The 55,094-nt window shown below is 65.7% G+C and carries 57 protein-coding genes (2 of these 57 running past the window's edge); 29 read left to right on the top strand and 28 right to left on the bottom strand.

What is annotated here, in order from left to right:
- A protein-coding gene (locus V6B15_RS03305) for an SDR family NAD(P)-dependent oxidoreductase (RefSeq protein ID WP_334200015.1) crosses the window boundary here: on the bottom strand, positions 1–619 show its 5' portion. Its footprint begins 311 nt before the window's first position; only the first 619 of its 930 coding nucleotides appear in the window; the start codon lies at positions 617–619; its stop codon lies off the left edge, out of view.
- A 116-nt stretch (positions 620–735) separates the two neighbouring features.
- Positions 736–1,407 (bottom strand): HAD-IA family hydrolase, encoded by a 672-nt coding sequence (locus V6B15_RS03310; RefSeq protein ID WP_334200016.1) that lies wholly within the window; start codon positions 1,405–1,407, stop codon positions 736–738.
- A gap of 61 nt (positions 1,408–1,468) precedes the next feature.
- On the opposite strand from V6B15_RS03310, the gene glmU reads away from it, so the two are divergent.
- From glmU to V6B15_RS03325, 3 genes are read left to right on the top strand one after another with little or no spacing between them, the layout of a single operon-like run.
- Entirely contained in the window at positions 1,469–2,827 is a 1,359-nt protein-coding gene (gene glmU / locus V6B15_RS03315) for a bifunctional UDP-N-acetylglucosamine diphosphorylase/glucosamine-1-phosphate N-acetyltransferase GlmU (RefSeq protein WP_334200017.1), read from the top strand.
- The gene (locus V6B15_RS03320) at positions 2,824–3,429 is read left to right on the top strand and encodes a hypothetical protein (RefSeq protein WP_334200018.1); all 606 of its coding nucleotides are present in this window, start codon (positions 2,824–2,826) and stop codon (positions 3,427–3,429) included. The genes glmU and V6B15_RS03320 overlap by 4 nt, the downstream gene beginning before the upstream one ends.
- A gap of 7 nt (positions 3,430–3,436) precedes the next feature.
- Positions 3,437–3,688: an HNH endonuclease gene (locus tag V6B15_RS03325; RefSeq protein WP_334201319.1), complete on the top strand. Its 252-nt coding sequence runs from the start codon at positions 3,437–3,439 to the stop codon at positions 3,686–3,688.
- Here V6B15_RS03325 and V6B15_RS03330 read toward each other — a convergent pair whose 3' ends face one another.
- The 8 genes from V6B15_RS03330 to V6B15_RS03365 form a co-directional block, all read right to left on the bottom strand.
- The gene (locus V6B15_RS03330; protein WP_334200019.1) at positions 3,689–5,806 is read right to left on the bottom strand and encodes a prolyl oligopeptidase family serine peptidase; all 2,118 of its coding nucleotides are present in this window, start codon (positions 5,804–5,806) and stop codon (positions 3,689–3,691) included.
- Between the two features lie 97 nt (positions 5,807–5,903).
- Positions 5,904–7,388 carry an ArnT family glycosyltransferase gene (locus V6B15_RS03335; RefSeq protein WP_334200020.1) on the bottom strand — a complete coding sequence of 495 codons (1,485 nt, stop codon included), beginning with the start codon at positions 7,386–7,388 and terminating at the stop codon, positions 5,904–5,906.
- A 160-nt stretch (positions 7,389–7,548) separates the two neighbouring features.
- A complete protein-coding gene (locus tag V6B15_RS03340; protein ID WP_334200021.1) occupies positions 7,549–7,806 on the bottom strand; it encodes an ATP synthase F1 subunit epsilon in 258 nt (85 codons plus the stop codon).
- A 4-nt stretch (positions 7,807–7,810) separates the two neighbouring features.
- On the bottom strand, positions 7,811–9,268 hold the full coding sequence (gene atpD, locus V6B15_RS03345) for a F0F1 ATP synthase subunit beta (protein ID WP_334200022.1): 1,458 nt from the start codon (positions 9,266–9,268) through the stop codon (positions 7,811–7,813).
- Positions 9,269–9,300: 32 nt separating this feature from the next.
- Positions 9,301–9,636, bottom strand: a complete 336-nt coding sequence (locus V6B15_RS03350; protein WP_320181990.1) for a hypothetical protein — start codon at positions 9,634–9,636, stop codon at positions 9,301–9,303.
- A gap of 9 nt (positions 9,637–9,645) precedes the next feature.
- Positions 9,646–10,521, bottom strand: coding sequence for a F0F1 ATP synthase subunit gamma (locus tag V6B15_RS03355; RefSeq protein WP_334200023.1), 876 nt, complete (start codon positions 10,519–10,521; stop codon positions 9,646–9,648).
- Between the two features lie 29 nt (positions 10,522–10,550).
- Positions 10,551–12,080 (bottom strand): F0F1 ATP synthase subunit alpha, encoded by a 1,530-nt coding sequence (gene atpA, locus V6B15_RS03360; protein ID WP_334200024.1) that lies wholly within the window; start codon positions 12,078–12,080, stop codon positions 10,551–10,553.
- A gap of 12 nt (positions 12,081–12,092) precedes the next feature.
- Positions 12,093–12,647, bottom strand: a complete 555-nt coding sequence (locus tag V6B15_RS03365) for a F0F1 ATP synthase subunit delta (RefSeq protein WP_253523344.1) — start codon at positions 12,645–12,647, stop codon at positions 12,093–12,095.
- A gap of 206 nt (positions 12,648–12,853) precedes the next feature.
- Between V6B15_RS03365 and V6B15_RS03370 the strand changes: the two genes are divergently transcribed.
- Positions 12,854–13,684: a TauD/TfdA dioxygenase family protein gene (locus tag V6B15_RS03370; RefSeq protein WP_334200025.1), complete on the top strand. Its 831-nt coding sequence runs from the start codon at positions 12,854–12,856 to the stop codon at positions 13,682–13,684.
- Here the strand turns inward: V6B15_RS03370 and V6B15_RS03375 are convergent.
- A complete protein-coding gene (locus V6B15_RS03375; RefSeq protein WP_334200026.1) occupies positions 13,681–15,222 on the bottom strand; it encodes a S1 family peptidase in 1,542 nt (513 codons plus the stop codon). The genes V6B15_RS03370 and V6B15_RS03375 overlap by 4 nt on opposite strands.
- A 103-nt stretch (positions 15,223–15,325) precedes the next feature.
- Between V6B15_RS03375 and V6B15_RS03380 the strand changes: the two genes are divergently transcribed.
- The 4 genes from V6B15_RS03380 (at position 15,326) to V6B15_RS03395 (ending at position 18,411) form a co-directional block, all read left to right on the top strand.
- A complete protein-coding gene (locus V6B15_RS03380) occupies positions 15,326–15,811 on the top strand; it encodes a DUF1203 domain-containing protein (protein ID WP_334200027.1) in 486 nt (161 codons plus the stop codon).
- A complete protein-coding gene (locus V6B15_RS03385) occupies positions 15,804–16,832 on the top strand; it encodes a bifunctional transcriptional activator/DNA repair enzyme AdaA (RefSeq protein ID WP_334200028.1) in 1,029 nt (342 codons plus the stop codon). Before V6B15_RS03380 ends, V6B15_RS03385 begins: the two co-directional genes overlap by 8 nt.
- Positions 16,829–17,575, top strand: a complete 747-nt coding sequence (locus V6B15_RS03390) for an isocitrate lyase/PEP mutase family protein (RefSeq protein ID WP_334200029.1) — start codon at positions 16,829–16,831, stop codon at positions 17,573–17,575. Before V6B15_RS03385 ends, V6B15_RS03390 begins: the two co-directional genes overlap by 4 nt.
- Before the next feature lie 77 nt (positions 17,576–17,652).
- Positions 17,653–18,411 carry a siderophore-interacting protein gene (locus V6B15_RS03395; protein WP_334200030.1) on the top strand — a complete coding sequence of 253 codons (759 nt, stop codon included), beginning with the start codon at positions 17,653–17,655 and terminating at the stop codon, positions 18,409–18,411.
- Positions 18,412–18,466: 55 nt separating this feature from the next.
- Here V6B15_RS03395 and V6B15_RS03400 read toward each other — a convergent pair whose 3' ends face one another.
- The 3 genes from V6B15_RS03400 to V6B15_RS03410 form a co-directional block, all read right to left on the bottom strand.
- On the bottom strand, positions 18,467–19,375 hold the full coding sequence (locus V6B15_RS03400; protein WP_334200031.1) for an OmpA family protein: 909 nt from the start codon (positions 19,373–19,375) through the stop codon (positions 18,467–18,469).
- A gap of 238 nt (positions 19,376–19,613) precedes the next feature.
- Positions 19,614–21,176 (bottom strand): cryptochrome/photolyase family protein, encoded by a 1,563-nt coding sequence (locus V6B15_RS03405; protein WP_334200032.1) that lies wholly within the window; start codon positions 21,174–21,176, stop codon positions 19,614–19,616.
- A gap of 34 nt (positions 21,177–21,210) precedes the next feature.
- Positions 21,211–21,807, bottom strand: coding sequence for an FMN-dependent NADH-azoreductase (locus tag V6B15_RS03410; RefSeq protein ID WP_334200033.1), 597 nt, complete (start codon positions 21,805–21,807; stop codon positions 21,211–21,213).
- Between the two features lie 140 nt (positions 21,808–21,947).
- Here V6B15_RS03410 and V6B15_RS03415 point away from each other — a divergent pair, with 140 nt between their 5' ends.
- Positions 21,948–22,274, top strand: coding sequence for a winged helix-turn-helix transcriptional regulator (locus tag V6B15_RS03415; RefSeq protein WP_230833467.1), 327 nt, complete (start codon positions 21,948–21,950; stop codon positions 22,272–22,274).
- Here the strand turns inward: V6B15_RS03415 and V6B15_RS03420 are convergent.
- The 3 genes from V6B15_RS03420 to V6B15_RS03430 all read right to left on the bottom strand — a co-directional run bounded on the left by V6B15_RS03420 (position 22,271) and on the right by V6B15_RS03430 (position 26,725).
- A complete protein-coding gene (locus tag V6B15_RS03420; protein ID WP_334200034.1) occupies positions 22,271–22,786 on the bottom strand; it encodes a CinA family protein in 516 nt (171 codons plus the stop codon). The genes V6B15_RS03415 and V6B15_RS03420 overlap by 4 nt on opposite strands.
- Before the next feature lie 83 nt (positions 22,787–22,869).
- Complete coding sequence (locus V6B15_RS03425; protein WP_334200035.1) at positions 22,870–24,486, bottom strand: hypothetical protein; 1,617 nt, start codon at positions 24,484–24,486, stop codon at positions 22,870–22,872.
- 73 nt (positions 24,487–24,559) lie between these two features.
- The gene (locus tag V6B15_RS03430; RefSeq protein ID WP_334200036.1) at positions 24,560–26,725 is read right to left on the bottom strand and encodes a primosomal protein N'; all 2,166 of its coding nucleotides are present in this window, start codon (positions 26,723–26,725) and stop codon (positions 24,560–24,562) included.
- Positions 26,726–26,790: 65 nt separating this feature from the next.
- Here V6B15_RS03430 and V6B15_RS03435 point away from each other — a divergent pair, with 65 nt between their 5' ends.
- The 4 genes from V6B15_RS03435 to V6B15_RS03450 all read left to right on the top strand — a co-directional run bounded on the left by V6B15_RS03435 (position 26,791) and on the right by V6B15_RS03450 (position 30,887).
- Positions 26,791–27,486 carry a DUF4197 domain-containing protein gene (locus V6B15_RS03435; RefSeq protein WP_334200037.1) on the top strand — a complete coding sequence of 232 codons (696 nt, stop codon included), beginning with the start codon at positions 26,791–26,793 and terminating at the stop codon, positions 27,484–27,486.
- 61 nt (positions 27,487–27,547) lie between these two features.
- Positions 27,548–28,210: a fructose-6-phosphate aldolase gene (fsa, locus tag V6B15_RS03440; protein WP_334200038.1), complete on the top strand. Its 663-nt coding sequence runs from the start codon at positions 27,548–27,550 to the stop codon at positions 28,208–28,210.
- The gene (gene cobT / locus V6B15_RS03445) at positions 28,211–30,037 is read left to right on the top strand and encodes a cobaltochelatase subunit CobT (protein ID WP_334200039.1); all 1,827 of its coding nucleotides are present in this window, start codon (positions 28,211–28,213) and stop codon (positions 30,035–30,037) included.
- A gap of 175 nt (positions 30,038–30,212) precedes the next feature.
- Positions 30,213–30,887 carry a nitroreductase gene (locus V6B15_RS03450; protein WP_334200040.1) on the top strand — a complete coding sequence of 225 codons (675 nt, stop codon included), beginning with the start codon at positions 30,213–30,215 and terminating at the stop codon, positions 30,885–30,887.
- Here the strand turns inward: V6B15_RS03450 and V6B15_RS03455 are convergent.
- The gene (locus tag V6B15_RS03455) at positions 30,884–31,345 is read right to left on the bottom strand and encodes a hypothetical protein (RefSeq protein ID WP_334200041.1); all 462 of its coding nucleotides are present in this window, start codon (positions 31,343–31,345) and stop codon (positions 30,884–30,886) included. The two genes, V6B15_RS03450 and V6B15_RS03455, sit on opposite strands and share 4 nt — an antisense overlap.
- A 167-nt stretch (positions 31,346–31,512) precedes the next feature.
- Here V6B15_RS03455 and cysS point away from each other — a divergent pair, with 167 nt between their 5' ends.
- The 5 genes from cysS to V6B15_RS03480 all read left to right on the top strand — a co-directional run bounded on the left by cysS (position 31,513) and on the right by V6B15_RS03480 (position 37,519).
- The gene (gene cysS / locus V6B15_RS03460) at positions 31,513–33,012 is read left to right on the top strand and encodes a cysteine--tRNA ligase (RefSeq protein ID WP_334200042.1); all 1,500 of its coding nucleotides are present in this window, start codon (positions 31,513–31,515) and stop codon (positions 33,010–33,012) included.
- Between the two features lie 2 nt (positions 33,013–33,014).
- On the top strand, positions 33,015–33,326 hold the full coding sequence (locus V6B15_RS03465) for a DUF559 domain-containing protein (RefSeq protein ID WP_334200043.1): 312 nt from the start codon (positions 33,015–33,017) through the stop codon (positions 33,324–33,326).
- Between the two features lie 37 nt (positions 33,327–33,363).
- Positions 33,364–34,302, top strand: coding sequence for a D-2-hydroxyacid dehydrogenase (locus V6B15_RS03470; RefSeq protein WP_334200044.1), 939 nt, complete (start codon positions 33,364–33,366; stop codon positions 34,300–34,302).
- Positions 34,303–34,405: 103 nt separating this feature from the next.
- On the top strand, positions 34,406–36,061 hold the full coding sequence (locus V6B15_RS03475; RefSeq protein WP_334200045.1) for an acetolactate synthase large subunit: 1,656 nt from the start codon (positions 34,406–34,408) through the stop codon (positions 36,059–36,061).
- 24 nt (positions 36,062–36,085) lie between these two features.
- Entirely contained in the window at positions 36,086–37,519 is a 1,434-nt protein-coding gene (locus tag V6B15_RS03480; RefSeq protein ID WP_334200046.1) for an aldehyde dehydrogenase family protein, read from the top strand.
- Between the two features lie 592 nt (positions 37,520–38,111).
- Here the strand turns inward: V6B15_RS03480 and V6B15_RS03485 are convergent.
- On the bottom strand, positions 38,112–38,465 hold the full coding sequence (locus V6B15_RS03485) for a hypothetical protein (RefSeq protein ID WP_334200047.1): 354 nt from the start codon (positions 38,463–38,465) through the stop codon (positions 38,112–38,114).
- On the bottom strand, positions 38,455–38,670 hold the full coding sequence (locus V6B15_RS03490) for a hypothetical protein (RefSeq protein WP_334200048.1): 216 nt from the start codon (positions 38,668–38,670) through the stop codon (positions 38,455–38,457). The genes V6B15_RS03485 and V6B15_RS03490 overlap by 11 nt, the downstream gene beginning before the upstream one ends.
- Before the next feature lie 171 nt (positions 38,671–38,841).
- Between V6B15_RS03490 and V6B15_RS03495 the strand changes: the two genes are divergently transcribed.
- Complete coding sequence (locus V6B15_RS03495) at positions 38,842–39,483, top strand: S24 family peptidase (protein ID WP_334200049.1); 642 nt, start codon at positions 38,842–38,844, stop codon at positions 39,481–39,483.
- Positions 39,484–39,495: 12 nt separating this feature from the next.
- Here V6B15_RS03495 and V6B15_RS03500 read toward each other — a convergent pair whose 3' ends face one another.
- Positions 39,496–39,873: a hypothetical protein gene (locus tag V6B15_RS03500; protein ID WP_334200050.1), complete on the bottom strand. Its 378-nt coding sequence runs from the start codon at positions 39,871–39,873 to the stop codon at positions 39,496–39,498.
- 120 nt (positions 39,874–39,993) lie between these two features.
- On the opposite strand from V6B15_RS03500, the gene V6B15_RS03505 reads away from it, so the two are divergent.
- Complete coding sequence (locus tag V6B15_RS03505) at positions 39,994–40,635, top strand: MBL fold metallo-hydrolase (protein ID WP_253523437.1); 642 nt, start codon at positions 39,994–39,996, stop codon at positions 40,633–40,635.
- 85 nt (positions 40,636–40,720) lie between these two features.
- Here V6B15_RS03505 and V6B15_RS03510 read toward each other — a convergent pair whose 3' ends face one another.
- Positions 40,721–41,119, bottom strand: coding sequence for an MAPEG family protein (locus V6B15_RS03510; RefSeq protein WP_334200051.1), 399 nt, complete (start codon positions 41,117–41,119; stop codon positions 40,721–40,723).
- Positions 41,120–41,354: 235 nt separating this feature from the next.
- Between V6B15_RS03510 and rpmF the strand changes: the two genes are divergently transcribed.
- From rpmF to V6B15_RS03535, 5 genes are all read left to right on the top strand, one after another.
- Positions 41,355–41,534: a 50S ribosomal protein L32 gene (rpmF, locus tag V6B15_RS03515; RefSeq protein WP_253523415.1), complete on the top strand. Its 180-nt coding sequence runs from the start codon at positions 41,355–41,357 to the stop codon at positions 41,532–41,534.
- A gap of 27 nt (positions 41,535–41,561) precedes the next feature.
- On the top strand, positions 41,562–42,599 hold the full coding sequence (plsX, locus tag V6B15_RS03520; protein ID WP_253523418.1) for a phosphate acyltransferase PlsX: 1,038 nt from the start codon (positions 41,562–41,564) through the stop codon (positions 42,597–42,599).
- Entirely contained in the window at positions 42,596–43,561 is a 966-nt protein-coding gene (locus V6B15_RS03525; protein ID WP_334200052.1) for a beta-ketoacyl-ACP synthase III, read from the top strand. Before plsX ends, V6B15_RS03525 begins: the two co-directional genes overlap by 4 nt.
- A gap of 126 nt (positions 43,562–43,687) precedes the next feature.
- Entirely contained in the window at positions 43,688–43,987 is a 300-nt protein-coding gene (locus tag V6B15_RS03530; protein ID WP_197458094.1) for an integration host factor subunit alpha, read from the top strand.
- An 8-nt stretch (positions 43,988–43,995) separates the two neighbouring features.
- Positions 43,996–44,367: a MerR family transcriptional regulator gene (locus tag V6B15_RS03535; RefSeq protein ID WP_334200053.1), complete on the top strand. Its 372-nt coding sequence runs from the start codon at positions 43,996–43,998 to the stop codon at positions 44,365–44,367.
- A gap of 19 nt (positions 44,368–44,386) precedes the next feature.
- Here V6B15_RS03535 and V6B15_RS03540 read toward each other — a convergent pair whose 3' ends face one another.
- From V6B15_RS03540 to V6B15_RS03560, 5 genes are all read right to left on the bottom strand, one after another.
- Positions 44,387–45,613 (bottom strand): GGDEF domain-containing protein, encoded by a 1,227-nt coding sequence (locus V6B15_RS03540; RefSeq protein WP_334200054.1) that lies wholly within the window; start codon positions 45,611–45,613, stop codon positions 44,387–44,389.
- Between the two features lie 116 nt (positions 45,614–45,729).
- Positions 45,730–49,152, bottom strand: a complete 3,423-nt coding sequence (locus tag V6B15_RS03545) for a chromosome segregation SMC family protein (RefSeq protein ID WP_334200055.1) — start codon at positions 49,150–49,152, stop codon at positions 45,730–45,732.
- Positions 49,153–49,179: 27 nt separating this feature from the next.
- Entirely contained in the window at positions 49,180–49,920 is a 741-nt protein-coding gene (locus V6B15_RS03550; RefSeq protein ID WP_253514923.1) for a thioredoxin domain-containing protein, read from the bottom strand.
- 109 nt (positions 49,921–50,029) lie between these two features.
- Positions 50,030–50,737, bottom strand: a complete 708-nt coding sequence (locus V6B15_RS03555) for a thioredoxin domain-containing protein (protein WP_334200056.1) — start codon at positions 50,735–50,737, stop codon at positions 50,030–50,032.
- A complete protein-coding gene (locus V6B15_RS03560; RefSeq protein ID WP_442969002.1) occupies positions 50,734–51,306 on the bottom strand; it encodes a DUF721 domain-containing protein in 573 nt (190 codons plus the stop codon). Before V6B15_RS03560 ends, V6B15_RS03555 begins: the two co-directional genes overlap by 4 nt.
- 14 nt (positions 51,307–51,320) lie before the next feature.
- On the opposite strand from V6B15_RS03560, the gene V6B15_RS03565 reads away from it, so the two are divergent.
- Positions 51,321–52,355, top strand: a complete 1,035-nt coding sequence (locus V6B15_RS03565) for an A/G-specific adenine glycosylase (protein ID WP_334200057.1) — start codon at positions 51,321–51,323, stop codon at positions 52,353–52,355.
- On the opposite strand, the gene V6B15_RS03570 is transcribed toward V6B15_RS03565, so the two are convergent.
- Positions 52,352–52,573: a hypothetical protein gene (locus V6B15_RS03570; protein WP_334200058.1), complete on the bottom strand. Its 222-nt coding sequence runs from the start codon at positions 52,571–52,573 to the stop codon at positions 52,352–52,354. The genes V6B15_RS03565 and V6B15_RS03570 overlap by 4 nt on opposite strands.
- A gap of 111 nt (positions 52,574–52,684) precedes the next feature.
- On the opposite strand from V6B15_RS03570, the gene V6B15_RS03575 reads away from it, so the two are divergent.
- The 3 genes from V6B15_RS03575 to V6B15_RS03585 all read left to right on the top strand — a co-directional run.
- The gene (locus V6B15_RS03575; protein ID WP_334200059.1) at positions 52,685–53,995 is read left to right on the top strand and encodes a serine hydrolase domain-containing protein; all 1,311 of its coding nucleotides are present in this window, start codon (positions 52,685–52,687) and stop codon (positions 53,993–53,995) included.
- A 78-nt stretch (positions 53,996–54,073) separates the two neighbouring features.
- Complete coding sequence (gene nudC, locus V6B15_RS03580; protein WP_334201321.1) at positions 54,074–54,856, top strand: NAD(+) diphosphatase; 783 nt, start codon at positions 54,074–54,076, stop codon at positions 54,854–54,856.
- On the top strand, positions 54,853–55,094 hold the beginning of the coding sequence (locus V6B15_RS03585; protein ID WP_334200060.1) for a DsbA family oxidoreductase. Its footprint extends 442 nt past the window's final position; 242 of the gene's 684 nt are visible here — the first part of the coding sequence; the start codon lies at positions 54,853–54,855; the stop codon falls past the right edge of the window. The genes nudC and V6B15_RS03585 overlap by 4 nt, the downstream gene beginning before the upstream one ends.

The raw sequence follows: 55,094 nt of genomic DNA on the forward strand, positions 1-55,094 counted from the left end.
CGGGGAACAGGTCTTCGGTCATCCGCGTGCCCGCCACCGGGCTGATCGTGTTGACCTTGATGTTGTACTTCGCGCCTTCGAGCTGGAGCGTCTTGGTCAGGCCGGCAAGGCCGAGCTTGGCCGCGCCGTAATTGGCCTGGCCGAAATTGCCGAACAGGCCGGTCGAGCTGGCGGTCATCAGGATGCGGCCATAGGCCTGCTCGCGCATGGTTTCCCACACGGCCTTGCTGACGTTGGCCGAACCGTTGAGGTGGACGTCGACGACGAATTCGAAGTCGTCCATCGTCATCTTGGCGAAGGTCTTGTCGCGCAGCACGCCGGCATTGTTGATGACGACGTGGACGCCGCCCCACTTCTGCTTGGCGTCGGCGACCATCTTTTCCATCTGCTCGAATTCGGTGACCGAACCGCCGTTCGACACGGCTTCGCCGCCGGCCTTTTCGATTTCCTCGACCACCTGCAGCGCCATGTCCGAATGGCCGGTGCCGTCGCGCGATCCACCGAGATCGTTGACCACGACCTTGGCCCCGCGGCGGCCGAGTTCGAGCGCATATTCGCGGCCCAGACCGCCGCCTGCGCCGGTTACGATGGCTACCTTGTCCTTGAAATCGATGCTCATCGAGCTGCTCCTGCTTTGTCGTTTACGTAAAGGTTAATTGGGCGCGTGGGTGGCATGTTCGCTTCGCACTTGCAACACCGGGTATGGCGGGCCGCCGTTCCGTAGCGGCGGGATGCTCAACCCAGCCTGGCCAGCGCCGGAACCAGTTCCGCCAGCGACTCGATCTCCGCATCGGCGCCCAGCTCGCCGCGCGGTTTGTCGCAATACCCATAGCGCGCGCCGATCACGGGTACGCGGGCCGCGCGCGCTGCGGCGATGTCATACGAGCTATCGCCGACAAAGGCGAGGCTGCCGCCGCCGCCGCGCCGCTGCGCTTCGAAGATCGGGTCCGGCGCGGGCTTGGCCTTGCCCTTGTCCATGGTATCGCCGCCGATGATCGCGACGAAATGGTCGGCGAGGTCGAGCGCAGCGAGGATCTGCCGCGCGAAGCTTTCGAACTTGTTGGTTACCACCACCATCGCGATGTCGCGCTCACGCAGCAGGGCAAGCGTTTCGCGGGCATACGGATAGGGCTGCGTGTGGACCGCGTTGTTGTCCGCATAATAGGCCAGCATCGCCTTGTAGAGCCTGCGGAATTCATCCTCGGGCAGGCCGCCCTGTTCGTCCACCGCGCGCTGCAGCATGATCTTCGCGCCGCCGCCGATCAGGTCGCTGGCGTGGTCCGCCGGAACCGGGGCGAAGCCGCCGAGGTCGAGCGCGTGATTGACCGCCGCGCCAAGGTCGCGGTGGGTTTCGAGCAAGGTTCCGTCGAGATCGAAACCGATGATGGCGAAGGGCAGGTCGGTCATGGCAGCGGCGGTGGCGGAAGGTTCTTCAAACTGCAAGCGATTGGTGGCAAGGCTCGGCGCCATGAACACTTCCCGCGAATTCGCCGCCGTCATCCTTGCTGCAGGCAAGGGAACCCGCATGAAAAGCGACCTGCATAAGGTCCTGCATCCAATCGCGGGGCGGCCGATGCTGCTCCACCTGCTCGACAGCTTTGCCCAGCTCGATCTCAAGCGCACTGTCGTGGTGGTCGGCGACAAGCGCGAGCAACTCGACGCCGCGCTGGAAGGGCGCGACGTTGCCACTGCATTGCAGGAGCCGCAGCTCGGTACTGCCCACGCCGCGCTGCAGGCGCGTGAAGCGCTCGAAGGCTTTTCCGGCCATATCCTCGTGTGCTTCGGCGATTGCCCCATGGTTCGCGGCGAGACGGTACAGCGGCTCATCGCGGCGCTCGACGATGGCGCGAAGGTTGCGGTGCTGGGCTTCCGTCCGGCCGATCCGCTCGCCTATGGCCGCATCATCGCCGATGCCGATGGCACGGTTTCCAGAATGGTCGAATTCAAGGATGCGAGTGCGGACGAACGCGCCTGCGACCTGTGCAACTCGGGTCTGATCGTGGCGCATTCGGACGATATGTGGCCGCTGCTCGACGCGGTCGGCAATGACAATTCGCAAGGCGAATACTACCTTCCCGATGTCGCCACCGGTGCGATTGCGCGCGGCGATACGGTCAAGGTGGTGGAGACCGATGCGGGCGAGGTCGCCGGGATCAACAGCCGCGCCGAACTCGCCCGCGCCGAGGCGCAATGGCAGGAGCTGAAACGCGAGGAAGCGATGACCGACGGCGTCACGCTGACTGCACCCGAAACGGTGTTCTTCAGCTGGGACACCGTGCTCGCGCCCGATGTGACGGTGGAGCCGCATGTCGTGTTCGGCCCTGGCGTCACCGTCGCCCGCGGTGCGCGGATCCGCGCTTTCAGCCATCTCGAGGGCGCGCGTGTGGGCGAGGGGTGCTCAGTCGGTCCCTATGCCCGCCTGCGCCCCGGCGCGGTGATGGAAAAGGACAGCTTCGTCGGCAATTTCGTCGAGATGAAGCAGGCCACGCTGGGCGAGGGGGCCAAGGCCAGCCACCTGACCTATCTCGGCGATGCCGAGGTCGGCGCGGGCGCCAATATCGGCGCGGGCACGATTACCTGCAATTACGATGGCTATTTCAAGCACAGGACGGTGATCGGCGACCGCGCCTTTATCGGATCGAACAGCGCGCTGATCGCGCCGGTGCGGATCGGGGCCGATGCGATCGTGGCGGCGGGAAGCGCGGTCAGCCGCGATGTCGGCGACGGCGATCTGCGCATGGTGCGCGGCGAACAGGTGGTCAAACCCGGCTGGGCGGACCGCTTCCACGACGCGATGAAAAAGAAGAAGGCGGCGGCAAAGAAGTGAGAGCGCTGCCAGTCTTCACCTTGCTCCTCGCGTCCTGTGGGGGCGGGACCGCGGAAAACGAGGCTGGACCGGCGCGGGAGCGCGGCAAGCCGGTGGTGGCCCCGGCGGCCGCGCTATCGCCTGTCGCGGCACCAGCTCCCACCAGTCCGCTTGGCAAGACGGTCGGATGCGCGCCCGAGGAAGAGCGGATCTTTTCCTGCAAGGTCGCCAGCGGCAAGCGGATCGCGATTTGCGGCACGGGCGAGCGGGACGCCGAATACCGCTTTGGCGAAAGCGTCCCCGAACTCGTCCTGCGCGGCGGCCGCTGGGCGAGCGTACCCTATTCGGGCGGGGGCGAGGCGCAGATTGCCTTTGCCAGCGGCGCCACGCGCTACATCGTCTTCAGCCGCATGGTCCGGACCAATTTCGCCGCCGGAGAGCCGAACAACCCCGCGATCAGTGACGGCGTGATGGTGCTCGACGGCGAGAAGGTGATCGGCCTCCAGCTCTGCGACGATGCGGATACCGTATCGATCGACTACGATCTGGCCGAAGCCCATTTCCCGCGCTCGGACGAGCTGTTCAGCTGGGAGACCGACCGCGCCGACCGCCGAACCCGATAGCTGCTGGCTGTGTGGGCGCGCGCTGGGGCGCAAGGTCCAGCAGCATCACCCCGTGCCCAAGGCCAAGAAGGGGCGCGAGACCGTGCCGCTCCACCCGATCTGCCACCGCGCGATCCACGCCAATTTCACCAATGCGCAGCTGGCACGGATCGGCGCGGATCGCGAGGCACTGCTGGCCGACGAGGCGCTGGCGCGGTTCGTGGAATGGTTGGCCGACAAACCGCCCGATTTCCACGCCCCGACGCGCCGGCCGCGCTGATCAGTCCGCCAGTCGCTGCAGCAGATAGACCATCTGCAGCGCCTGGATCTTGGCGCGCTGTTCATTGTCCACGCCGCCCGAATGGCCGCCGGTCATGTCCTCGAAGTAGTAATACTCCTGCCCCAACTCCTTGACCCGCGCCGCGCCCTTGCGCGCATGCGCGGGGTGCGTGCGGTCGTCGGCGGTCGAGGCCCAGAAGAACGGTGCCGGATAATCCTTGTTCTCGAGCAGCTTCTGATAGGGCGAATAGGGCTCGATCCAGGCGCGCTGTTCGGCGATCCGCGGATCGCCATATTCACCCGTCCACGACGCGCCGCGCCCGATCACGTGATAACGCAGCATGTCGAACAGCGGGATCTGGACGATGGCCGCATTGAACAGGTCGGGACGCTGGGTGAAGGCGGTGCCCACAAGCAATCCGCCCTGCGAGCCGCCCTGGATGCCGAGATGGTCGGGGCTGGTGATCCCGCGCGCGATCGCATCCTCGGCGATGGCGAGGAGATCGTCCCAGGTACGCTGCTTGTTCTCGCGGATCGCGTCCTGGTGCCAGCCGGGGCCGAACTCGCCGCCCCCGCGCATATTGCCGAGGATGTAGGCGCCGCCGCGCTCGAGCCAGATCTTGCCGATCGAACCGAGGTAGGAGGGCAGGCGCGGGACTTGGAAGCCGCCATAGCCGGTCAGCAGCGTGGGATTGGTCCCGTCCATCACCATGCCCTTGGGCTTGACGAGGAAATAGGGGATCTTGGTCCCGTCGGCGCTGGTCGCCTCATATTGTTCGACTTCCATGCCTGTCGCATCGAAGTAGCTGGGCGAGGTCTTGATCACCTCGGGCGCGGCGCTGCCGTCCGAATAATAGAGCGTCGAGGGCGTGAGGAAGTCGGTCACCGAATACATGATCTCGTCCGAACTCTCCGACGCGGTCTGGACTCCGACGGTCGAATTGTCGGGCAGTGCGATCTCGCTCGAGACCCATGCGCCATCGACATGATCGAACTTGAGCACGCGCCCGCGGACATTGTCGAGCAGGCTGACGTAAAGGCTCTCGGCGGTATTCGCCGCGCCCTGCTTGGTCTGCTTGTCCTCGGGGGCCCAGACGAGCGTCTTGGTCGCACCGTTCGGGTCGGCCTTGAACGCTTCGAGATCGACCGACACCAGCGCATCGGCGGGGAAGGTCTGGCCCTGCGTTTCCCAATCGACATCGGTCGAGAACAGCAGCTGGCCATCGATCAGCCCATAGGGCGCGGCCTTGAGCGGCATGTCGAGCCGCAGCCATTCGCCCTCATGCTGCCAGAAATACTCGGTTTCATGGAAGCTGGTCGCGCGGAAGGCGTAATAGCCATGCGCGGTGCCGGTGTGATCGCGCAGCAAGGTGGCGCTCGACCAGACATCGGCTTCCTCGCCGCGCCAGATTTCCTGCGCGTCCTCGATCGCGGTGCCGCGTTTCCAGATGCGCGATGTGCGCGGATACTGGCTTTCGGTCAGCGTGCCTTCGCCGAAATCGCGGCTGACCAGCAGCGTATCGGCATCGACCCATTCGATCCCGCCCTGGCTCTTCTGGTCGAGGAGGAAGCCGTCCTCGACGAAGCTCTTGGTGGCCATGTCGAACTCGCGGAGCACGGTGGCGTCCTCACCCCCGTCGCTCAGCGCGATCATGCACATCCGCTCCTGCGGCGGCAGGCAGGTGCTGCCCTTGTAGACCCATTCGCGGCCCTCCGCCTCGGCCAGCGCATCGACGTCGAGCACGGTTTCCCACTGCGGGTCGTCGGTGCGGTAGCTGTCCAGCGTGGTGCGACGGACCAGCCCGCGCGGGTTCTGCTTGTCTTGCCAGAAATTATACAGCCCGTCGGGGCGAATCGTCACATAGGGAATGCGATCCTCGCTATCGTAGATCGCCAGCGCCTCGGCCTTGACTGCGTCGAACCGCGGGTCGCCCGCGATGAGCTCCATCGTCCGTTCGTTCTCGCTGCGCACCCAGTCGAGCGCTTCGTCGCTGCGCGCCTCCTCGAGCCAGATGTAGCTGTCCTCTTCGGGACCGGGGATGCCGTCCTGCGCGGCGGCGGGCGTTTGGGGTGCAAGCGTCATGGCAGCGGCAATGGCCAGCGCGGATACGAGTTTCAAGGGCTGTCTCCTGAGTCTTGGATGCCTTATGCGCAAAGGCGGGACGCAGGAGCAAGGGGGCGGGGCGTTTTGGCGAAATTCCTCCGGCCGCGACCCGTCAGTCGGCTTCGGCAGGTGCGTCGCGCAGCACCCAGACCGAGATCGTGCGGGCATGGATTCGGGCATGCGACCGGCGTTCGTAATCGCGCGCCACGGTCCGCATCACCAGCGCCTTCACCTGCTCGTTCTGCGTTGTGAAGGGAATGTCCGCGGTGACGATCACTGGCGGCGGGCGCGACAGGATCCGACGGACCTCGTCACTCTGCCGGACCCCCAGCGCATCGCGTTCGAGCGCATTGTTGAGGTGGTCGGGATAGATGAACCGCGTCGGCAGGCAGCTGCCCGTTTCGCGGTAGAGCGCGGTGGGGCCATCGAAGACCCACAGGCAGCGCGTGCGGTCATCGACCAGCGGGCTGATCGTGGCCACCAGCTGCGCCATGCCGGCGCGCGAACGCTGCGTCGCGTCCACCCTTGTGCCGTAATAGAGCAGCGAAAAGCAGATCGCGATCGCGGCCAGCATCGGCGCCAGCCGCAGCGGCCCGCGCCGGTCGAGAAACGGCAGCGCGAGCAGGATTGTCGCCGGCACCAGCGCCGCGTAATAATAGGCATAGACCGTCGAGGGCAGGAACACCGTGGCCAGGCTGGCGAGCAGCCAGGCGGCATAGAAGGCGTAGGTGCGTCGGTCGGTCGGGATACCCATCCGCAGCGCCGCATAGGCCCCCAGACCCGCGAGAGCGACAAGCGGGAGCTGGTACAGCCAGTGCGCCGAGAAGCGCCCCGCGGGGGAGGGCAGACGGTCGAAGAAGCTGACGAAATTCGCAAACCAGAAGGCGTCCCATTCGCCGATCGCAAGATAGGACAGGCCGACCAGCGCGGTGGGCAGCAGCCCGAGAGCGGCAAAGACGGCGCCCAGCCCGGCGAGGCGGACCAGCGACCGATCGCGCCCGTACTGGCCCCACAGCGCCCACAAGCCGAAGAACGCACATTGCGGCACGACGGTGTATTTGATCTGCAGCGCCAGTCCGCCGATCAGCATGGCGGCGAGCGCGCGGCGGATCGCATGCGGATGGCCGGGGTCGCGCACCAGGATCGCCATCGCCAGCATGGCGGGGACATGGAAAATCTCGGTCTGGCCCGAATGCGGGCCGTAGAGCGCCATGAGGAGGAGGTAGAGGACAGCTGCCCCCATCGCGACGGTCCGGTCGACCAGCGTCAGCGCCAGATGCCGTGTGAGCACGGCGCCGAGCACCGCGAAGCCGGTCGCGAACAGCTGGTAGGCCAGCGGCGAGGGCCCCCCGATGGCATGCGCCAGCGCATAGAGCAGGAACAGGCCGAACGGCTTGCGGTCCCACAGATCGACGAACGGCAGCTTGCCATCGAGCATGGCATTGCCGATCAGCGAATAGAGCTGTTCGTCGATATCGGCATTGGCATCGCCCAGGAACGGCAGGCGGATCACCAGCGCACAGACCGTCAGGAGCAAGACCACGCTGACCGCGTCGGCGCGCGAGTGGAAACCGGTTTGCGGATCACTGGACTTCACGATTTGCGCCTTCATGGCGTGCTGGCCCCCACCTGTCGCCATGCTCTGTGGCGCAGCGTGGTAAACTTTAGCCTAACCCACGCGGGGTAGGCGATAGGGCGCGCAAACGAAAAGGGCGACCCCGCAGGGCCGCCCTTCGTGTTCGGTATGGGGCGAAGCCTCAGCCCTCGACGTGTTCGGCGAGGACCGTCAGGCCGTTTTCGCCGACCTCGGCGAAACCGCCGCGGACTTCGACCAGTTCGGGCGCGGCGCCTTCGGTCTTGTAGATCTGCACCGATCCGTCGCGGATCGTTGACATGAAGGGCGCGTGGCCTTCGAGCACGCCGAATTCGCCTTCCGCACCGGGGACGACGACCATGTGGACGTCTTCGGAGCGGACCAGCTTGGCCGGTGTGACGAGTTCGAAGTGGAGGGCCATGTGCTTACGAGTCCTCGGCCAGCTTCTTGGCCTTCTCGACCGCCTGGTCGATACCGCCGACCATGTAGAAGGCGGCTTCGGGCAGGTGATCGTATTCGCCGTCGACGACTGCCTTGAACGAGGCGACCGTGTCTTCGAGTTGGACGAACTGGCCGGGGATGTTGGTGAACACCTCGGCGACGTGGAACGGCTGCGACAGGAACTTCTGGATCTTGCGCGCGCGGGCCACGGTCAGCTTATCTTCTTCCGACAGCTCGTCCATGCCCAGGATGGCGATGATGTCCTGCAGGCTCTTGTACTTCTGCAGCGTTTCCTGGACCCGGCGGGCGGTGTTGTAATGCTCTTCGCCGACGACGCGCGGTTCGAGCACGCGGCTGGTCGAATCGAGCGGATCGACGGCCGGGTAGATACCCAGTTCCGAAATCGCACGGTTGAGCGTGGTGGTCGCGTCGAGGTGGGCGAAGGAGGTCGCCGGGGCCGGGTCGGTAAGGTCGTCGGCGGGAACGTAGATGGCCTGGACCGAGGTGATCGAACCCTTGTTGGTCGAGGTGATGCGTTCCTGCAGGTTACCCATGTCGGTCGACAGCGTCGGCTGGTAGCCCACGGCCGAAGGAATACGGCCGAGCAGTGCGGACACTTCCGAACCCGCCTGCGTGAAGCGGAAGATGTTGTCGACGAAGAACAGCACGTCCTGGCCTTCCACGTCGCGGAAATATTCCGCCATGGTCAGACCCGACAGCGCGACGCGGGCACGTGCGCCCGGCGGTTCGTTCATCTGGCCGAATACCAGCGCAACCTTCGAACCTTCCGCGATGGCATTGCCGTCGGCGTCCTTGGCGATAACGCCTGCGTCGAGGAATTCGTGATAGAGGTCGTTCCCCTCGCGGGTACGTTCACCGACACCGGCGAAGACGGACACGCCGCCATGACCCTTGGCGATGTTGTTGATCAGTTCCTGGATCAGCACGGTCTTGCCGACGCCGGCACCGCCGAACAGGCCGATCTTGCCGCCACGCGCATAGGGCGCGAGCAGGTCGATGACCTTGATGCCGGTGACGAGGATGGCCGCTTCGGTCGACTGGTCGACGAACAGCGGGGCTTCGGCGTGGATCGGCATCGTCTGGTCGGCGCCGACCGGGCCGCGTTCGTCGATCGGCTCGCCGATGACGTTCATGATGCGGCCGAGCGTCTTCGGGCCGACGGGGACCGAGATTTGCGAGCCGGTGTTGACGACTTCCTGGCCACGGACGAGACCTTCGGTCGCGTCCATCGCGATGGTACGCACGGTGTTTTCACCGAGGTGCTGCGCGACTTCGAGGACCAGCGTGTTGGCGCCGTTCTTCGTTTCGAGCGCGGTCAGGATGGCGGGCAGTTCACCTTCGAACTGCACGTCGACGACGGCGCCGATGACCTGGCTGATGGTGCCGTTGGGCGATTGGTTGAGTACGGGTGCGGTGGCCATGATCTATGTCCTGACTTGGGGTTTAATGCGCCTTAGCCGACGCAGACATTTTCCGGATCGGCAAAGGCCCATTCGCCTTCGCCAGCAGTAAGGGTCGCCTTGTTGCGAAGATATTCGTCGTCACCGAGGCCGAATTCGCACACGACATCGGGCGAACCCATGCCGGCGCGCTTGCACATCGCGGTGTTGACTGCCTCGTCTTCGGGGCAGGCTTCGGCGTATTTCGCAGTGAGCAGCGCCTGGTCGGGCGCGGGCAGCGTCTCGATCGGCTCGGGCGTCACGACCTGTTCGGGCGCGGTCTGCGCGGCGGGTTCTTCGCCGCAAGCAGTCAGCAGCGCGAGGGGGAGGAGGAGGGCAAGCTTGTTCACATCGGGTCCTTAGAGAGCTTCCGCACCGGCGATGATTTCGATCAGCTCGGTGGTGATGGCGGCCTGGCGGCTGCGGTTGTACTGGATGGTCAGCTTGCTGATCAGATCGCCGGCATTGCGCGTGGCATTGTCCATTGCGGTCATCGACGCGCCCTGTTCGGAGGCCTCGCGTTCGAGCAGCGAAGCGAACAGCTGCGTCTTGACGTAACGCGGCAGCAGTTCCTCGAGGATTTCTTCCTCGCCCGGTTCGTATTCGACCACCGCATCGCCCGCGGCTCCCGTATCGCCTTCGGGCGAGGGGACGGGGATTAGCTGGTCGACGGTCGGGTCCTGCGCCAGCGCCGATTTGAAGATCGGGTAGACGAGATGGGCGACATCGAATTCACCCTGCTCGAACCGTGCGATCAGATCGTCGGCGATCGCTTCGGCTTCCTCGAAGCCCGGCTGGCGCACTTCGGAGGTGTCGAACCACTTTTCGATCCGCTCGGCATAGTCGCGCTTGATCGGGGCGCGGCCCTTCTTGCCGACGAGGTAGAAGCGCACTTCCTTGCCCTCGGCGATCAGCGCGCGCGCCTTGACCTTGGCGGCCTTGACGATGTTGGCGTTGAGACCGCCGCACAGGCCCTTGTCGGTGTTGACCACCACCAGCAGGTGGCGCTTGTCCGATCCGGTGCCGCGCAGCAGGCGCGGGGCGCTGTCGCCGCTGACCTTGCCGGCCAGCGATGCCATCACGCCCGACAGCCGTTCGGCATAGGGACGCGCAGCTTCGGCCGCGGCCTGCGCCCGGCGCAGCTTCGCAGCCGCGACCATCTGCTTGGCCTTGGTGATCTTCTGGGTCGACTTGACCGAGTTGATACGGCCCTTGAGTTCCTTGAGGCTAGCCATTTCGGCTCCCTATCTTTGTGTCTCTGGGCTCAGGCGAACTGCTTGGCGAAGGTCTTGAGCGCGTCGACGACCTTGCTCTTGGTGTCGTCTTCGAACTTGCCCGTGGTGCGGATCTCTTCGAGCACGTCGGCGTGTTCGGCACGCATGAAGCTCAGCATCTGGGCTTCGTAATCGGTCACGCGGTCGACCGGCACATCGTCGATGTAGCCATTGGTACCGGCGAAGATCGACACGGTCTGCTCTTCGAACGGCATCGGCGAGAACTGCGGCTGCTTGAGCAGCTCGGTCAGGCGCGCACCGCGGTTGAGCAGCTTCTGCGTCGCGGCATCGAGGTCCGAGCCGAACTGCGCGAAGGCCGCCATTTCACGGTACTGCGCGAGGTCGAGCTTCATCGAGCCCGAGACCTTCTTCATCGCCTTGGTCTGCGCGGCGCCGCCGACGCGGCTGACCGACAGGCCGACGTTAATCGCCGGACGGATACCCTGGTAGAACAGGTCGGTTTCGAGGAAGATCTGGCCGTCGGTGATCGAGATCACATTGGTCGGGATGTAGGCCGACACGTCGCCTGCCTGCGTTTCGATGATCGGCAGCGCGGTCAGCGAACCGCCGCCTTCGGCCTTGCTCATCTTCGCTGCGCGCTCGAGCAGGCGGCTGTGGAGATAGAACACGTCGCCCGGATAGGCTTCGCGGCCCGGCGGGCGGCGCAGCAGCAGCGACATCTGGCGGTAGGCCACGGCCTGCTTGGAAAGGTCGTCATACACGATCACGGCGTGCATGCCGTTGTCGCGGAAGAATTCGCCCATCGCGCAGCCGGTGTAGGGCGCAAGATACTGCAGCGGAGCGGGCTCCGAAGCGGTTGCGGCGACGACGATCGAATATTCCATCGCGCCGTTTTCTTCGAGCTGCTTGACGATCTGCGCGACGGTCGAGCGCTTCTGGCCGACGGCGACATAGATGCAGTAAAGCTTCTTGCCTTCATCGTCGCCGGCGTTCGCTTCCTTCTGGTTGATGAAAGTGTCGATCGCGACGGCGGACTTGCCGGTCTGACGGTCGCCGATGATCAGTTCGCGCTGGCCGCGGCCGACGGGAACGAGCGCGTCGACGGCCTTGAGACCCGACTGCACCGGTTCGCTGACCGATTCGCGCGGGATGATGCCCGGCGCCTTCACTTCGACGCGTCGGCGTTCGGTCGATTCGATCGGGCCCTTGCCGTCGATCGGGTTGCCGAGCGCATCGACCACGCGGCCGAGCAGGCCCTTGCCGACGGGGACGTCGACGATGGTGTTGGTCCGCTTGACGCTGTCGCCTTCGCCGATTTCCTGGTCCGAGCCGAAGATCACCGCACCGACATTGTCGGCTTCGAGGTTCAGCGCCATGCCCTGAACGCCATTGGCGAATTCGATCATCTCGCCGGCCTGGACATTGTCGAGGCCGTGGATGCGGGCGATGCCGTCACCCACCGACAGCACGGTGCCGACTTCGCTGACTTCGGCTTCGGTCCCGAAATTGGCGATCTGGTCCTTGATGACCTTGGAGATTTCTGCGGCGCGGATATCCATGATGTGTGTCCTTTAAGCCTTCATGGCTTGCGAAAGCGAATTGAGACGGGTGCGGATCGAGGCGTCGATGCGCTTCGAGCCGATGGTGACGACGAGGCCGCCGAGCAGATCGGGCTCGACCTTCGTGGAAAGCTTGACGGTGCGGCCTTCGCGGGCAGTCAGCTTGGCCTTGAGATCGGCCAGCTGCGCATCGGTCAGAGCATGCGCGCTGGTCACTTGGGCAGTGACTTCACCGCGCTGCGCGGCAGCGATCGCGCGGAACGCGGCGATCACTTTCGGCAATTGGTTCAGCCGGCGGTTCTGCGCCAGCACGCCGAGAAAGTTCTGCGACAGCTCGGTCAGGCCGAGGATCGCCGAAACGCCCCACAGCGCCTTTTTCGCATCGCTGCGCGAGACCTTGGGGTTGGTGGTGACAGCGGCGAGCTCGGCCGATTCGGCGAGCGCGGCCTCGATCTTGTCGAGGTCCGATTCGACCGCGGTCACGGTTCCGTTTTCGCTAGCGAGGTCGAACAGGGCCGAAGCGTAACGCCCTGCCAGGCTAGCCTGAATACCGGCGGAAATATCCACGCGCTTGAGGTCCTCTCGGGTCCGGAAGAAAAGTCTGTGCGATCCAAGCCGGTCGTGGGCGAACGAGAGTCACCCCGGCAAGGTCGGCGCGCGCCTAGCAAAGCCCCCTCGCAATGGCAAGCCGACTCCGGGCCGGGGTGCTGGACTCTGGCGGCAAGCGGCGTAAGTTAAGTAGCATAACGCAACCAGTCACGCGGGAGAGAGCGATGAGAGTGGTGCCACTGGCCCCCAAATGCGGGGTCGAAGTCGAGGATGTGAATCTGGCCGAGGCGGAGGGCGATACGCTCACCGCGATCAAGCATGCCATCTACACGCACGGTGTCGCGCTGTTTCGCGGGCAGGCCGATTTCACGCCGGAGGCGCATATCGCTTTCGCCCAGCGCTGGGGCGGGATCGACATCAACAATTACTTCCCGCTGACCGACGAACATCCCGAGATTGCCGTGGTCCGCAAGCGCGCCGACCAGGTCACCAATATCGGCGGCGGCTGGCACACCGACCATTCCTACGACCAGGTGCCCGCGATGGGCTCGATCCTCGTGGCGCGGACGCTGCCGCCCAGCGGCGGCGACACGCTATGGGCGCATATGGGCGAAGCCTATGACGCGCTGCCCGAGGACCTCAAGGCCGAGATCGAGGGGCTCGAGGCGTTCCATACCGCCGATCATATCTATGATGAGGGCGGGCTGTACGCCAAAACCGACATGGGCAGCGACCTGCGCGGTCAGGCGCTCAAGACCGGCGCGACGCATCCGATCGTGATCCGCCACCCGCAGACCGGGCGCAAGCTGCTCTATGTGAACAGCGCTTTCACCATGCATATCGTCGGCAAGTCACGCGAGGAAAGCCTGCCGCTGCTCCAGCGATTGTGCGATGCGGCGACCGCGGCCGAGAATACCTGCCGCGTGGCGTGGGAGCCGGGATCGGTCGCGATCTGGGACAACCGCACCACTTGGCACCTGGCGATGAACGACTACCAGGGTCACGCCCGCGAAATGCACCGCATCACGCTGACCGGCGAACCGCTGGCGGCTTAATTGCGCGCGTTACATTCGTAGACGAGCCGCTCGTTCGCTTCACGCGGAAGCTGGGCCAGCACTTCGCTTTGCAGTTCGCCGAGCTGCGCGGCGGCATTGTCGCTGCCGCATTCGGGCGCGGAATATTTACCGCGTGCCTCCCGCGCCTCGCTCATCGAATTGCGCGGGAGGAGATAGCGTTCGGTGCGAAAGATGCGCCGGTCGGGGTCGAAGCTGTTGACCGACACCGCGTCTTCCGAATTGGGGACGAAGACCCGGCTCCAGCTGCCCCCGGCAAAGCCGTATTGCGTGCGCGTGTTGACGCAGCCGTCCGCGGTCCAGTCGAACTCGATATCCTCCACCTTGGCGCTGGTCACGCGGCTGCGTTCGGGGACGAGCGTGCACAGCAGCGCCGCCGCGCCGCTCGCGGGGGTGTCGCCGCCTGCCGGGTCGTCAGCGCCATCGGCCATCGCGGCGGCCACGCGGCGGTCGATCTCGTCGAGGCCGGGGCGGGTGAGATAGGCTGCCAGCGCCACCAGCACGACCACCAGCGTCGCCCCGCCGACCAGCCGCAGCCGCTTGTCGTCGCGCGGCTCGGCGCGCCATAGCGTCAGCGCCCATTGGCCGAGGCCGAAGGCGATCAGCAACAGCACGAAGGCAAGGAACACGCGGTCCTCGCGCTCGACGATTACGCCCTGTTCGGCTTCGAGCAGCGCGCGCTCGCGCTTAGTCCGCTGCACTTCGGAGCGCTGCGCCATATCGGCGCGCGCGGCCATCTGTTCGCGCTGCAGGCGCTCGCGCTCGGCCTCGTCGAGATCGGCCATCGACCGGCAAGTGCTGCCGTTGACGCGCGGCTCGACGCCATTGGCGCGCAGGAAGGGCAGCAGTTCGCGATTGGAAACCGCGAAAAAGAACTCGGCATCGCCGCCGTCATTGTCCGCGCCGAAGCTGTTGACCCCGACCACGCGGCCGCACGGGTCGAGCAGCGGTCCGCCCGAATTGCCGCGCGCGATCGGGGCGGTGTGGAGGATGGTGTCGAACTGGCGGCTGGGCCGCGCGCCCGAGACATAGCCGCGGCTTTTCACCGGCGGCTGGCTGCGGAAAATATCGCTCAGGTCGAGCCCCTGCGCGCGGTCGACATTCATCGGATAGCCGACGCTTGTCACTTCGCCGCTGTCGGGCGGGACGCCGCCGGCCAGCGCCAGCGGGGGTAGCCGCAAGGCGCCGGTGATGCGGATCAGCGCAAGGTCGTTGCGCGGGCTGACCGCGATCGGCTGGCCATAGACCGCCTCGCCGCCGCCGCTGGGGATGATGCCGATGCGTAGCGCATCGTCGCGCAAGGCGTCGCGCAGCACATGCGCATTGGTCACGACTTGGTCGCTCGCGACGGCAAAGCCGGTGCCGTGGCTGATCGGGACCAGCTCCTCGCCATCCTCGCCGATGATGACCACGCGCACCACGCCGCGCGCGGCGGCATCGATATCGGCAGGTTCGGCCTGGGCCAGCACCGGTACGAGCAGCACCAGCAGCGCGGCGAGAAAGGTTGGAATGCGTCCCATCGGGCCGTCTTGTGACGATCATTCGCTTTGACCGCAAGCCGCGGGATGCCCGCCCGCCGCGGCGCGGGCAGAAGGCTCCGGAGAGTTGAGCAAGGAGCCATTGATGACCTATCGGATCCAGGGCCTCGAGCCCGGCCAGTTCGCCCGGTTTTTCGCCAGCGACGAAGCGGCGCTCGCCCGCTCGCTCACGCACAGAGTGATTGCGGGTGAGGAGGGGCGCTATCCGTGCCGGGTCAGCCTGCGCGACGCGGACCCGGGCGATGAACTGGTGCTCACGCACTATACCAACCACGCGGTCGATACTCCCTATCGCAACGCCTTCGCGATCTATGTGCGCAAGGACGCGGGGGAAGCGGCGGACTATGTCGACGAAATGCCGCCGATCCTGCGCGACCGGCCGATTGCGCTGCGCGGATACGATGCCGGCGGCTGCCTCCACACTGCCTCGCTCGCGCTGCAGGACGATGTCGACCGGGTCGTCCGCGCACTGCTGACCGATGACAGGGTCGCCTATGTCGATGCGCATAATGCGATGCATGGCTGTTTCGCGGCACGGATCGAGCGCTATGATGGGGCCGACCATGACTGATGCCATCTCCGACGATACCGCCTGGGCGGCGGTCAAGCGGCGTGATCGCAGTTTCGACGGGCGGTTCGTCACCGGCGTGCTGACGACGGGCATCTATTGTCGCCCGTCCTGCGCCGCGCGGCATCCCGATCGCGGCAATGTGCGCTTCTTTGTCGATGGCGCGCAGGCGCGGAGCGCGGGCTTGCGCGCCTGCAAGCGGTGCCTGCCCGACGATGTCGGGCGCGACGAAGCGGCGGTGCTCGCGGCGATCGACGAGATCCGCCAGGCCGAAGATGCGCCCTCGCTCGCCGCACTGGCGCAGCTGACCGGCTATTCGCCCGCGCATTTCCAGCGGGTGTTCAAACGCGCGATCGGTCTTTCGCCCCCCGCCTATGCCCGCGCCTTGCGCGAGGAACGCGCGCGCGATGCGCTGTCGGGCGGCGACAGCGTGACCGGCGCGATCTACGAGGCGGGCTATGGCTCGGCCTCGCGCTTTTACGAAAATACGAAAGGACGGTTGGGCATGGCGGCAAGCGCATGGGCGAATGGCGGGGCGGGGGCGACAATCCGCTGGGCGATGGTCGACACCACGATGGGGCGGATGCTGGTGGCGGCGACCGACAAGGGTGTGTGCCGCCTGTCCTTCGGCGAAGACGAGAGCGAATTGCGCCGCCGGTTCCCCAAGGCCGATCTGGTCGAAGGCGGCGCGGCGTTCGGCAAACTGCTCGCCGACGTGGTCGCCAGCGTCGAGGCGCCGGGCGATTTCGCGCATATCCCGCTCGACGTGAAGGGCACCGCTTTCCAGGAAGCGTGCTGGGAAGCCTTGCGCGCGATCCCGCCGGGCGAAACGCGCACCTATGCGGAAATCGCCGCGGCGGCGGGCAATCCCAAGGCAGTGCGCGCCGCGGGCAGCGCCAATGCGCGCAACAATGTCGCGGTGCTGATCCCCTGCCACCGCGTGGTGCGCAAGGGCGGCGATCTGGGCGGCTATGCCTATGGCCAGGACATCAAGCGCGAATTGCTCGAACGGGAGACGAAATGATGGACGGGATCGACGCATTCACCGCGCTGCATGTACCGGGCGATCCGCTGGTGCTGTACAATATCTGGGACGCCGGCAGCGCCCGCGCCGTGGCTGGTGCGGGGGCGAAGGCCATTGCGACGGGCAGTTGGGGCGTGGCCGAGGCCAACGGGTTCAGCGATGGGGAGACGCTCCCGCTCGAGATCGCGCTCGAAAACCTCGCCCGCATTCTTTCGGTAACCGACCTGCCGGTGAGCATCGACATGGAGGCCGGCTATGGCGATACCCCCGCCGCAGTCGGAACATCGGTGGGCAAGGCGCACGATGCAGGCGCGAGCGGGATCAATATGGAGGACCGCATGCCCGGCGAAACCGGGCTGCTCCCCGTAGCGCAGGCGGCAGAGCGGGTTGCTGCTGCGGCCGCCACCGGCATTCACGTCAATGCGCGCACCGACGTTTATCTCGGGCGCGATCCCAAGGACTACACGCCCGCGCTGGTCGAAGACGTGCTGACGCGCGCCGCCGCCTTTGCCGAAGCGGGCGCGCGCAGCCTCTTCGTTCCCTTCCTCGGCGATCATGCGACGATCCGCACGATCTGCGAGGCATCGCCGCTGCCGGTCAACGTGTTGTGGGCGCCGGGCCGCGGTACGGCTGCCGAACTGGCCGCGCTGGGCGTCGCGCGGATCAGCTATGGCCATGGTCCCTGGGCTGCGGCGATGGACTGGCTCAAGGCGCAGGCGGAGGCTGTCTATCGACAAGGGTAGGGCGGGTACGCCGCCGGGCCGAAGTCCGATTTGGCTGCACGTCTTGTATTGCGAGTGATTCGCATTAACTAGTGGCCATGAGCACCAGACCTCCCCCGCGGACGCTTACCGTCCTTTCGCGCCAGTCCCTTTCGCCCTCGATGATCCGGGTATCGCTCGGTGGTCCGGGCCTGGCGGGGTTCCCGCCCGATTTCGCAGGCGGCTATGTCAAGCTCATGCTGGCCCCGGCCACCGCGGGCGGCAAGCCCGTGATCCGCACCTATACCATCCGCCACCAGGCCGAGGATGCCATCGCGATCGATTTCGCGCTGCACGGCGGCGAGGCTGCCGGCCCTGCGACCCGCTGGGCGCTTTCGGCCACGCCCGGTGAAATGATCAGGGTCGGCGGTCCGGGCCTGCCCAAACCGCTGCCGCAGGGGCGCGATTTCTATCTCGTGGCGGGCGACATGACTGCGCTGCCGGCGATTGGAGTCAATCTCGAAGCATTGCCGGCCGATGCGCGCGGGTTCGCCGCGATCGAGATCCAGGACGAACGCGACCGACAGGATATCGCCGCGCCCGAGGGGGTCGAGATCGCCTGGCTGGTCAATCCCGAGCCGGGGCAGCGGCCCGCGATGCTGGTCGATGCGCTGCGCAGTGCCGCGCGGCCCGAAGGCTCGCTTGCCGCATGGGCAGCGTGCGAATTTTCCGCGATGAAGCGGCTGCGCGAATATCTGCGCGGCGAACTCGCGCTCGCGCCCGCCGATCTCTACCTTTCCAGCTATTGGAAGCACGGCATGATCGAGGACGAACACAAGCTGGCCAAACAGCAGGACGCCGCCGCGCAGCCTGCCTGAATCAAAACGGGGCGGACCCAAGGCCCGCCCCGCATGATCCGGATTCGCAGCCCGATCAGAGGCCCGAGTTCATCCCGTCGACGCTCTTGCTGACGAGGATGTTGACCGCCACGCGGCGGTTCTGAGCCTTGCCCTGTTCGGTGGTGTTGTCCGCCGCCGGATCGGCCTCGGCCATGCCGGTCGGGGTCAGCATCCGGTAGGGTGCCCAGTCGCATTCCTGCTGGAGGAAGTTGACCACGCGCGAGGCGCGCTTCTCGCTCAGCTCCTGGTTGTATTCATAATCGCCGGTCGAATCGGTGTAGCCGACCACCAGCAACAGCGCGTTGTCGGTGTTCTTGGCCTGCGCCGCGGCCTGGCACAGCTCGTAACGCGCCTGCTGCGACAGATTGTACTTGGCCGTGTCGAAATAGACGTTGGTCGTGCCCTTGATATTGTACTGGTCGATATCGGCGACGCGGCCGCGCAGCGCCTCGGTCGCGGCTTCATTCGCGGTGAAACGCTGGTCGGTCCCGGTGTGGATCATCCGCGCGGTTTCGAGATGCTTGCTCTTGAGCGCGATCTTGGTGGCGATCAGCCCGCGATCGGCCCATTCGACCGTCTCGACTTCGACCGGCAGGCCATTGAGCAGGTCGGCGGCCGAAAGCTGGTCCTTGTCGAGACCCAGGAAGCCGCCGCTGCTGCGGATTTCGGTCGCCGGGCTGATAGCTACGACTGTGCGCATGCCATCGGCGCTGGTGACCTGGATCTTGTTATCCTGGCGCGCCGAGATCACGCCTTCGAATTCGGGGCCTTCGGGCATGCCGGTCAGGTCGCTGGGCGTGGTGCCCACGACAGTCATCGGTTCGCCTTCGCTTCGCACACCGCCCTGCGGATCGAGTTCCTGCGCCTGCGCACCGGCGGCGAGGGGGAGGGCGAGCGCGGCGAGCGCTGCGACTGTCTTCGAACTCTTGGATAAGGCAATCATATTCATACTCCTTCAATTCGAACCGACACGGGCCGTCGAGCGGGTGTGGAATGCCGCTTTCTCCCCAATTGCGCCTGTGCGGTCAATCAGCCCCCTTCATTCGGTAACGGCTCGGTCGAGCGGCGCGGGGCCGCAGGCGGGGGCTGGTGTTGCCCGCAGCCTGTCTCGCAAATGAACCGCCGGGGGCAAGTCGGGCGCCATACGGATGGGCAGGGCGCGAACTGCGATGAACCGACGCTTACGGCGTCCGGGCCCAGCCGGCCCGCGCGGGTTCGAGCGTGTCGAGGAAGGCCTCGGCGCTGTCGAGATAGTCGCGCTGGCGTTCCTCGCCCATCCGGTCCCAGGTGGCGTAGATGCGCCCGATCCGGTGGTTCTGCTCCAGCCGCGCGCGGTGGCGCTCCATGAAATGCCAGTATAGCGGATTGAACGGGCAGGCGCCTTCGCCGGTCTTCTTGCTGGGCGAATAGGTGCAGCCCGCGCAATAATTGCTCATCTTGTTGATGTAATTGCCGCTCGCCGCATAGGGCTTGGACGCCAGCTTCCCGCCATCGGCATAGAGGATCATCGCCGCCACATTGGGCAGCTCGACCCATTCATAGGCATCGGCATAGACGACCAGGTACCAGTCCTGCACTTCGCGCGGGTTCACTCCAGCGAGCAATGCGAAATTGCCGAGTACCATCAGCCGCTGGATATGGTGCGCATGTGCATTGTCGCGGGTGGAACGTATACAGTCGGCAAGACAGGCCATGTCGGTTTCGCCGGTCCAGTAAAACTCGGGCAGGCCGCGCTTCGCGTCGAGCGCATTGGCTTCCTGCAGGTGCGGCATCTGGTGCCAGTAGAAACCGCGGACATATTCGCGCCAGCCGATGATCTGGCGGATGAAGCCCTCGACGCTGTTGAGCGGTGCGCGCCCCTCACGATAGGCTTTCTCTGCGCGGCGGCACAGCTCGAGCGGGTCGAGCAGCCCCAAATTGATGCTTGTCGAAAGCATCGAATGGAACAGATCGTCCTCGCCCGCGACCATCGCGTCCTGATAGGGGCCGAAGCACTCAATGCGTTCGGCGAAGAAAGCATCGGCGGCCTTCTCGGCCTCGTCGCGCGTCACCGGCCAGCCGAATGTATCGAGCGATCCGAAATGGTCGCCGAACCGGCCTCCGACCAGCTCGATGACCTCCTGTGTCACGGTATCGGGTTCGAACTTGGGCCGTTCGGGCGCGGCAAGCCCGTCCTTTGGCGGCTTGCGGTTCTCGCTGTCGTAATTCCACGCGCCGCCTTCGGGTTGGCCGTCCTCGGCCATGAGCAGCCCGGTCTTGCGCCGCATCTCGCGGTAGAAGAACTCCATCCGCAGTTCCTTGCGGTCCTGCGCCCAGTCGTCGAATTCGGTCTGGCTGCAGATGAAGCGGTCGTCGCGCAGGATTTCTATTTCGCAGGCGAACTTGTCCGCCCATTGCTCCATGTCCTGCCGCACGCGCCATTCGCCTGCCTCAACCACACTGACTAGCCGCGGATCGTGCTGTTCGATTGCGCGCGCGACTTCGCCGGTGAAGCTGCCCGCATTGTCCGGATCGCCTAGTTCGGTGTAGTCGACGCTCCATCCCGCATCGCGCAATTCCGCGGCGAAATGGCGCATGGCGGAAAAGATCAGCGCGATCTTCTGCTTGTGGTGGCGGACATAGGTCGCCTCGTCCCACACCTCCATCATCATGATGACACTATCGTCCTTGGTGCGCCCGCGCAGGCTGGCAAGGTCGCGGGTCAGCTGGTCGCCGAGGATGGGCACGAGGACGGGGCCGGACATGGTTCTTCCAATGCCCGGCCCCCGCGATGGTGCCTTACAGCTTGGCTATTTCCTGCTTCGCCGCATTCATGCCCTGTTCGATGGCCTCGGGACCGAAGCCAGCCTTCTCGACGCGGACGAAATGCAGATCGTCCACCCCGATGAAGCCGAAGAAGGTGGTCAGCAGGCTTTCCTGGTTCTCGGCCAGCTGGTCGGTCGAATATTCGCCGCCGCGCGCCGAGGCGACGACGACCTTGCGTCCGCCCGCGAGCCCCTCGGGGCCGTTTGCGCCATACTTGAACGTCACGCCGGGCACGCCGAGCCGGTCGAGCCATGCCTTGAGCTGGCTGGGGATGGTGAAATTGTACATCGGCGCGCCGACGATCACCACGTCGCTGGCGAGGAATTCGTCGAGCACCGCGCGCTGTTCGGGGTAGGCCGCGGCAACCGCTTCCTCATGCGTTTCGGGCGGGGTGCGGATCGCGCTGGTGGTGATCGGGTCGATATGCGGCAGCGGTTCGGCCACGAGATCGCGCGTGATGACCTTGGCCTCGGGATGCTTGGCGGTGAAATGGGCGAGCAGTTCGTCGGTCAGCTTGCGGCTGATCGACTGGTCGCCGGTGGTCGAGCTGTCGATACGAAGGATTTGCATAGCGTGAACTCCATAGTTACTGTTGATAACCTGGAGGCCATATGGAAACTGTACCCCACCCCGCGCAAGAAGGCACTTCGTTGTCCGATAGGGACACGGGTGTTCCCCTTGAGGTTCACAATGCGCCGCAATGCACCGCGGTGAACGACATCCTCGCGCGCGTCGGCGACAAATGGTCGGTTCGTGTCGTGATGGGGCTGGCCGACGGGTCGCGGCGGTTCAACGAATTGCGGCGCGATATTCCGGGTATTTCGCAGCGCATGCTGACGCGCACGCTGCGCGGGCTGGAGCGCGACGGGCTGGTCAGCCGCACGGTCACCCCTAGCGTGCCGCCGCGGGTCGACTATGCGCTCACCGCGCTGGGGCGCTCGCTGTGCGATCCGGTGGCGCAGCTGGGCAATTGGGCGATTGCGAATATCGGCAAGGTCGAAGCCGCGCGTGCGGTCTATGACGGCGGTCAGGACTAGGCCGAAAGGTCGAGCTTTTCGCGCAGCATGTCGAGCGCGGCGCGCAGCGCGGCGATCCGTACGCCGTCGCGGCCGATCGGTCCGAAATGCTCTTCGCGATGCTTCAGCGACTCATCGGCGCTAGCGAGCGCAAAATGGACGAGGCCTTCCTCGTCATCCTTGCCCGCGGGCCCGGCGAAACCCGTGATCGAGATCGCCAGCTGCGCCTGCGACCGGTCGAGCGCGCCCGCGGCCATCGCCTCGGCGACCGCGCGGCTTACCGCCCCGCAATTCGCCACCAGATCGTCGGCCAGGCCGAGCAGGTCGCATTTCGCCTGGTCCGAATAGGCCACGAAGCCGCGATCGAAGACACGGCTGTAGCCCGGGACATCGGTGAACAGCGCGGCGAGCAATCCGCCGGTACAGCTTTCCGCGGTCGCCAGCTGCCACTCCGCATCCTTCGCCGCGCCCAGAATGCGCTCGGCGAGATCGCAAACATCTCCCGGCAGCGCTGCTTCAAGTTCTTCTGCCATACGGTACGGTGAACGTGCCAGTGAAACTCCGGGTTCCCGCTGTACGAACCGCATGGCCCGCGCTACCCGAACCGTGCGGAAACCTATTCCTTTTCGTTGTCCTCGTCTTCCCCGGACTCGTCATCGTCGTCTGCCTCGTCATCGTCGTCGATATCGCTGAGGTCGGGGAATTTCGCCCCGCTCTCGCGCATGGCCTCGATCCGTTCGATCGCGCGGCGGCCCGGTTTGGGGAAATGCGGGTCGTTGGCGAGCGTCTGCAGCAGGGCGATGCCGTCGTCATGCCGTCCCAGCCGCGCCAGGTCATAGGCGAGGCCGATACGGAACGCGGTGGTCTGGGGTGCGCGGTTGAAGGCCGCGAGATAGGCATCGTGCATCATCGATCCTTCGCGCCCTTCGCGTGCGTAGCTGCGGGCGAAGCGATAGAGCGCCTCGGCATTGGTGGGATCGGTCCGGTTGGCGATCTGGAAATGCCGGCGCGCATGCGCCCAGGCTTCGCTGTCGGTGCTTTCGTCCTCGTACAGCCGATGGCTCAGAATGCGGCCCTTGACGAGATTGGCGCGCAAATGGCCAGGATCTTCGGCCAGCGCCCGATCGGCGGCCGCCTCGGCGGCGATGAAATAGGGTCCGCCCATTTCCTTGTCCGCGACCGCATCGTCGTCCTTGTGTTCTTCCTTGTATTCCGCGCGCTCCTTTTGCTCGAGCCCCAGTTCGGCCGCGGCCATTTCGGCATAGGCATCGGCGCTGAGCGTCCCCTCGCGGGCGAAGGCGGCAAGATCGTCGCGCGTGCCTTCAAGCTTGTTCCTGCCCAAGCGGCGCAGGCGGAGTTCGAGCATCCGGCCCTCGGCGATGGATAAGGTGCTCAGCCTGACGTCCTGGGACCAGGGGAACGGTTCCGTCGACACGCCATATTCGATATCGCGGCGCACATGACGTTCGAGCTGGATTTCGAGCTGGCGCAAATCGCCGAACACGGCGCGCGCGGCGGGCAGGGGTTTCTCGCCAGCGGCGAGCCGATCGATATAGGCGGAAATGCGCGCGCCGCGATCCGGCGCGGTATACAGCATATGTGTGAGCCCCCACGACCAGCCGTAAAAGCCGGTAATGACCTTGCCCTCGTCATCGGGCCATGAGAGCAGGCGCTCGATCTGGGCATCGTCGTGATAGCGCAGTTCGGGGCCGCGATGGGTAGCGGGTTTGCCATAGGTCCAGCTGCCGTCCTTGCCGAATTCGACCGTCGCAAGGAATTCGGCGAACCCTTCGATGAGCCATGCGGGTGCGGGCACGGCGAACTCGTTGAATATGAAATGATGGGCATATTCGTGGAACAGAACGCGCTGGCCGGTCAGGCTGCGCCACCCGCCGCCCCCGCGATGGGCGATGGCATAGGTCCCCTCGATATCGGGCGAGTAATATCCCGCCACGCCGCGCCAGCCGAGCAGCTTCTGGACACCGCGACTGCCGTCGAGCAGGTAGATCGTGATCGGGTCCTTGCCCGGCCGATCGGGCTTGTCGTACCAGAACCGCAGCAAGCCATCGAACCGTTCGAGATCGTTGGCGAAATCGGTCAACTCATCTTCGTCGCCAGCCGAATAGATCGTGAAATGCTGCGTGTCGGCGCGCTTCCAGATGTCATCGGCGGCCTGCGCGGGCGAGGCGAGCAAGGCAAGACAGGCCGTCAGCGCGGAAAGAATCCTGAGCATGGATAATAGACCCCCGTAACGGGCCCTGCGATGGCCCGGACACGGCCGAGCGTAGGCACGCCGCGCGCGACAATCAAACGAAACTATAGGGGTCGATGTCCACCGCCACGCGCACGCCGGGTGGATGGTCGATCGCGGCCAGCCAGCGGCGGATGACCTGCTGCAATTGCACGCTGCGCCGCGCGTTGATCAGGAAGCGGTAGCGATAGCGGCCGCGCAGCAATGCCATCGGGGCGGGCGCGGGGCCGAGGATCATGCATTCGGCGACATCGGGGCGGAAGGCGCCAATGCGGTTGGCCGCCTCGCGCGCCTCACCATCGTCCTCGCTCGAAATGATGATCGAGGCCCAGCGGCCGAAGGGCGGGGCGCCGGCCTCGCGGCGCATCTCGCTTTCGGCCGAATAGAAGGCATCGCGGTCGCCCGCGGCCAGCGCGGCAATCACCGGCGCGTCGGGGTGGCGGGTCTGGAGCAGCACTTCGCCCGGTTTCGAACCGCGCCCCGCGCGCCCGGCGACCTGCGCGACCTGCTGGTAGGTCCGCTCGCCCGCGCGCAGATCGCCGCCCTCGAGGCCCAGATCGGCATCGACCACGCCGACCAGCGTCAGCTCGGGGAAATGGAACCCCTTGGTTACCAATTGCGTGCCGACGATCACGTCCACCTCGCGTGCCTCCACCGCAGCGATGAACTCCGCCGCGCGGCCTGGCGAATTGAGCGTGTCCGAGGTGGCGACAAAGACACGCGCCTGCGGCAGCCGCTCGGCCACTTCGTCTGCGATGCGTTCGACCCCGGGGCCGCAGGCGACGAGGCAGTCGGGCTCGCCGCATTCGGTGCAGGTCTTGGGGGCGCGCGCCTCGTGCCCGCAATGGTGGCAGGCGAGCCGGTTGGTGAAGCGGTGTTCGACCAGCCACGCGCTGCAATTGGGGCATTGGTAGCGAAAGCCGCAATTGCGGCACAGCGTCAGCGGGGCATAGCCGCGCCGGTTGAGGAACAGCAGCGATTGTTCGCCGCGCTCCAGCCGCGCCTCGATTCCGTCGACCAGCCGCTGCGCCAGCCACATGCCCTGCGGCGGCTTCTCCTCGGTCAGGTCGATTGTCTCGATCGTGGGTATTTGCGCCCCGCCGTAGCGGCTCGGCAGGTCGATCTTCGCATAGATCCCGCTTTCGGCCATCTGCAGGCTTTCGAGCGCGGGGGTGGCGCTGGCGAGCACCACGGGCACCTGCTCGAAATGCCCGCGCATCACCGCGACGTCGCGCGCATTGTAGCGCACGCCCTCTTCCTGCTTGAAGCTGGTCTCATGCGCTTCGTCGACCACGATCAGGCCGAGCCGTGCGAAGGGCAGGAACAGCGCCGAGCGCGCGCCGACCACCACCTGCGCGCTGCCTTCGGATACGGCGCGGTAGGCGCGTCGGCGCTCGGTCGATTTGAGCGAGGAATGCCACAGCACCGGCGGCGCGCCGAACCGCTCCTCGAAGCGGTGCAGGAAGTTTTCGGTCAACGCGATTTCGGGCAGCAGGACCAGCACCTGCCGCCCCATCCGCAGCGCCTCGGCGACGGGTTCGAAATAGGTTTCGGTCTTGCCCGATCCGGTCACCCCGTCGAGCAGGAAGGGGGCAAATTCCGCCTTGCGCACCGCGTCGGAAAAGATGTCCGCCGCTTCGCGCTGCTGCGCGCTTAGCGCGATCTCGACGAAATCGGGCCGCGCGGGCGGATAGGGGCGGTCGCAATCGACCTCCACCGGTTCGAGCGCGCCCTGGTTGAGCAGCCCGCGCAGCACGCCTTCGGAAACCCCGGCGATCCCTGCCAGTTCGCGGATCGTCGCCTGCTCGCCTTCCAGCGCGCCCAATGCCGCCTCGCGCTGCGGGGTCATGCGTTCGGGCATGCCGCCGGTCAGCCGGTATTCGGTCATTGTCGCGGGGCCCTTGAGCGCGCCGCCCGATGCCAGCGCCATCCGCGCCACGCTGGCGAGCGAGGCGACGTAATAGTCGGCGGTCCATTCGATCAGCCGCCTGAGCGCGGCGGACAGCGGCGGCACGGGCAGCACCCCGCGCAGATTGCGCAGCTTCTCCACCGGAACTTCGGTTCCCGGGAGCCGTTCAGCTTCCCAGACGATTCCGATTACCGTGCGCGGACCCAGCGGGCATTCGACCACGGAACCCGCAGCGACATCCATGCCCTCGGGCACCTTGTAGTCGAGCGGGCCGAGAGCGGCATTGAGGACGAGACAGCGCACGCGGTTCATGGCCCGGCCATATGGGCGGCGACAGGCGCGTGAAACAAGGGCAGGATGCAATGAGGACCAGCGATATGACCGATATTCTCGTAAAACCCACCGGACGGCGCGGCTTCCTTGGCGGGGCCATGGCCGGGGGCGGCCTGCTGCTGCTGCCCGCCTGTTCGACGATCCCCGGTTTCGGGATGGTCGATGCGGTCCAGCGGATCCTGTTCCTGTCGAGCGAGCGCGCCTTTGCGCGGATGCTTGAGGGCGGCGGCTTCTGGGACGAACAGGTCGCGCAGGTCGGCTTCGGCGAGCTGCTCGGCGCGCGCGGCGATGTGGTGTCGCGTATCCTGACCTCCGCATTGTTCAAGAGCCGGCTCGAAAACGCCTTCGGCGATATCGCCTATGAAGGCGCGCAGCGCGCGGCACCGCTGGTGACCGATGCGGTGCGCACCATCGGCATCCAGAACGCGATCGACCTCGTGCGCGGCCGGCCCACCGCGGCGACCAGCTTCCTGCGCGATTCGATGGGCCGCAGCCTGGTCGAGGCGATGGTGCCCGAACTGGGCGAGGCGCTGCGCGTGGCGCAGGACCCGCTGGTGGCAGAGCTGGTGCAGGGTCTGGCCGGGGTCGATCTGGCGGGCGCGGTTACGCGCTTCGCCGGCACTATCGACACCATCATCTGGCGCGAGATCGGGACCGAGGAAGCGGCGATCCGCCGCAACCCGCAGGCCACGCGCGACCCACTGATCATCGGCGTGTTCGGCGCGGGCGCGCAGTACTAGCCGCAGGCCATATCGGGCGCTAAGGCTCTGCGGGAATCGCAATTCCCCCGGAGCCTCGCGCATGAAATTCTTCGTCGACACCGCCGATATCGCCGACATCAGGGAAATGGCCGACACCGGCCTGCTCGACGGCGTCACCACCAATCCCTCGCTGATCGCCAAATCGGGCCGTGACTTCATGGAAGTGACGAAGGAAATCTGCGATATCGTGGACGGCCCGGTCAGCGCCGAAGTCGTCGCGCTCGATCACGACACGATGATGAAAGAGGCCGAAACGCTGCGCAAGATCGCGGACAATGTCTGCATCAAGGTGCCGCTGACGATCGACGGGCTCAAGACCTGCAAGAAGCTGACCGCCGATGGCACGATGGTCAATGTGACGCTGTGCTTCTCCGCCAACCAGGCGCTGCTGGCGGCCAAGGCGGGCGCGACCTTCGTTTCGCCCTTCGTCGGGCGGCATGACGACAACGGCTTCGACGGCATGGCGCTGATCCGCGATATCCGCCTGATCTACGACAACTATCCGAATTTTTCGACCGAGATCCTCGTCGCCTCGATCCGCAATCCGGTGCATGTGCTCGAAAGCGCGCGGATCGGTGCCGATGTCGCGACCATGCCCGCGGCGGTGATCAAGGGCCTGTTCAAGCATGTCCTGACCGAAAAGGGCATCGAGGGCTTCCTCAAGGACTGGGACAAGACGGGCCAGTCGATCCCCACCGCATAAGTGAGCGAACAGACCCCTCTCGACCGCTTCAAGCAGGCGCTGACCGGCGCCAGCCGCGCGCTTGCGCATGAAGCGGAAGTCGAGGTGGCGTGGAGCGCGGATGCTCCGACCCAGTCGGGCAAGAACTTCCGCGTGCCGCTGCCCGGGCGCAATCTCCCGCGCGAGCAGGCGATCGAAGCGCGCGGCTTCGCCGACAGTTTCGCGCTGCGGCTGCGGCATCACAGCGAAGCGCTGCACGGCAAGGGCGCACCGCCCGAACCGATCGCGCGCGCCTGTTACGACGCGATCGAACAGGTCCGCTACGAAGCGATCGGGGCGACGCGCTATGCCGGCATTCGCGGCAATCTCGACGCGGCGGTCGAAATGCGCACCGCATCCGATCCGATCGTGCGCGCCGAGGCTGCCGGCGATGTCCCGCTGCCCACCGCGCTGTCGCTGATGCTGCGCGAAGCGCTGACCGGCGAGGCGGTGCCCGAACGTGCGCGCGCGGCGGTCGATCTGGTGCGCGAGGATATCCTTGCCAAGATCGGCACCGACATGGACGGGCTGGCCGATGTGCTCGACGACCAGCGCGCGTTCCAGAACCTGACGCTCGACATCCTGCGCGATCTCGATCTGACGCTGCCCGAGACGCCCGAACCGACCGATGCCGAAGATGGCGAGGACGAGGAAGGCGAGAACCCCGAGGACCAGGACGAAACCGACGAGGAAGACGAGGGCGGGGCCGAACCCGATGCCGCCGATGCCCGTTCGGAAGTGACCGACGGCGAGGCCGAGGGTGATGCCGACCAGGACGTCGAGGGCGAACAGGAAATGTCCGATGGCGATCCGTCGGACGATGGCGAGGAAGGCATGCAGCCCGTCCGCCCCAATCGCCCGTGGACCGACTTCCCCGAAGGCTTCGACTACAAGGCCTATACCCACAAATTCGACGAGGAAATCGAAGCCGCCGAGCTGTGCGACAATGAAGAGCTCGACCGTTTGCGCGCCTATCTCGACAGCCAACTGGCGGGCCTGCAGGGCGTGGTCACCCGGCTGGCCAACCGGCTGCAGCGCCGGCTCATGGCGCAGCAGAGCCGCAGCTGGGATTTCGACCAGGAAGAAGGCATGCTCGATGCCGCGCGCCTGACCCGCGTGGTGGTCAGCCCTGGCCATGCGCTGAGCTACAAGATCGAACGCGATACCGAGTTCAAGGATACGGTCGTCACGCTGCTGATCGACAATTCGGGCAGCATGCGCGGGCGGCCGATCTCGATCGCCGCGATCAGCGCCGATATCCTCGCGCGCACGCTCGAACGCTGCGGCGTGAAGACCGAGATTCTCGGTTTCACCACCCGCGCGTGGAAGGGCGGGCAGAGCCGCGAGATGTGGCTCTCCGACGGGCGGCCCGCGAACCCCGGCCGGCTCAACGATCTGCGCCACATCCTCTACAAGAAGGCCGACGAACCGTGGCGCCGCGCGCGCCGCAACCTCGGCCTGATGATGCGCGAAGGCCTGCTCAAGGAAAACATCGACGGCGAGGCGCTGATGTGGGCGCATGACCGCCTGCTGCGCCGCTCCGAGGACCGCCGCATCCTGATGGTCATCTCCGACGGCGCGCCGGTCGACGACAGCTCGCTGTCGGTCAACCCCGCGGGCTTCCTCGAGGGCCATCTGCGCAAGGTGATCGACTGGATCGAGAACCAGTCGCCCGTACAACTCGCCGCAATCGGCATCGGCCACGACGTCACGCGCTATTACAAGCGATCGGTCACGATCATGGATGTCGAGCAGCTTGGCGGGACGATTATCGAGCAATTGGCCAATCTGTTCGAGATCGAGAAATAGGCCGCGCCTGTTCGCGCATCGTCATCCCCGCGCAGGCGGGGATCCCGCTACTGCGAAGCTGGCGAGGAAGTGAGCGGGACCCCCGCCTTCGTGGGGGGCGACGGGCCGGGGGGCCGGGGTCAGAAGCCGCAAATTGGGGCGCCTGCTTGCAGGCGAGGAGGAGAGACAAGCTACCATGAACGTTACCGAAGCCGTCCAGACGCGCCGTTCCGTGCGCGCTTTCAACGATCAGCCGGTCGAGCGCGAAACGCTTACCCGCATCCTCGAGAAGGCGCAGCGCAGCCCCTCGGGCGGCAATACGCAGCCGTGGCACGGGATCGTCCTGACCGGCGAGCCGATGCAGGCGCTGTTCGACCGCGTCGCGCAGGACCTGCCCAAGGGGCGCGCGGCGTTTGCGCCCGAATACAATGTCTATCCGCCCGAGCTCGACGACGCCTATGAACAGCGCCGCCGCGGTGTGGGCGAGGACATGTATGGCGCGCTCGCAATCTCCCGCGAGGAGAAGGGCAAGCGGCTGATGTGGTTCGCCAACAATTTCCGAGCCTTCGGGGCGCCGGTGCTGATGCTGGTCCACACGCCCAAGTACATGGGCCCGCCGCAGTGGAGCGATATCGGCATGTGGCTGCAGACCGTGGGCCTGCTCGCGCGCGAGGAAGGGCTCGACACCTGTTTCCAGGAAGCCTGGGCGGTCTATGCGCCGCAGATCCGCGAAATGGTCGATATTCCCGAGGATCACACCTTCTTCTGCGGTGTCGCGATCGGTTACCGCGACGAGGAAGCCGCGGTGAACAATTTCGCCGTGAAGCGCGCCGGGATCGAGGAAAGCGTGCGCTGGGAGGGGTGGGGCTAGGCCGGCTGCGGGTACCAGCGCCGCGGATCGCCTTTCGCCAGCCGCGACTGGATCAGCCACACCGCCACACCGTATATCGCCGCATTCACCGCTGCAAAAATGCCCCAGAACTGGCCTGCGGAGGTAAGTTCGACAAGCTGCCAGCGCGGGTTGGTGGCAAGCTGGCTGAACCCCGCCATCAGCAGCCCGGCATAGCTATAGGCCAGATGCACCTGATGCGCGCGCAGCGCCTCGACATCGCGCGTCTTGCGCCAGCGCCACAGCTTCGCGACCCCGAACAGGAGCGCGCCGAAGCCGAACAGCACGAAAACATGAAAGAAGCCGAAGCGGGTCCCGAAAAACGGCATCACCGTGGCGCGGACGGGGACGACCGAAACCACGGTGACGAACATGGCGGCGATATAGCCGCTGCCCATCGTCCGGTGCCGCAGCGTGCCCTTCGGTAGCAGGAAAATCATCGCGCCCAGTATGATTGCGATGCTTGCTGCACCCAGATGCACCAATACCAAAGGGGATAGGTCGCCGAGCATACCGCGTCTCCTAATGTATTGCACCAGTAACACACTTGGCAAACCGTCGCAATGTGCCGCTTGACCCGCACTATGCGCGCCGCCACACGCCGGATATGACCGACACGCCGCTCAAGCTGTTCAACTCGCTCACCCGCGAGCTGGAGGAATTCACCCCCGTCCACCCCGGCGAGGCGCGCGTCTATTCCTGCGGGCCGACGGTCTACAACTACCCCCATATCGGCAATATGCGCGCTTATGTCTTCGCCGATGTGCTGGGACGCACGCTGAGCTGGAAGGGCTACGACCTCACCCACATCATCAACATCACCGATGTCGGCCATCTGACCGACGATGGCGATGCGGGCGAGGACAAGATGGAGAAGATGGCTGCCGCCAAGGCGCAGTCGATCTGGGACATCGCGAAGCACTATACCGAGGCCTTCTGGGCCGATGTGAAAGCGCTCAATATCCGCGAGCCGGCCAAATGGTCGGTGGCGACCGATTATATCGGCGAGATGATCGACTTCGCGAAGGGCATCGCCGACCAGCATTGCTACGAGCTCGACAGCGGGCTCTATTTCGATGTCTCGACCGTGGCCGATTACGGCCGCCTCGCGCGTGCGGTGACCGAGGAAGGCGAGGGCCGGATCGAGACCGTCGCGGGCAAGCGCAATGCCGCCGATTTCGCGATCTGGCGCAAGACCCCGGCGGGCGAGACGCGGCAGATGGAATGGGATTCCCCGTGGGGCAAGGGCGCGCCCGGCTGGCATCTCGAATGCTCGGTCATGGGCGAGAAGCTGCTCGGCTTTCCCTTCGACATCCATACCGGCGGGATCGACCACCGCGAGATCCACCATCCCAACGAGATCGCGCAGAACCAGGCCTTCTGCGGCTGCGGCGGATTGTCGGAAGCGACCAATTCGGGCGCGAAGATCTGGATGCACAACAACTTCCTCGTCGAGCGCAGCGGCAAGATGAGCAAGTCGTCGGGCGAATTCCTGCGGCTGCAATTGCTGCTCGACAAGGGCTACCACCCGCTCGCCTACCGCATGATGTGCCTGCAGGCGCATTACCGCAGCGAGCTGGAGTTTTCGTGGGAAGGGCTGGGCGCTGCACTGACCCGCCTGAAGCGGATCGTGATGGCGGTCGAGAACCTCAAGGCCCGTCATGCTGAACTTGGTTCAGCATCCATTTCGCCCCCCGCACAATGGACTCTGGACCAGCTTCAGGGTGACGGAATGGGGATGTTTCAGGACCTGATCCTCACCTTCGACGAGGCGATCTCCGACGATTTGAACACACCGATCGCGCTGACCTTGCTCGAGCAGGTGCTGGCGAAGAAGAAGGTCAGCCCGGGAAAGAAGCTTGAAGTGGTGTCGGCGATGGACAGCATCTTCGGCTTCGGTCTGCTCAACCTGACCCGCACCGACCTCCGTATCCGCCCCAAAGACGCGGCCATTACCGAGGACGAGATCGAGGCCGAACTCCTGCGCCGCAAGCAGGCGCGCGCGGCCAAGGATTTCGCCACCTCCGATGCCATCCGCGACAGCCTTGCAGCCGCAGGCGTAGAGGTTATGGATGGCGATCCGCTCGGATGGGAATGGAAGCTCTAAGCATGGCCAAGGCCGACCCGCAGACGCTGCTGTGGCAGCACCTCAAGGACGCGCCCCGGGAGCTGGAATTCCTCCGCGATCACGAGGCCGAGGGCTTCACCCTGCCGTTCTACTGCGCCGCGGCGCATCTCGCGATCGAGGTCGATGACGACCCTTTCCGCGCCAATGAGAACGGCGCGCGCGAACGCTGGAAGGAACGCCACCGGGTCGACATCATGCAGGTCCCGCCGACCCATGTCCTGCGCAATGCGGGCGAAGTGGCCGCGGCAATCCTCGACATCGCCACCCGCCGCAAGGAACGGTTTGCGAAATAGCGCCCGAGCGGCAATGGAGGCGTCGAGGGAGAATTCGATGACCAAAGCCGTCCTGTCCGCCATGATCCGCCCGCTGGTCGAACCGCGCCTGCCCGAATGGGTCGAGCCGCTGTGGTTCATGAGCAAGGAACAGGCGCTGGAATTCGCGCCGCAGGCGGAGATCGGCTGGTTCGACCTCAACGAAAAGGAACCGATGATCGAGATCGCGCGCGCCGCGACCGGGCTCAAATGGATGAACTCGATCTATGCCGGGCTCGATTTCATGCCGCTCGACCTGCTCGCCGAGCGCGGCGTGGTGGTCACCAATGGCGTCGGCATCAATGCGATCACCATTGCCGAATATGTCGTCATGCTGATGCTCGCGCATGCCAAGGGCTACCGCGACGTGGTGCGCGCGCAGGACCGCCACGAATGGCTGCTCGACAGTCCGGGCAAGCGCGAACTGGCGGGCGAGCGCGTGCTGCTGCTGGGAATGGGCGCGATCGGATCGCTCATAAAGACGAGGCTTGAGGCGTTCGACATGAAGGTCGTGCCGGTGCGCCGCTCGGGCGCGGACGGCGCGCTTAAGCCCGGCGAATGGCGCGAGAAGCTGGGCGAGTTCGGCTGGGTCGTGCTGGCGGTCCCCTCGACCGCGGAAACCCGCCACATGATCGGCGCGATGGAACTGGCCGCGATGCGCCCCAATGGCGTGCTGGTGAATATCGCGCGCGGCGACGTGGTCGATCAGGCGGCGCTGGTCGAGGCGCTGCAGCAGGAGAAGATCGAGGCCGCGCTGCTCGACGTGACCGATCCCGAACCGCTGCCCGAGGATCACCCGCTGTGGGACCTCGAGAATGCGCAGGTTACCATGCACCTGTCGGGCCGCGCGCAGACCAAGATGTTCCAGCGCAGCGCGGACCGCTTCATCGACAATCTCGAACGCTGGCAGCGCGGCGAACCGGTCCAGCCGCAGATGGATCTGGGTCTCGGCTACTGACACGTCCGCAGGCCTCTGTTAGGCCTGCAAAAAGCCGGGAAGACTCGGGTCGCGTATTTCTGTTCACGCCTGCCTGTGCGGGCCGCGAAGGGGGGAATCGCGTATGACCGAGCCACGCAAGGCGTCCGACCTGTTTATCGAGTGTCTCGAAGCCGAGGGCTGCGAGTACATCTTTGGCGTCCCGGGCGAGGAAAACCTCGACTTCCTCGACAGTCTCAGCCGCTCCAAGCAGATCACGCTGGTGCTCACGCGCCATGAACAGGGCGCCGGCTTCATGGCCGCGACCTATGGCCGCCACACGGGCAAGACCGGCGTCTGCATCGCAACGCTCGGCCCCGGCGCCACCAATTTCGTCACCGCCGCCGCCTATGCGCAATTGGGCGGCATGCCGATGATGATGATCACCGGCCAGAAACCGATCAAGAAATCGAAGCAGGGCCAGTTCCAGATCCTCGACGTGGTCGCGATGATGGAACCGATCACCAAATATACGCGCCAGCTGCATGCGGGCGACAACATCCCCAGCCGCGTGCGCGAAGCCTATCGCCTCGCGGAGGAGGAGAAGCCCGGCGCGGTCCATCTCGAACTGCCCGAGGATATCGCCGAGGAACCGACCGACGCCGCGCCGATCCCGCGCAGCGTCGCGCGCCGGCCCAGCGCCGAACCCAAGGCGGTCGACCAGGCGGTTGCCGCGCTCGAACAGGCCAGCAAGCCCATCCTCGTCATTGGCGCGGGCGCCAACCGCAAGATGACCGGCAAGATGCTCGCTGAATTCATCGAGAAGACCGGCATTCCCTTCGTCACCACGCAGATGGGCAAGGGCGTGCTCGACGAGCGGCACCCGCTGTTCCTCGGCTGCGCGGCGCTGTCGGCGGGCGATTTCTGCCACCGCGCGATCGAAGAAGCCGACGTCATCGTCAATGTCGGCCACGACGTGATCGAGAAGCCGCCCTTCTTCATGCGCCACAACGGGCACACGGTGATCCATGTCAGCAACCGCAGCGCCGCGGTCGATCCGGTTTATTTCCCGCAGATCGAGGTGATCGGCGATATCGCCAATGCGATCTGGCAGATCAAGGAAGACATCACCCGGCAGGACCATTGGCAGAGCGCCGAACTCAAACGCTATCACCGCGCCGAGCTCGAACATACCGAGAGCCTCGCCGCCGACACACGCTTCCCGATCTTCCCGCCGCATCTCGTCCAGCAGGTGCGCGAGAGCATGCCTGATGACGGGATCATCTGTCTCGATAACGGCGTCTACAAAATCTGGTTCGCGCGCGGCTATTGCGCCTCGCAGCCCAACACCGTGCTGCTCGACAATGCGCTCGCCACGATGGGCGCGGGGCTGCCCAGCGCAATGATGAGCGCGATGCTTTATCCCGACCGCAAGATCATGGCGATCTGCGGCGATGGCGGGTTCATGATGAACAGCCAGGAGATGGAAACCGCGGTGCGTTTGGGGCTGAACCTGATCGTGCTGATCCTGCGCGACGATGCCTATGGCATGATCCGCTGGAAACAGGCGAACATGGGGTTCGAGGATTTCGGCCTGACCTATGGCAATCCCGATTTCGTCAAATATGCCGAAAGCTACGGCGCGCAGGGCCACCGCGTCGAAAGCAGCGATCACTTAAGCGAACTGCTCGCGCATTGCCGCGATACGCCGGGCGTCCATCTGATCGACTGCCCGGTCGATTACACCGAGAACGACCGGATATTGAACCACGATATCAAGGAACTGAGCGCGAAGCTCTGAGATTGACCGGGTGAAGGAGACGACATGCCCACGCTCAAGGACACCTATCCGCTCTATCTCAACAACAAGGCCGCGCAGCCGAACACCGATCTGGCGGTAACCGACAAGTTCACCGGCGAGGTGGCTTTTCGCACCGCGCTCGCCAGCCCCGAGATCATCGACGAGGCGATTGCGGGGGCGGTGAGGGCGGCCGAACCGATGGCGCAGCTCGCCAGCTACGAACGCCAGGCGGTGCTGCAGCATTGCGTCGAGCGGTTCACCGAACGCTTCGACGAGCTCGCCTATGCTTTGTGCGTCGAAGCGGGCAAGCCGATCAAGGACAGCGAGGGCGAGGTTACCCGGCTGATCGACACCTTCCGTATCGCAGCGGAAGAATCGGTGCGCATGGTTGGCGAGGTCATGCCGTTGGATATCTCCGCGCGCGCCAGGGGCTATCAGTCGATCTGGAAGCGCTATCCGATCGGGCCGTGCAGCTTTATTTCGCCGTTCAACTTCCCGCTCAACCTCGCCGCGCACAAGATCGCGCCCGCGATCGCGGTGGGGTGCCCCTTCGTGATGAAGCCCGCCAGCAAGACCCCGCTGGGCGCGATCATCATGGGTGAGGTGCTGGCCGAAACCGACCTGCCCGAAGGCGCGTTCAGCGTGCTGCCCGCCAGCCGCGACGGGGCCGACCTGTTCACCGTGGACGAACGGCTCAAATTGCTCAGCTTTACCGGTTCGCCCGCCGTCGGGTGGGATTTGAAGGCGCGCTGCGGCAAGAAGAAGGTCGTGCTCGAACTGGGCGGCAATGCGGCGGTGGTGGTCGACCACGACGCCGATCTCGACGATGCGCTCGAGCGGATCATTTTCGGTGCCTTCTACCAGAGCGGGCAAAGCTGCATCGGCGTACAGCGGATCATCGTGCATGCAGATGTCTACGACCGCTTCAGGGACATGCTCGTCGCCAGGACCAAGACGCTGGTTGCGGGCGATCCCAAGGACCGCGACACCTTCATCGGCCCGATGATCTCCGAAGGCGAGGCGAGCCGCCTCAAGGGCTGGATCGACGAGGCGGTCGAAGGCGGCGCGGCGCTGCTCACCGGCGGCGGCTGCAAGGGCAATATGCTCGAGGCAACGCTGCTTGAGGGGGTGGACAAGGATGCCAAGGCACTCAACGAAGAAGCCTTCGGCCCGCTCGCCATCCTGCAGAAGTTCGAGCATTTCGACGAGGCGCTGGCCGAAGTGAACCGCTCCACCTACGGGCTGCAGGCGGGCATCTTCACGCGCGATTTGTTCAAGATGTTCGATGCCTGGGACCGGCTAGAAGTCGGCGGCGTGGTGATCAACGACGTCCCCAGCTACCGCGTCGACAACATGCCCTATGGCGGCGTGAAGGATTCAGGGTTGGGGCGCGAGGGCACCAAATTCGCGATGGAGGACATGACCGAGATCCGGAACCTGGTGATCCGGCGCGGGTGATTTGGGCGGCGGAAGGGCCGGTTCGTGCTTTGTCCGCCTGAAAGCAGACGGTTTGTAAACGACCCGATTGCGGACATTGGGTATTTGGCTTAGCAATTCTACATGGACAGCTTCGACCTTTTCGAGAAGTTCGTTGGGATGCTGGGGTGAGGTGGCTCATTACTTGCGTCGTGGCACTAGTGTCACTCTTATCCGCTTGCTCGAAGACGAACGATTCCGACCGGTTGCCATACGGCACGAGGGAAAATGCAAGGCTTGCGGCTGAAGAGTGTGGGGTCAAGACCTGGTACTGGGGAAAGGCAATCCCGATGCATGGTCCAGACTCTGAGCATCCATCTTTTGCTTTTGATCCTGAGCTAGATTCGGATGGCAAATCCAATGAAGCTAATTTCAGCAAGATTTATGATTGCCTTCACGCCTCGTTCGCGCGGCAGAAGGTGCGGATCAATTTAGCAGGTGCCGCCTAGCCGAAACCGGACATCTCCTCGATCCTCATCATAGGAGAATGTTAGCAATAGTAGTCCGCTTTCCACCCAAATTCAGCCGTTCCCACAATACGTAACGCGTGACGAAAGCTGCCATGCGTACAGCCTCAGCTCTCTTCAAGAAGGAGCAATTCGCAACGTACAATCAGCCGCGGCTCGGGGGTGAGGCGGTGTTCGACTTCCACGACGCCTGCATCGGCGACCAATTGGCCGGGGATGGCGAATTCGTGATCGGGCAGGGCGGCCACGAACTCTTCGCCGGCCTCGACCGCATCGCCGCCTGCGAACAGGATTGCGAGGCTGTGCCGCGTGCCCGCGAAGGTGATGCTGGCCCAGGCCTTCTCGGTATGCGTCAGCACCTGCCCGCGATGCTGGTGCAGGTCGGCCAGCGCGGCGCGCAGGCGATCGGCGGCGGTGCGGCGTGCGCGCGGCGGGCGGGGCGGGGCTGTTTCATCCGACATGCGCGGTCTCCTGCGTGGATGCTGCTTCGCGCGCCGCCTGGAATCCGGCCATGAAACCGCGGATGCGCTGTTCGGTGCGATCGCGCGGCTCGCGGCCCATGCGCAGATCGAGCACGAAGCGCGGATCATGCGCCGCAAGGCGGCCGAACTTGGTGGCCGCCATCTCGTGCTGGCGAAGGAATTTCTCGACGGATCGGATCAGCATCGCGGGCTCCCCAATAGGCTGGTCAGACAGGCGAATCGCTCGCCGTGTTCCTGATTCGTTCCAGCCGAAATCCTACTTGTCTAGGAAAAATCCTATGCTATAGGAATTTTCTCGCATGCTCCGTCCTGCGCGACGCGGGTCGGATGACGGCGGGCTTGAGGACACGGTCTTATGAGTGAAGCGATGACGCCGGACCGCGCGAAGCTGGTCGAACTGGCCGAGGCCGGGCGCACCAGCCTTGCCTCGCTATCCGCCATGCTCGGCCGCAATCCCAGCTATCTGCAGCAATTCGTACGCAAGGGATCACCGCGCAAGCTGGAGGAGGCGGACCGGCGGCGGCTGGCCGAGTTCTTCGGCGTGTCCGAGGTCGAACTGGGTGCCCATCCAACCCATGCGCACACCGTTGCCGCGGACGAGTTCATCACCGTACCCCGCCTCCCGCTCGATGCCTCGGCGGGGCCGGGCGCATTTTCGGCGGAGGAAATTTTCTTCGACAGCTTCCGCTTCAGCCGCCGCTGGCTGCGCGAAATGGGGCTGGAGGGCGCCGATCTCACCGCGATCCGCGTCGAGGGCGACAGCATGGAGCCGACGCTGCGCAGCGGCGACGAGATCTTCGTCGACCGCAACAAGCGTTCGGGCGAAGGCATCCATGTCGTGCGCATCGGCGATGCGCTGCACGTCAAGCAGGTCCAGGCCAGCGCACCGGGCCGCATCGCGCTGATCAGCGCCAACGAAAGCTACGCCCCGATCGACCTCGCGCGCGACGAGGTCGAGGTGATCGGCCGGGTTGTATGGAAAGGGGGGCGGGTGTGACCCGCCACGCCGCTACGAGGGCCGCTTGATATAATCGTCCGAGCGCAGCGTGAGCATATAGTCAGCGATCACCTCGATATCCTCGTCGACCAGGTCGACATCCATCTGCATCGGGTAATTGTGTGCATCCGACAGGAAGGTCACCAGCGTGTCGCGCGTCAGGCCGGGGCTGTTGGCGATGTCCGCGAAGCCCGGCGCCTGCGGGTTCACCGATACCGCATTGTCCTTCACCGCGTGGCATTCGCCGCAGATCGCGGTGACATAGTCGGGCACTGCATCCGCATCCGCCGCGGCAGTGCTCGGCGCCGCCGCCGGGGCGGCTACGGGGCCGGCGGATTGGCAGCCTGCCAGCAACAGGAACGCCAGGGCCATGACTTCGACTATTCGCACGGTAACTCTCCTTTGCCTGCCCGATAGCACAAAGTCGGAGATGCGCCTTGTTTTCGATCACAAACCGGACCACTTTCCCCAGCAATGGAAAACAGCACGCAAACGCCCGCTACCCCGCCGATGAAGGCGGGCATCGTCCCCGTAACCCCGCTGCAGCAGAATTGCTCGCTGATCTGGTGCACCGCGACCAACAAGGGCGCGCTGATCGATCCGGGCGGCGATCTCGACAAGCTCAAGGCGGCGGTCGCCAAGAGCGGGGTGGAGCTGGAGAAGATCCTCATCACCCACGGCCATCTCGATCATTGCGGCGAGGCGGGCGTGCTGGCGAAGGAACTCGGCCTGCCGATCGAGGGCCCGCACGAGGCCGACCGTTTCTGGATCAGCCGACTCGACGAAGACGGCGCGAAATACGGTATGCAGGCCGAAGTGTTCGAACCCGACCGCTGGCTGGTTGACGGCGACACCGTCACCGTCGGCGACCTCACGCTCGAGGTCATCCACTGCCCCGGCCACACGCCCGGTCACGTGGTCTTCTTCCACCGGCCGAGCAAATTCGCCGTAGTCGGCGACGTCTTATTCCAGGGCAGCATCGGCCGCACCGATTTCCCGATGGGCAACCACCAGGACTTGATCGACGCGATCACGCAGAAGCTGTGGCCGCTGGGCAATGACGTGACCTTCATCCCCGGCCACGGCCCGACCAGCACCTTCGGCCAGGAACGCCAGACCAACGCCTTCGTGAGCGATTACGCGCTTTCTTGATTTTTCTAGGATGCGCTATCGACCTCCGTCGATACGGTGCCGCAAGGGAAGCGCGGACGCGCTTCCCGCACGCAACAAGAACCTCCTACATCACGCCCAGCGTGATCAGCACCGCCACCACGGCAAGGCCCAGCTGTACCAGCATGGTGATGATCACCCCGAGCGGGCGACCGCGTGCCAGCGCGCCGCCATCCATGCCGAGTCCGTGCGCCACGCGTCCGAGCATATAGGCCGCGACCACCCAAGCGAGCCATTCGCCGCCCTTTGCCGCCAGTTCGATTGCCGCGACGAGAACCAGCACGAAGGCAGTGTTCTCGACGAAATTGAGCTGTGCGCGCATGCGCGCGGTCAGCGGGCCCCCGGCATCGTCGCCGATCGAAACCTTCTGTTGCGCGCGCATCTGCCCGACGCGGATGCTGAGCCAGATATTGATAATGGCGGCGGCGGCTGCCGCGGTAAGCGTAACCGGCAGGATAATGCCCATGCTCGTCTCTCCCCTTGCGATCCGTACGATACGGAATACGGTTGCGGTGCTAGGGCGATGCCGCGTGCCGCGCAACGCCAACAGACGGGTTGCATCGCTCGCGAAATTCGCTATAGCGCCCGCCTTCACCGTCACGGTCGGGATATTCGGGTTCACGCGCTCTTGTGCGGTGCCGGAGCTTCCCCTAGGGCGGCCACCGAAATTGACTGTAATTGTTTGAGGAACAGGTGCCGCCATGGCCGTCCCCAAGAGGAAAGTATCGCCCCACCGCCGCGGCAATCGCCGTGCACATGATTCGCTCAAGGTCGAGGCCCATCATGAGTGCTCGAACTGCGGCGAACTCAAGCGCCCGCACAATCTGTGCTCGCACTGCGGATATTATAACGGCCGCGAAATCATCGCCGTCGGTCTTTAAGACCGTCAGCCAAGCCGGAGAAGCGCCATGAGCCTGCCGCGTATCGCCGTCGATGCGATGGGCGGAGACGAAGGCGTGCGCGTGATGGTCGAAGGCGCCGCGCTGGCGCGTCGGCGTCACGACAAGTTCCAGTTCCTGCTGGTTGGCGATGAAGCGCGCATCAAGGCTGCACTCGACACGCATCCCGGCATGGCCGGGGCGTCCGAAATCCTGCATTGCACCGACGTGGTCGGCGGCGACGAGCTGCCGAGCCGCGCGTTGCGCCGTGCCAAGACCACCAGCATGGGCCTTGCGGTCAATGCGGTGAAGCAGGGCGATGCCGGCGCCGCGGTTTCCGCAGGCAATACCGGCGCGCTGATGGCGATGAGCAAGCTTGCGCTGCGCACCATGCCCGGGCTCGACCGTCCGGCGCTGGCCGCACTGCTCCCGACGCTGACCGACGATGACGTGGTCATGCTCGATCTGGGCGCGAATCGCGAATGCAATGCCCGCAACCTCGTCCAGTTTGCGATCATGGGCGCCGCCTATGCGCGGATCGTCACCGGGCGCGAACGCCCGCGCACCCGCCTGCTCAATATCGGGACCGAGGAAACCAAGGGCACCGAGGACATCCAGGCAGCCGCCGAAGCGCTGCGCGCCGCCACCGGGCTGGCGATGGAATTCGAAGGCTATGTCGAAGCCGACAAGATCAACCGCGGCGAATGCGACGTGGTGGTGTGCGACGGATTTTCGGGCAATATCGCGCTGAAGGCGATCGAGGGCGCGGCGCGCTTCGTCACCGACCTGCTGCGCCAGGCCTTTACCTCCAGCGTCCGTTCGAAAGTCGGTTTCCTGGTCTCGCGACCGGCGACCGAACTGATCCGGCACCATCTTGACCCCAACAATCACAATGGCGCGGTCTTCCTTGGCCTCAACGGCGTGGTGGTCAAAAGCCACGGCAGCGCCAATGCCAAGGGCGTCGCCAATGCGGTCGAAGTCGCGGCGCGCCTGCTGGAGGACGATATCACCAATCGCATCAAGCAGGATCTCGGCGCGATCGAACCATCGAGCGTGGCGGGTAAATGATTCGTTCGGTCATCACCGGCACGGGTTCGGCGCTGCCGCGGACCTGCGTCACGAATGCCGATCTGGCCGACAAGGTCGATACCAGCGACGAGTGGATCGTCGAACGCACCGGCATCCGCCAGCGTTATATCGCCGATCCGGACGAGACCACCAGCACGCTGGCGATCCACGCTGCGCGCAGGGCGCTCGAGGCCGCAGGAGTGGAGGCAAGCGAGATCGGCCTGATCATCCTTGCCACCGCGACGCCCGATCACACCTTCCCCGCCACCGCCACGCAGGTGCAGGCCGCACTCGAATGCGGCGGCGGCGTCGCCTTCGATGTGCAGGCGGTCTGCTCGGGCTTTCTCTATGCGCTCGCCACTGCCGATTCGCTGCTGCGGACCGGCATGGCGACCAAGGCGCTGGTGATCGGCGCCGAAACCTTCAGCCGCATCCTCGACTGGGAGGACCGCACCACCTGCGTCCTGTTCGGCGATGGCGCGGGCGCCGTCGTGCTCGAAGCGCAGGAAGTCGCCGATGACGGTCCGGGTATCCTTGCCAGCCGGCTCCATGCCGATGGCGCGCACAAGGACATGCTCTATGTCGATGGCGGCCCGTCGACCACGGGCACCGTCGGCAAGCTGCGGATGAAGGGGCGCGAGGTGTTCCGCCATGCGGTGGTCAATCTCGCCAATGTGCTCACCGAAGTGCTCGACGAAACCGGCGTCGGCGCGACCGACATCGATTGGGTCGTGCCGCACCAGGCCAATGCCCGCATCCTCGATGCCACCGCGCGCAAGCTCGACCTGCCGCCCGAAAAGGTCGTCGTCACCGTCGACCAGCATGCCAATACCTCCGCCGCTTCGGTCCCGCTCGCGCTCGATACCGCGATGCGCGACGGGCGCATCAAGCCGGGCGATCTGGTGATGTTCGAAGCGATGGGCGGCGGGTTTACCTGGGGCGCTTCGCTCGCCCGGATGTAGCACGGCGCGAAAACGCGGGGCGGGCGATTTGCCAGACTGGCGGCAAACTCCTATATTGCTTGGCGAATCTTCGAATGGGGTCGCATCTCGCTCAGGGTCGCATCTGAGGGGAAGGATAGTATGGATATGATGCGCTCCGTGGGCACGCTCACCCGGGCCGATCTGGCCGAGACGATCAACCGCAAGATGGGGCTCTCGCGCGCCGAATCGCTCGACATGGTCGAAGCGATCCTCGGCAAGATGTGCGATGCGCTGGCGGATGGCGAGAATGTAAAGATTTCGGGCTTCGGCAGCTTCGTACTGCGCGACAAGAAGGAACGCATCGGCCGCAATCCCAAGACCGGGGTCGAAGTGCCGATCACGCCGCGCCGCGTGATGACCTTCCGCGCCAGCCAGCTGCTTAAAGAGCGTATCGCGAACGGCTGAGGACAGACATGGCGACATTCGACGACGGCAAGGAAGCGGGCGCGCTGCGCACCATCGGCGAAGTCGCCAAGGCGACCGGAATCAAGGCGCATGTGCTGCGCTACTGGGAACAGCAATTCCCCATGCTCAAGCCGCTCACCCGCAGCGGCGGACGGCGTTATTACCGCCCCGAAGATGTCGAACTGGTCGAGCGGATCGACCGGCTGGTCAATCTGGAAGGCTATACGCTCAAGGGGGCCAAGGCCGCGCTGCGCGGCGCGCCCGACCCGCAGGCTGCAGCGCAGGCGCAGGTGACCACCGCTTCGGCACCCGTTGTGGATGGCGACCTGCTGGCCCGGTTGAAGGCCATGCGCGCCCAGCTGGTGGCAGCGCTCGACTGACGGGTTCGGCGCGCGCGCGTCAGGCGCTCTGGATCGTCGTCATTCGCGCGGACATCAGTGCATATTCGGTCCGGTTGCGGCCCTGCGCCTTGGCGCGGTAGAGCGCGGTATCCGCATTGTGCAGCGCTTCGTCGAGCGTCTGCTGGCGGTCCATTACCGAAACGCCGAGCGAGGCGGTGGTCACCAGCCCTTCGATTTCCATCTGCTCGGCAATGCCCGCAATCCGGCGGTGCAGCATATCGGTCAGGGCACGGTTTTCGAAGGTCGGTCCGCAGGGCACCATGATCGCGAATTCCTCGCCGCCCAGCCGCGCGGCGAAATGATCCGCGCCGACTTCTTCTTGCAGGACCGTGCGGATCACCCGCCCAATGCGCTTGAGCACCACGTCGCCCACGGCATGGCCATAGCGGTCGTTGATGGTCTTGAAATGGTCGATATCGATCATGATCACCAACCGCTTGGCCCATGGTGCCTGCTTGGTGTGGGCAAAGAATGCGCGGCGGTTGAACAGGCCGGTCAGGCTGTCGTGATCGGCCATGTGCAGCGCGCGTTCGAGCGAAGTACGCAAATCGTCGCTTAGCCGCCGATTCTCGACCAGCAATTGCGCCGCGCGCCTGTGGCTGAAGGTCGAGGCATGCGAATAGGCGATGAAGATCAGGAAGAGGATCGCCATGCCGAGCATCAAGGTCAGTCCGCCGAGTGTGCCGGTGATCACCAGGCCCGCGCCGAACGCGCCGAGAAACCCGATTGCGAATGAGAAAGCCAGCCGCGGGGCGGGCGAGAGCATGGTTGCGATGATGCTCATGCCCACCAGCGTGCCCCCGCCGACCAGCAGGCGCGCGGGATGCAGCGTGGGATAGGCGAGGATCGGGAGCAGGGTGGCCCCCCAGGCCGCACCGCCCACCACCAACGCCGCGGTGAGCAAGTGGTATTCGCGCGCGATCGGGCGGTCTTCTTCCAGCGCCGCGCGCAGGCGCGCGAAAGTGGTGCGCGTGCCGACCATGGCAACCAGCCGGAAGATCAGCGGGAAGACGAAATAAATCGCGGTCGGCAGGAAAATCGCGGCGATGGCAGTGACGATCCAGCAGGACATATTGGCCAGGACCGAACGCTGCTCGGTATCCACCAGTGCCTTGAGGATGGCGCGCTGCACCTCGTCGCGACCGGGCATGGGGGTTGCCTCGGGAAGCTCCCGATCGGTCCGCATCTCCACGAGTGCGCGGTCATCCTTCCTAAATCTTTTCATGGTTGATGAATGTTTAGCGGCGCCGCTTTGGGAGGGGGTTAGCGCGCGCTAAGGGTTTGTCCCTAGGCCAGGGGCCGGAGGGCAGGTTCTTGCCGGCCCCGAGGGGCCGCACCCGGTCACTCCGCCGCGAGCAATTCCTCGGCCCCGCCAAGATCGACGCTGACCAGGCGGCTGACGCCCTTTTCGATCATCGTGACGCCGAACAGGCGGTGCATGCGGCTCATCGTCACCGCATTATGCGTGACGATCAGGTAGCGGGTCTGCGTTTCGCGCGTCATTGCGTCGAGCAGGTCGCAGAAACGGTCGATATTGGCATCGTCGAGCGGTGCATCGACCTCGTCGAGCACGCAGATCGGCGCGGGATTGGTAAGGAACAGCGCGAAGATCAGCGCGGTAGCGGTCAGCGCCTGTTCGCCGCCCGACAGGAGCGTGAGCGATTGCAGCTTCTTGCCCGGCGGCTGCGCGAAGATCTCCAGCCCGGCTTCCAGCGGATCGTCGCTGTCGATCAGCGCCAGATGCGCTTCGCCGCCCTCGAACAGGCGCATGAACAGCCGCTGGAAATGGTCGTTGACCCGTTCGAAGGCAGCCCGCAGCCGTTCGCGGCCTTCGCGGTTGAGATTGCCGATCGACCCGCGCAGCCGACTGACCGCTTCACGCAATTCCTCCTGTTCCTCGACATTCGCGCCATGCTCGCTCTCGATCCGCGCGAGTTCCTCCGATGCGACGAGGTTGACCGGACCGATCCGCTCGCGGCTGGCGGAAAGCCGGTCCATTTCATCGCTCTCGGTCTCGGCCGACTTGATCGCGTCCTCGTCGAATTCGAAGCGCTGCGGCAGCAGCGGGGGCGGGCACTGGAACCGCTCGCCCGAAATCCGTGCCATCTCGATCCGGCGCCCGTCCTGGCTTTCCGCCCGCGCGGACAGGCCGGCGCGGTTCTCGCGCGCTGCGGCCAGCGCCTCGTTGGTCGCGGTGAAGCCGCGGTCGGCCTCCTGCGCCAACGCATTGGCTTCGGCGACCGCCTGCTCGGCTGCGGCCAGCTCGCGGGTCAGGCGCTCGCGTACCTGGTCGCCCTGTTCGATTTCGCGCACCAGCCCCTCGGGCTTGGCAGCGATGACCGCGCGCTCCTGTGTAATTTCCTCGGCGCGGGTTTCCATCTCGGACAGCCGCCGCGCCGCATCGCCGCTGCGTGCCTGCCAATTGGCCATGTCGCTGCGCTGCGCCGAGGCGCGCTCGCGCGCCACCGCCAGTGCCTGGTCGTGCGCCGCCAGCGCGGCAGCGCGCGCTTGCATCGCAGTGCGCGCGGCTTCGTTCTGCGCGCGGGCGGCTTCGAGCGTGGCACGTCCCGCTGCAGGGTCGGGCAACGCATCGCGCTTGGCCTCGGCTGCGGCAAGGTCGGCCTGCGCCGCAGCGACCAGCTCGCCATGCTCGGCCTCGCTCCGGTCCAGTTCTTCGAGCCGCGAGGCGAGCCGTTCGCGCGCGGATTCGGCCTGGTCGAGCGCGCGCAGCGCCTGCCGCTCGGTCTCCGCCGTCCCGGCCAGTTCGCGCTCGGCGGCGACCAGATCGCGCTGCAAGCGCGCCAGTTCCTCGCTTGCCGTGTCCATTGCCGCCTGCGCTGCAGTCGCCGCGTCGCGCAGCGCGGGCAGGCGCGCGTCGAGCTCGGCAAAGCGGTTCTCCGCTTCCAGCCGCGCCGCTTCGGCCGATCCTTCGCCATGCACCACAAGCCCGTCCCAGCGCCGCAACCGCCCATCCATCGTGACCAGCGAGTGCCCCGGGGCGAGCGTGCGCCCATCGTCCGCCTCCGCCACATGCATCAGCGCCAGCGGCGCGCGCAATTCCTCGGGACAGGTCTCGACATGCGCGGAGAGGCTGTCGGCGACGGGCGAGGGGGCAACAGCCCCGGTCCAGTAGCGCCCCTCGGCATCGCCTTCGGGTAGGCCGAGCAATGCCTTGCCGTCGCGCCCCAGCGCCGCTGCGACCGCGCGTTCATAGCCCTTGGCCGCGCGCACGCCGTCGATCGCCTGCTGCCGCCCGCTGCGCTTGGCTGCGGCGCGTTCGCGCGCTTCGCGGTCGCGGGTGAGCGCTTCCCATTCGCGTTGCACGCCCGACAGCTCGGCCCGCGCTTCGGAGAGCGCGGATGCGGCGCTGTCGCGGCTGGCCTGCAGATCGGCCTTGCGCGCCTGCATCTCCTCGAGCGTGCGGCGCCGGTCGGCCAGCGTTTGGGCGGCTTCTTCGGCTGCGGCCTTCGCAGCATCGACATCGGCGTCGGGATCCTCGCCCGCCAGCGCGGCGCGGCGTTCGGCCATCCGGCGCCCTTCCGCCGCAGCGCGGTCGAGCCGGGTCCTGATCTGCGCGATTTCCGCCTCGGCGACGCGCCATTCGGCCTCGACCCCGGCATTGTCGGCAGTCGCGCGCGCCAGCGCGAGTTCGGCGGCGCGGCTATCGCGCTCGGCATCTTCATGCGCGCGTTCGAGCGCGGGCCGCTGTTCTTCATCGCCCGCCAGCGCCTGTTCGCTCGCGGCCAGCTCGCGTTCGAGCCGCGACAGCGCTTCGGCGGCATCCTTGGTCAGCCGGTCGGCTTCGCCGCGGTCGGCCTCGAGCCGTGCCCGCTGCCGGTCGAGATCGGCGAGCCGCTGCTCCGCCGCTTCGAGCTGGCTGCTCAGCGCCGCCATGCGGTGGCCATGCGCGCTGGCATCGTCGCGGCGATCGGCTTGTTCGTCGCGCGCTTCGGCCAGCGCCTCGGCGGCACTGCGCTGCGCCTTCTGCGCCGCATCGGCCTCCTGCTGCGCTTCGGCAACGCGCGCATCGGCCTGCGCGGCGGCTGCCTTGGCTTCCTCCGCCGCCGTGGCGGCCTCGCGCCAGCGCGCGAACACCAGCCGCGCCTCGGCGCTCTTTATCTCGTCCGACAGTTTCTTGTAGCGCTCGGCCTGCTTGGCCTGCCGCCGCAGCGAGGCGATCTGGCTGTCGAGCCCGGCCATGATGTCCTCGAGCCGTTCGAGATTGGTCTCGGTCTGCCGCAGCTTGCTTTCCGCATCGCGGCGGCGGACGTGGAGACCCGCGATCCCCGCGGCTTCCTCGAGCATCTGGCGGCGTTCAGTCGGCTTGGCGGCGATGACCTGCGCGATCTTGCCCTGGCTGACCAGCGCGGGGCTGTGCGCGCCGGTCGCCGCATCGGCGAAGATCAGTGCGACATCCTTGGCGCGCACGTCGCTGCCGTTGAGCCGATAGGCGCTGCCCGCGCCGCGCTCGATCCGGCGGACGACTTCCATCTCGTCGCCGTCATCGTCGGCGCCCTGCAATACGACTTCGGCGAAATCGCGCTGCGGGCGGCTTTGCGTGCCGGCGAAGATGACGTCTTCCATCCCGCCCGAACGCATGGATTTGGGCGAGTTTTCGCCCATCACCCAGCGGATCGCCTCGAGCAGGTTGGATTTGCCGCAGCCATTGGGGCCGACGACTCCCGTCAGCCCCGGCTCGATATGCAAGGTGGCAGGTTCGACGAAGCTCTTGAAGCCGCTCAACCGGAGCTTCGAGATGCGCATCGTCGTCCTGTCCCCCCGGCGCCGGACTTACCTGGCGCCGGCGCGCTGGAGGATGGGTTCCAGCGCCGCCCAGGTGTTGGCATCGACATCGCGGCCGTTCAGCTTGAAGGTCGGCGTGCCCGAGATGTTGTATTCCTGGCTGTAGCGCTGCGTGTGATCGGCCTGTTCCTCGAGCTTGGCGACATCGGCCAGGCACTGGCGGCCCTGATCTTCGCTGATCCCGCGCGCGGCGAAGAAATCGAGATAGCCGAGCTGTTCGGCGGCGACCACGAAGCGTTCCTCCATCGGGCGCTGCATGGCGGCTTCGAAAGCCGCCTGGTTGGTCTGGACCGGCTCCATGATGGATTCGAAATTGCCCCACACCTGGTCCGACAGCGGGATGACCGCGGAGGCGGGGCCGCATTGAGTCAACCGGCCCAACATCAGGTCGATCGGCCCGTGGATCGCGAACTGGCGCAGTTCGAAGCTGACCACGCCGCTGTCGACATATTCCATCAGCGGTTCCGCGCCTTCCATCGAGAAGCGCGCGCAGGTGCCGCAGGTGAGCGAGCCGTATTCGATCAGCTTGAGCGGCGCGTCGGGATTGCCGACCAGCGTGCCACCGTCTTCGGTCATGACCGCGGTGGTGCGCCATTCGCTGCCTTCGGGCGCGGGAATGGCGGCGATCGCTTCGCTTTCGATGTCGCCGGTTTCCTCGGCCGCGGACCCACAGGCGGCGAGCGCCAGGGCGAGCGGGGCGGCAAGGGCGAAACGCAGGGTCTTGGTCATGAATATCCTCGTGTCTGGACTGGAGAAGCTAGGCTCGGGGGTGCAGCCGTGAAAAGGCGGAGGCAGGCGTATCCACAGGGCTTTCCCCCGAAAACCGGTTCGAACGCGGTCAGATGGCGTCCTTGAGCTGCTTTTCGAGCGTGGGCCAGTCGTGCGTACCCTCGAGCAGCTTGCCGTCGAGCACGAAGCTGGGCGTGCCGGTGATGCCATAGCGTTCGGCATCGGCGGCCGAACGGTCGGCCATCGCATTGGCCTTGGCCTCGTCCGACAGGCAGCGGTTCATCTCGGCGCGCGAATAGCCGCGCGTTTCCATGATGTCGTAGAAATCGAGATCGCTGGCGATCGCCTGCAAGCGGGCCGACAGCGAGCCGAACTGCCAGCGCGATTTCTGGGCCTGCGTCGCGGTGCGCGCCTTTTCGATCCATTCGTCATAGCGATAGGTGATCGCTTCGTGATTGCGGCCGAATTTCTTCGGGTCGCCGCAATGCGTGAGCAGTGCCGCGGTCAGATCGACCGGGTCGCGGATCAGATGGCGGATTTCATAGCTGATCTTGCCCGTGGGGACATAGGCCAGCTTGAGCGCGCCATCGCCCCGCCGCGCGAATTGTGCGCAATGCGAGCAGGTGTAGCTCATGAATTCGATGAGCTTGGTCTCGGCGGCGGGATTGCCGAAGCGGTGCCCGCCATCGGTCCGGTCGAGCATGGCCGCCCAATTGCCGCTCGGCAGGACCAGCCGTTCCTGCGCGCTGGCGGTGATCGCCAGCGTTCCGGCCCCGGCCAGCGCCAGTGCGGCCAATGTCAGCTTTTTCTTCGTCACGTGTCCTCATTCCCATTCTCTTGCGACCCCATGCTGCGCGCCAGCGATTCGAGCACGGTGCGCAGTTCGGGGTCGCCGATGTCGCGCAGGCTGTCGCCCAATTCCATCGGAATGGGCTTGAGCGATGGCGGCGCCTTGGGTTTTTCCCTGTCGGGCGGCGGCTTAACCTCGCCTTGCCGCAGCTTGATCCGCGCCACCGCGCGATAGCCGAAGAAGCGGTTCACCCGCTCTATGATCTCGGGCAGCACCTGCTGCACCAGCGGCGCATGCGCGGGTTTGACCACGAGGTGCATGATTCCCTCGGCTTTCTCGCCGGGGGGAAAGCGGATCATCTCGGGCGTGCAGACGCGTGCATGGGTCGGGCCGACGATTTCGGGCCAGCGGCTGACGACCGAGCTCTGGACGAAGCCGAAGCGGCGAAAGGCGCTGCGTCCGATCTGCGGCATCAAATCGCTGATCGGCTTCGCCAAGCCACCGCGCGGGCGGGAATACTGGCGGCCGCGCACGCCCTTGTTCGAGCCCGGCGTGCCGGATCTGGTGGTGTCGCTTCCCATGGTGCGAAAGCTCATGCCATAAGCGCGCCGTGGCCGCTACTGTCTCCGAACATCTGCTCGACTGGTACGATGCGCATGCACGCGACTTGCCGTGGCGCGCGCGGCCCGGTGCTGCGCCTCCCGCCGACGGCAACTGGGCCTATCGCGTATGGCTGTCCGAAGTGATGCTGCAGCAGACCACGGTGGCGGCGGTGAAACCCTATTTCGCAGCCTTCACCACGCGCTGGCCGACGGTCGAAGCGCTCGCCGCCGCGCCCGAGGAGGACGTCATGGCGGCATGGGCGGGGCTTGGCTATTACTCGCGCGCCCGCAATCTGGTGCGATGCGCCCGCGCCGTGGCGCAGCGCGGCGGGTTTCCGCAGACCGAAGCGGTATTGCGCGAATTGCCCGGGCTGGGCGCCTATACCGCGGCGGCGGTGGCGGCGATCGCCTTCGGGCAGCGCGCGGTGGTGGTCGATGCCAATGTCGAACGGGTGGTCGCGCGGCTGTTCGCGATCGAGGCGCCGCTGCCGGGCGCGCGCAAGCCGATCCGCGTAGCCGCCGATGCGATCACGCCCGATGACCGCGCGGGCGATTTCGCGCAGGCGATGATGGATCTGGGCGCGACGATCTGCACCTCGCGCGATCCCAAGTGCCTGCTGTGCCCGCTCAGCCAGGCCTGCCGGGGCCGTGCGGCGGGCGATCCGGCGCGGTTGCCGGTCAAGGCGCCGAAGAAGCCCAAGCCGCTGCGGCAGGGGCAGGCCTACTGGATCGAGCGCGACGGCGCGGTGTGGCTGGTGAAACGCGCGGGCACCGGCATGCTCGGCGGAATGCGCGCGCTGCCCGATGACGGCTGGAGCGCGCGCGGCGACGGATCGGGCGAGCCGCCGTTACAGGGCGTGTGGGAAAGCGCGGGGCTGGTGCGTCACACCTTCACGCATTTCGCGCTCGAACTGTCGGTGCAAATCCAGCGCGATGCACCGGCGGTCGGGGGTAGCGGCGAATGGTGGCCGCTCGACCGCCTCGACGAAGCGGGGCTGCCGACATTGTTTGCCAAGGCCGCGCGGCTGGCGCTGGCGGATTAGATAAACCCGCCGCCCAGTGACAGGCGGATCGCCGCGATCAGCAGCACGACGATGCAGAAATTGCGCCCGCCATTGCTCGACGACATCTGCCCTACCAGAATGCCCACCACGATCAGCGGGAGCGCGAACCAATTGGCCCAGCCGAGCAGCGGAATGGTCGCCGGAATGACGATTACGAGCGAGACGATCCCGAACAGGATGGAGAGGATGTTGAGCATGTGTTCTACATAGATAGGACACCGCGCTTTGACAACCGTTTCGATTCGCAATTGACGCTCCCGCATGCGTCCCGCACAAACGCGCGCACATACAGATACGGAGAGATACGCATGGCCTTTCGCGAGTTCGACACCCCCCAGGTCTCCCGCCGTGCGCTCCTGCGCGGGGGCGCGTGGCTTACCGCCGGCGCGGCGCTGGCGGGCAATCCGATGGGCCGCATGGCGCTGGCGCAGGGCGGCGCGGCGAACTGGCAGGCGGTCACCGCGATGGTCGACAAATACGTGTCGGAGCGCAAGGTCGCGAACATGGTCGCCACGCTCGGCTGGGGCGCGCGCGATCCGCAATATATCGCCCGCGGCACGCTCGCACTCGGCGGCCCGGTCAAGGCCGATGCCGACAGCCTCTATCGCATCTATTCCATGACCAAGCCGATCACCGGTATGGCCGCGATGATGCTGATCGACGAGGGCCGACTGCGGCTCGACCAGCCGATTGCCGAACTGCTACCCGCCTATGCCAATATGCAGGTGCAGAAGACCTATGACGGGTCGATCACCGATGTCGTTCCGGCGGAACGGCCGATCACCGTGCGCCAATTGCTCACGCATACCGCTGGACTTGGTTATGGCATCGTCCAGAAGGGGCCGATCACCAAGGCCTATACCGATCAGGGGCTGATCCCCGGACAGGTGAGCCGCATCCCGATCCCCGGGATCGGCCGCGCAACCCCGGTCGAGGGGCTCGATGTCTTCGCCGACCGGCTCGCCAAGCTGCCGCTGGTGCTGCAGCCGGGCAGCAAGTGGAGCTATTCGGTCAGTCTCGACCTGCTCGGCCGCGTGATCGAAGTCGCCTCGGGCATGGCGTTCGACGAATTCCTGCATAAGCGAATCTTCGAACCCGCGGGCATGACCAGCACCTGGTTCACCGTCCCCGCAAGCGAAGTCGGGCGCTTCACCACCAATTACGGCATCATGAATGGCACGCCGATCCCGATGGATCCGGCCAAGGCGTCGATCTATCTCGACAAGCCGCCGTTCCCCTTCGGCGGCGCGGGGCTGGTGTCGAGCCCGCGCGATTACGACCGCTTCCTCAAGATGCTGCTCGGCTACGGCGTGATCGAGGGCAGGCGCGTGATGGGCGAGCTGGCGGTGCGCGTGGGCACCTCCAACCTGCTGCCCGAAACCGCCACCACCGAAGGCACCTGGGTCGAAGGCCAGGGTTTCGGCGCGGGCGGACGCGTGACCGACGGCGCTTACGGCTGGGGCGGCGCGGCAGGCACGGTCGCTTTCGTCAATTACAAGGCCGGGCTGCGCGCCAATCTGATGACCCAGTACATGCCGTCGGACAGCTATCCCATTCACGAAGGTTTCCCCGAAGCGGTGACCGCAGATCTGGCCGCGATGCAGGGGGCTAAGGCGTAAACCGTGCTGTCGTTTACCGGGTCGCGGCTCGACCGCGCCGATCACGTCCGCGCCGATCCCGAACGGCTCGCCGGCTGCATGAACTGGAAGGCGCGGGTGCTCACGCTCGACGGGCTGATGCCGTCGCTCGACGATGCCAATCGGCTGGTCTGGGGCACGCTCGCCGATGTACCCGAGGATGCCGAATTGTGCTTCCTCGGGCTGGATGAGGGCAAGGCCTGCTTCGCCGCGGTCCCGCCGCGCGGCGATGCGACCCCGCGCATGGCGAACCCGCAGCTGTGGTCGCTGATGTCCACGCTGCAACCCGACGATCTGGCGATATATGGCGGCGCGCGCAGCCTTGCCGACTGGCACGCACGGCACCGTTTCTGCGCGCAGTGCGGCGGCGACACCAAGCTCGCCAAGGGCGGCTGGCAGCGCAATTGCACTGCCTGCGAAGCCAGCCACTTCCCGCGCACCGACCCGGTCACGATCATGCTGGTGGAACATGAAGGCCGGCTGATGCTGGGGCGCGGGCTGGGCTGGCCCGAGGGGCGCTTTTCCGCGCTCGCGGGCTTCGTCGAACCGGGCGAAAGCATCGAGGAAGGCGTCGCGCGCGAAGTGCTCGAGGAAGCGGGCGTGCGCGTGCGCGACGTGACCTATGTCGCCAGCCAGCCATGGCCCTTTCCCAGCCAGCTGATGATCGGCTGCCACAGCCATGCCGACAGCGACGAACTGACGATCGACGAGACCGAAATGGCCGAAGTCGAGTTTTTCACGCGCGAACAGGTCGGTGCGGCGCTGGAAGGGAACGGTCCCTTCGTCGCCCCGCCGCCGCATGCTATAGCGCATCACCTGCTGCAGTGGTGGATGGAAAGATGAGCGAACCCAGAACCTTGCGGATCGATATCTGGTCCGATGTCATGTGCCCGTGGTGCCTCGTCGGCTGGGGCAGCCTGCAGAAGGGTCTCGCGCAGCTCGAGGGCGAGATCGAGGCGGATATCCGCTGGCATGCCTTCGAGCTCAATCCAGACATGCCGCCCGAGGGCGAGGAAAGCACAGCGCACATAGCGCGCAAATATGGCTCGACCCTCGAGCAGTCCAAGGCGGTGCAGGGGCG

The organism is Qipengyuania sp. Mu-71, from assembly GCF_036867055.1.
Lineage (GTDB): Bacteria > Pseudomonadota > Alphaproteobacteria > Sphingomonadales > Sphingomonadaceae > Qipengyuania > Qipengyuania profunda.

Excerpts from the sequence above, each read along its gene's own strand:
- V6B15_RS03310 (WP_334200016.1), bottom strand. The coding sequence starts at position 1,407 with ATGACCGACCTGCCCTTCGCCATCATCGGTTTCGATCTCGACGGAACC.
- glmU (WP_334200017.1), top strand. The coding sequence starts at position 1,469 with ATGAACACTTCCCGCGAATTCGCCGCCGTCATCCTTGCTGCAGGCAAG.
- V6B15_RS03340 (WP_334200021.1), bottom strand. The coding sequence starts at position 7,806 with ATGGCCCTCCACTTCGAACTCGTCACACCGGCCAAGCTGGTCCGCTCC.
- atpD (WP_334200022.1), bottom strand. The coding sequence starts at position 9,268 with ATGGCCACCGCACCCGTACTCAACCAATCGCCCAACGGCACCATCAGC.
- V6B15_RS03355 (WP_334200023.1), bottom strand. The coding sequence starts at position 10,521 with ATGGCTAGCCTCAAGGAACTCAAGGGCCGTATCAACTCGGTCAAGTCG.
- atpA (WP_334200024.1), bottom strand. The coding sequence starts at position 12,080 with ATGGATATCCGCGCCGCAGAAATCTCCAAGGTCATCAAGGACCAGATC.
- V6B15_RS03370 (WP_334200025.1), top strand. The coding sequence starts at position 12,854 with ATGAGAGTGGTGCCACTGGCCCCCAAATGCGGGGTCGAAGTCGAGGAT.
- V6B15_RS03375 (WP_334200026.1), bottom strand. The coding sequence starts at position 15,222 with ATGGGACGCATTCCAACCTTTCTCGCCGCGCTGCTGGTGCTGCTCGTA.
- V6B15_RS03380 (WP_334200027.1), top strand. The coding sequence starts at position 15,326 with ATGACCTATCGGATCCAGGGCCTCGAGCCCGGCCAGTTCGCCCGGTTT.
- V6B15_RS03385 (WP_334200028.1), top strand. The coding sequence starts at position 15,804 with ATGACTGATGCCATCTCCGACGATACCGCCTGGGCGGCGGTCAAGCGG.
- V6B15_RS03390 (WP_334200029.1), top strand. The coding sequence starts at position 16,829 with ATGATGGACGGGATCGACGCATTCACCGCGCTGCATGTACCGGGCGAT.
- V6B15_RS03395 (WP_334200030.1), top strand. The coding sequence starts at position 17,653 with ATGAGCACCAGACCTCCCCCGCGGACGCTTACCGTCCTTTCGCGCCAG.
- V6B15_RS03400 (WP_334200031.1), bottom strand. The coding sequence starts at position 19,375 with ATGATTGCCTTATCCAAGAGTTCGAAGACAGTCGCAGCGCTCGCCGCG.
- V6B15_RS03405 (WP_334200032.1), bottom strand. The coding sequence starts at position 21,176 with ATGTCCGGCCCCGTCCTCGTGCCCATCCTCGGCGACCAGCTGACCCGC.
- V6B15_RS03410 (WP_334200033.1), bottom strand. The coding sequence starts at position 21,807 with ATGCAAATCCTTCGTATCGACAGCTCGACCACCGGCGACCAGTCGATC.
- V6B15_RS03420 (WP_334200034.1), bottom strand. The coding sequence starts at position 22,786 with ATGGCAGAAGAACTTGAAGCAGCGCTGCCGGGAGATGTTTGCGATCTC.
- V6B15_RS03425 (WP_334200035.1), bottom strand. The coding sequence starts at position 24,486 with ATGCTCAGGATTCTTTCCGCGCTGACGGCCTGTCTTGCCTTGCTCGCC.
- V6B15_RS03430 (WP_334200036.1), bottom strand. The coding sequence starts at position 26,725 with ATGAACCGCGTGCGCTGTCTCGTCCTCAATGCCGCTCTCGGCCCGCTC.
- V6B15_RS03435 (WP_334200037.1), top strand. The coding sequence starts at position 26,791 with ATGACCGATATTCTCGTAAAACCCACCGGACGGCGCGGCTTCCTTGGC.
- fsa (WP_334200038.1), top strand. The coding sequence starts at position 27,548 with ATGAAATTCTTCGTCGACACCGCCGATATCGCCGACATCAGGGAAATG.
- V6B15_RS03450 (WP_334200040.1), top strand. The coding sequence starts at position 30,213 with ATGAACGTTACCGAAGCCGTCCAGACGCGCCGTTCCGTGCGCGCTTTC.
- V6B15_RS03455 (WP_334200041.1), bottom strand. The coding sequence starts at position 31,345 with ATGATTTTCCTGCTACCGAAGGGCACGCTGCGGCACCGGACGATGGGC.
- cysS (WP_334200042.1), top strand. The coding sequence starts at position 31,513 with ATGACCGACACGCCGCTCAAGCTGTTCAACTCGCTCACCCGCGAGCTG.
- V6B15_RS03465 (WP_334200043.1), top strand. The coding sequence starts at position 33,015 with ATGGCCAAGGCCGACCCGCAGACGCTGCTGTGGCAGCACCTCAAGGAC.
- V6B15_RS03470 (WP_334200044.1), top strand. The coding sequence starts at position 33,364 with ATGACCAAAGCCGTCCTGTCCGCCATGATCCGCCCGCTGGTCGAACCG.
- V6B15_RS03475 (WP_334200045.1), top strand. The coding sequence starts at position 34,406 with ATGACCGAGCCACGCAAGGCGTCCGACCTGTTTATCGAGTGTCTCGAA.
- V6B15_RS03480 (WP_334200046.1), top strand. The coding sequence starts at position 36,086 with ATGCCCACGCTCAAGGACACCTATCCGCTCTATCTCAACAACAAGGCC.
- V6B15_RS03485 (WP_334200047.1), bottom strand. The coding sequence starts at position 38,465 with ATGTCGGATGAAACAGCCCCGCCCCGCCCGCCGCGCGCACGCCGCACC.
- V6B15_RS03490 (WP_334200048.1), bottom strand. The coding sequence starts at position 38,670 with ATGCTGATCCGATCCGTCGAGAAATTCCTTCGCCAGCACGAGATGGCG.
- V6B15_RS03495 (WP_334200049.1), top strand. The coding sequence starts at position 38,842 with ATGAGTGAAGCGATGACGCCGGACCGCGCGAAGCTGGTCGAACTGGCC.
- V6B15_RS03505 (WP_253523437.1), top strand. The coding sequence starts at position 39,994 with ATGAAGGCGGGCATCGTCCCCGTAACCCCGCTGCAGCAGAATTGCTCG.
- V6B15_RS03510 (WP_334200051.1), bottom strand. The coding sequence starts at position 41,119 with ATGGGCATTATCCTGCCGGTTACGCTTACCGCGGCAGCCGCCGCCGCC.
- rpmF (WP_253523415.1), top strand. The coding sequence starts at position 41,355 with ATGGCCGTCCCCAAGAGGAAAGTATCGCCCCACCGCCGCGGCAATCGC.
- plsX (WP_253523418.1), top strand. The coding sequence starts at position 41,562 with ATGAGCCTGCCGCGTATCGCCGTCGATGCGATGGGCGGAGACGAAGGC.
- V6B15_RS03525 (WP_334200052.1), top strand. The coding sequence starts at position 42,596 with ATGATTCGTTCGGTCATCACCGGCACGGGTTCGGCGCTGCCGCGGACC.
- V6B15_RS03530 (WP_197458094.1), top strand. The coding sequence starts at position 43,688 with ATGATGCGCTCCGTGGGCACGCTCACCCGGGCCGATCTGGCCGAGACG.
- V6B15_RS03535 (WP_334200053.1), top strand. The coding sequence starts at position 43,996 with ATGGCGACATTCGACGACGGCAAGGAAGCGGGCGCGCTGCGCACCATC.
- V6B15_RS03540 (WP_334200054.1), bottom strand. The coding sequence starts at position 45,613 with ATGAAAAGATTTAGGAAGGATGACCGCGCACTCGTGGAGATGCGGACC.
- V6B15_RS03545 (WP_334200055.1), bottom strand. The coding sequence starts at position 49,152 with ATGCGCATCTCGAAGCTCCGGTTGAGCGGCTTCAAGAGCTTCGTCGAA.
- V6B15_RS03550 (WP_253514923.1), bottom strand. The coding sequence starts at position 49,920 with ATGACCAAGACCCTGCGTTTCGCCCTTGCCGCCCCGCTCGCCCTGGCG.
- V6B15_RS03560 (WP_442969002.1), bottom strand. The coding sequence starts at position 51,306 with ATGAGCTTTCGCACCATGGGAAGCGACACCACCAGATCCGGCACGCCG.
- V6B15_RS03570 (WP_334200058.1), bottom strand. The coding sequence starts at position 52,573 with ATGCTCAACATCCTCTCCATCCTGTTCGGGATCGTCTCGCTCGTAATC.
- V6B15_RS03575 (WP_334200059.1), top strand. The coding sequence starts at position 52,685 with ATGGCCTTTCGCGAGTTCGACACCCCCCAGGTCTCCCGCCGTGCGCTC.
- nudC (WP_334201321.1), top strand. The coding sequence starts at position 54,074 with ATGAACTGGAAGGCGCGGGTGCTCACGCTCGACGGGCTGATGCCGTCG.